Annotated in this window: 52 protein-coding genes and 1 riboswitch (2 of these 53 only partly in view); of the genes, 23 read left to right on the plus strand and 29 right to left on the minus strand. The window is 64.1% G+C overall.

Going from position 1 to position 56,807, the window contains the following annotated elements; all coding sequences use genetic code 11:
- Together ISG32_RS19645 and ISG32_RS19650 are read left to right on the plus strand one after the other, a co-directional pair.
- On the plus strand, positions 1-1,637 hold the 3' portion of the coding sequence (locus ISG32_RS19645) for an efflux RND transporter permease subunit (RefSeq protein ID WP_194772709.1). Its footprint begins 1,531 nt before the window's first position; only the last 1,637 of its 3,168 coding nucleotides appear in the window; its start codon lies beyond the left edge, outside the window; it ends in the stop codon at positions 1,635-1,637.
- Positions 1,637-3,223 (plus strand): efflux transporter outer membrane subunit, encoded by a 1,587-nt coding sequence (locus tag ISG32_RS19650; RefSeq protein WP_407645081.1) that lies wholly within the window; start codon positions 1,637-1,639, stop codon positions 3,221-3,223. Before ISG32_RS19645 ends, ISG32_RS19650 begins: the two co-directional genes overlap by 1 nt.
- Before the next feature lie 27 nt (positions 3,224-3,250).
- On the opposite strand, the gene ispF is transcribed toward ISG32_RS19650, so the two are convergent.
- Complete coding sequence (ispF, locus tag ISG32_RS19655; protein ID WP_166311858.1) at positions 3,251-3,739, minus strand: 2-C-methyl-D-erythritol 2,4-cyclodiphosphate synthase; 489 nt, start codon at positions 3,737-3,739, stop codon at positions 3,251-3,253.
- An 11-nt stretch (positions 3,740-3,750) separates the two neighbouring features.
- The gene (ispD, locus tag ISG32_RS19660) at positions 3,751-4,536 is read right to left on the minus strand and encodes a 2-C-methyl-D-erythritol 4-phosphate cytidylyltransferase (RefSeq protein ID WP_194772710.1); all 786 of its coding nucleotides are present in this window, start codon (positions 4,534-4,536) and stop codon (positions 3,751-3,753) included.
- Between the two features lie 329 nt (positions 4,537-4,865).
- On the opposite strand from ispD, the gene mfd reads away from it, so the two are divergent.
- From mfd to ISG32_RS19695, 7 genes are all read left to right on the plus strand, one after another.
- On the plus strand, positions 4,866-8,336 hold the full coding sequence (gene mfd / locus ISG32_RS19665; protein ID WP_194772711.1) for a transcription-repair coupling factor: 3,471 nt from the start codon (positions 4,866-4,868) through the stop codon (positions 8,334-8,336).
- Between the two features lie 29 nt (positions 8,337-8,365).
- Positions 8,366-9,046, plus strand: coding sequence for a hypothetical protein (locus ISG32_RS19670; protein ID WP_194772712.1), 681 nt, complete (start codon positions 8,366-8,368; stop codon positions 9,044-9,046).
- 114 nt (positions 9,047-9,160) lie between these two features.
- A complete protein-coding gene (locus tag ISG32_RS19675; RefSeq protein WP_194772713.1) occupies positions 9,161-9,295 on the plus strand; it encodes a DUF3149 domain-containing protein in 135 nt (44 codons plus the stop codon).
- Between the two features lie 158 nt (positions 9,296-9,453).
- A complete protein-coding gene (gene serB / locus ISG32_RS19680) occupies positions 9,454-10,167 on the plus strand; it encodes a phosphoserine phosphatase SerB (protein WP_194772714.1) in 714 nt (237 codons plus the stop codon).
- A gap of 199 nt (positions 10,168-10,366) precedes the next feature.
- Entirely contained in the window at positions 10,367-11,152 is a 786-nt protein-coding gene (locus ISG32_RS19685) for a MetQ/NlpA family ABC transporter substrate-binding protein (RefSeq protein WP_194772715.1), read from the plus strand.
- Between the two features lie 105 nt (positions 11,153-11,257).
- Complete coding sequence (locus tag ISG32_RS19690; protein WP_323745965.1) at positions 11,258-12,025, plus strand: AzlC family ABC transporter permease; 768 nt, start codon at positions 11,258-11,260, stop codon at positions 12,023-12,025.
- Positions 12,022-12,342 (plus strand): AzlD domain-containing protein, encoded by a 321-nt coding sequence (locus ISG32_RS19695; protein WP_194772717.1) that lies wholly within the window; start codon positions 12,022-12,024, stop codon positions 12,340-12,342. The genes ISG32_RS19690 and ISG32_RS19695 overlap by 4 nt, the downstream gene beginning before the upstream one ends.
- A 267-nt stretch (positions 12,343-12,609) precedes the next feature.
- On the opposite strand, the gene ISG32_RS19700 is transcribed toward ISG32_RS19695, so the two are convergent.
- Positions 12,610-13,251 carry a LysE/ArgO family amino acid transporter gene (locus ISG32_RS19700; protein ID WP_194772718.1) on the minus strand — a complete coding sequence of 214 codons (642 nt, stop codon included), beginning with the start codon at positions 13,249-13,251 and terminating at the stop codon, positions 12,610-12,612.
- Between the two features lie 70 nt (positions 13,252-13,321).
- On the opposite strand from ISG32_RS19700, the gene ISG32_RS19705 reads away from it, so the two are divergent.
- The gene (locus ISG32_RS19705) at positions 13,322-14,221 is read left to right on the plus strand and encodes an HTH-type transcriptional regulator ArgP (RefSeq protein ID WP_194772719.1); all 900 of its coding nucleotides are present in this window, start codon (positions 13,322-13,324) and stop codon (positions 14,219-14,221) included.
- Between the two features lie 62 nt (positions 14,222-14,283).
- Here the strand turns inward: ISG32_RS19705 and ISG32_RS19710 are convergent, their stop codons facing one another.
- Complete coding sequence (locus tag ISG32_RS19710; RefSeq protein WP_194772720.1) at positions 14,284-15,147, minus strand: LysR substrate-binding domain-containing protein; 864 nt, start codon at positions 15,145-15,147, stop codon at positions 14,284-14,286.
- 213 nt (positions 15,148-15,360) lie between these two features.
- On the opposite strand from ISG32_RS19710, the gene ISG32_RS19715 reads away from it, so the two are divergent.
- The 4 genes from ISG32_RS19715 to ISG32_RS19730 all read left to right on the plus strand — a co-directional run bounded on the left by ISG32_RS19715 (position 15,361) and on the right by ISG32_RS19730 (position 20,703).
- Entirely contained in the window at positions 15,361-16,410 is a 1,050-nt protein-coding gene (locus ISG32_RS19715) for a putative 2-aminoethylphosphonate ABC transporter substrate-binding protein (RefSeq protein WP_194772721.1), read from the plus strand.
- Positions 16,411-16,629: 219 nt separating this feature from the next.
- Positions 16,630-17,709, plus strand: a complete 1,080-nt coding sequence (locus ISG32_RS19720) for an ABC transporter ATP-binding protein (protein WP_194772722.1) — start codon at positions 16,630-16,632, stop codon at positions 17,707-17,709.
- A gap of 8 nt (positions 17,710-17,717) precedes the next feature.
- A complete protein-coding gene (locus ISG32_RS19725; protein WP_194772723.1) occupies positions 17,718-19,526 on the plus strand; it encodes a putative 2-aminoethylphosphonate ABC transporter permease subunit in 1,809 nt (602 codons plus the stop codon).
- A gap of 52 nt (positions 19,527-19,578) precedes the next feature.
- Complete coding sequence (locus tag ISG32_RS19730) at positions 19,579-20,703, plus strand: TIGR03364 family FAD-dependent oxidoreductase (RefSeq protein ID WP_194772724.1); 1,125 nt, start codon at positions 19,579-19,581, stop codon at positions 20,701-20,703.
- 252 nt (positions 20,704-20,955) lie between these two features.
- Here ISG32_RS19730 and ISG32_RS19735 read toward each other — a convergent pair whose 3' ends face one another.
- Positions 20,956-22,650, minus strand: coding sequence for a pyruvate formate lyase family protein (locus ISG32_RS19735; RefSeq protein ID WP_194772725.1), 1,695 nt, complete (start codon positions 22,648-22,650; stop codon positions 20,956-20,958).
- Between the two features lie 604 nt (positions 22,651-23,254).
- Between ISG32_RS19735 and ISG32_RS19740 the strand changes: the two genes are divergently transcribed.
- Complete coding sequence (locus ISG32_RS19740) at positions 23,255-23,641, plus strand: group III truncated hemoglobin (protein ID WP_194772726.1); 387 nt, start codon at positions 23,255-23,257, stop codon at positions 23,639-23,641.
- A 7-nt stretch (positions 23,642-23,648) separates the two neighbouring features.
- Here ISG32_RS19740 and ISG32_RS19745 read toward each other — a convergent pair whose 3' ends face one another.
- The 5 genes from ISG32_RS19745 to ISG32_RS19765 all read right to left on the minus strand — a co-directional run bounded on the left by ISG32_RS19745 (position 23,649) and on the right by ISG32_RS19765 (position 28,145).
- Positions 23,649-23,873, minus strand: a complete 225-nt coding sequence (locus ISG32_RS19745) for a DUF3820 family protein (protein WP_194772727.1) — start codon at positions 23,871-23,873, stop codon at positions 23,649-23,651.
- 96 nt (positions 23,874-23,969) lie between these two features.
- Entirely contained in the window at positions 23,970-25,448 is a 1,479-nt protein-coding gene (locus ISG32_RS19750; protein WP_194772728.1) for an amidase, read from the minus strand.
- A gap of 147 nt (positions 25,449-25,595) precedes the next feature.
- Complete coding sequence (locus ISG32_RS19755) at positions 25,596-26,600, minus strand: aldo/keto reductase (protein WP_194772729.1); 1,005 nt, start codon at positions 26,598-26,600, stop codon at positions 25,596-25,598.
- 30 nt (positions 26,601-26,630) lie between these two features.
- Positions 26,631-26,855, minus strand: coding sequence for a SlyX family protein (locus ISG32_RS19760; RefSeq protein WP_194772730.1), 225 nt, complete (start codon positions 26,853-26,855; stop codon positions 26,631-26,633).
- A gap of 93 nt (positions 26,856-26,948) precedes the next feature.
- Positions 26,949-28,145 (minus strand): aminotransferase-like domain-containing protein, encoded by a 1,197-nt coding sequence (locus ISG32_RS19765; RefSeq protein ID WP_194772731.1) that lies wholly within the window; start codon positions 28,143-28,145, stop codon positions 26,949-26,951.
- A gap of 445 nt (positions 28,146-28,590) precedes the next feature.
- Here ISG32_RS19765 and ISG32_RS19770 point away from each other — a divergent pair, with 445 nt between their 5' ends.
- The 5 genes from ISG32_RS19770 (at position 28,591) to ISG32_RS19790 (ending at position 36,485) form a co-directional block, all read left to right on the plus strand.
- Positions 28,591-31,176: a collagen-like triple helix repeat-containing protein gene (locus ISG32_RS19770; RefSeq protein WP_194772732.1), complete on the plus strand. Its 2,586-nt coding sequence runs from the start codon at positions 28,591-28,593 to the stop codon at positions 31,174-31,176.
- Positions 31,177-31,326: 150 nt separating this feature from the next.
- A complete protein-coding gene (locus tag ISG32_RS19775; protein WP_194772733.1) occupies positions 31,327-33,021 on the plus strand; it encodes a ShlB/FhaC/HecB family hemolysin secretion/activation protein in 1,695 nt (564 codons plus the stop codon).
- Positions 33,022-33,068: 47 nt separating this feature from the next.
- A complete protein-coding gene (gene nth / locus ISG32_RS19780; protein WP_194772734.1) occupies positions 33,069-33,707 on the plus strand; it encodes an endonuclease III in 639 nt (212 codons plus the stop codon).
- Between the two features lie 124 nt (positions 33,708-33,831).
- Positions 33,832-35,169 carry an MFS family transporter gene (locus ISG32_RS19785; protein WP_194772735.1) on the plus strand — a complete coding sequence of 446 codons (1,338 nt, stop codon included), beginning with the start codon at positions 33,832-33,834 and terminating at the stop codon, positions 35,167-35,169.
- Positions 35,170-35,327: 158 nt separating this feature from the next.
- The gene (locus ISG32_RS19790) at positions 35,328-36,485 is read left to right on the plus strand and encodes a DUF1631 family protein (protein ID WP_194772736.1); all 1,158 of its coding nucleotides are present in this window, start codon (positions 35,328-35,330) and stop codon (positions 36,483-36,485) included.
- 22 nt (positions 36,486-36,507) lie between these two features.
- On the opposite strand, the gene cobT is transcribed toward ISG32_RS19790, so the two are convergent.
- From cobT to ISG32_RS19840, 10 genes are read right to left on the minus strand one after another with little or no spacing between them, the layout of a single operon-like run.
- Complete coding sequence (gene cobT / locus ISG32_RS19795; protein ID WP_407645082.1) at positions 36,508-37,566, minus strand: nicotinate-nucleotide--dimethylbenzimidazole phosphoribosyltransferase; 1,059 nt, start codon at positions 37,564-37,566, stop codon at positions 36,508-36,510.
- A 24-nt stretch (positions 37,567-37,590) separates the two neighbouring features.
- Positions 37,591-39,048, minus strand: a complete 1,458-nt coding sequence (locus ISG32_RS19800; RefSeq protein WP_194772737.1) for a cobyric acid synthase — start codon at positions 39,046-39,048, stop codon at positions 37,591-37,593.
- A complete protein-coding gene (locus ISG32_RS19805) occupies positions 39,045-40,049 on the minus strand; it encodes an aminotransferase class I/II-fold pyridoxal phosphate-dependent enzyme (protein ID WP_194772868.1) in 1,005 nt (334 codons plus the stop codon). Before ISG32_RS19805 ends, ISG32_RS19800 begins: the two co-directional genes overlap by 4 nt.
- A complete protein-coding gene (cbiB, locus tag ISG32_RS19810; protein ID WP_228529953.1) occupies positions 40,049-41,002 on the minus strand; it encodes an adenosylcobinamide-phosphate synthase CbiB in 954 nt (317 codons plus the stop codon). Before cbiB ends, ISG32_RS19805 begins: the two co-directional genes overlap by 1 nt.
- 16 nt (positions 41,003-41,018) lie before the next feature.
- Complete coding sequence (gene cobO / locus ISG32_RS19815) at positions 41,019-41,588, minus strand: cob(I)yrinic acid a,c-diamide adenosyltransferase (RefSeq protein ID WP_194772738.1); 570 nt, start codon at positions 41,586-41,588, stop codon at positions 41,019-41,021.
- A gap of 55 nt (positions 41,589-41,643) precedes the next feature.
- Positions 41,644-42,450 (minus strand): ABC transporter ATP-binding protein, encoded by an 807-nt coding sequence (locus ISG32_RS19820; protein WP_194772739.1) that lies wholly within the window; start codon positions 42,448-42,450, stop codon positions 41,644-41,646.
- Positions 42,447-43,478 (minus strand): FecCD family ABC transporter permease, encoded by a 1,032-nt coding sequence (locus ISG32_RS19825; protein WP_194772740.1) that lies wholly within the window; start codon positions 43,476-43,478, stop codon positions 42,447-42,449. The genes ISG32_RS19820 and ISG32_RS19825 overlap by 4 nt, the downstream gene beginning before the upstream one ends.
- Positions 43,475-44,347 carry an ABC transporter substrate-binding protein gene (locus ISG32_RS19830; RefSeq protein ID WP_194772869.1) on the minus strand — a complete coding sequence of 291 codons (873 nt, stop codon included), beginning with the start codon at positions 44,345-44,347 and terminating at the stop codon, positions 43,475-43,477. The genes ISG32_RS19825 and ISG32_RS19830 overlap by 4 nt, the downstream gene beginning before the upstream one ends.
- A gap of 57 nt (positions 44,348-44,404) precedes the next feature.
- On the minus strand, positions 44,405-45,010 hold the full coding sequence (locus ISG32_RS19835; protein ID WP_228529954.1) for a bifunctional adenosylcobinamide kinase/adenosylcobinamide-phosphate guanylyltransferase: 606 nt from the start codon (positions 45,008-45,010) through the stop codon (positions 44,405-44,407).
- A 42-nt stretch (positions 45,011-45,052) separates the two neighbouring features.
- Positions 45,053-46,915, minus strand: coding sequence for a TonB-dependent receptor domain-containing protein (locus tag ISG32_RS19840; RefSeq protein WP_194772741.1), 1,863 nt, complete (start codon positions 46,913-46,915; stop codon positions 45,053-45,055).
- Positions 46,916-47,030: 115 nt separating this feature from the next.
- Positions 47,031-47,275: riboswitch (cobalamin riboswitch) on the minus strand.
- Positions 47,276-47,309: 34 nt separating this feature from the next.
- Between ISG32_RS19840 and ISG32_RS19845 the strand changes: the two genes are divergently transcribed.
- Positions 47,310-47,534 (plus strand): DUF904 domain-containing protein, encoded by a 225-nt coding sequence (locus tag ISG32_RS19845; protein WP_194772742.1) that lies wholly within the window; start codon positions 47,310-47,312, stop codon positions 47,532-47,534.
- Positions 47,531-47,905 (plus strand): cell division protein ZapA, encoded by a 375-nt coding sequence (locus ISG32_RS19850; RefSeq protein ID WP_194772743.1) that lies wholly within the window; start codon positions 47,531-47,533, stop codon positions 47,903-47,905. The genes ISG32_RS19845 and ISG32_RS19850 overlap by 4 nt, the downstream gene beginning before the upstream one ends.
- A 331-nt stretch (positions 47,906-48,236) precedes the next feature.
- On the opposite strand, the gene ISG32_RS19855 is transcribed toward ISG32_RS19850, so the two are convergent.
- Complete coding sequence (locus tag ISG32_RS19855) at positions 48,237-48,959, minus strand: sulfite exporter TauE/SafE family protein (protein WP_194772744.1); 723 nt, start codon at positions 48,957-48,959, stop codon at positions 48,237-48,239.
- Positions 48,960-48,965: 6 nt separating this feature from the next.
- A complete protein-coding gene (hemN, locus tag ISG32_RS19860) occupies positions 48,966-50,348 on the minus strand; it encodes an oxygen-independent coproporphyrinogen III oxidase (RefSeq protein WP_194772871.1) in 1,383 nt (460 codons plus the stop codon).
- A 184-nt stretch (positions 50,349-50,532) separates the two neighbouring features.
- On the opposite strand from hemN, the gene fnr reads away from it, so the two are divergent.
- Positions 50,533-51,255: a fumarate/nitrate reduction transcriptional regulator Fnr gene (gene fnr / locus ISG32_RS19865; protein ID WP_194772745.1), complete on the plus strand. Its 723-nt coding sequence runs from the start codon at positions 50,533-50,535 to the stop codon at positions 51,253-51,255.
- A 238-nt stretch (positions 51,256-51,493) separates the two neighbouring features.
- Here the strand turns inward: fnr and ISG32_RS19870 are convergent, their stop codons facing one another.
- The 7 genes from ISG32_RS19870 to ccoN all read right to left on the minus strand — a co-directional run.
- A complete protein-coding gene (locus tag ISG32_RS19870) occupies positions 51,494-51,781 on the minus strand; it encodes a hypothetical protein (RefSeq protein ID WP_194772872.1) in 288 nt (95 codons plus the stop codon).
- A gap of 155 nt (positions 51,782-51,936) precedes the next feature.
- Positions 51,937-52,251, minus strand: coding sequence for a FixH family protein (locus tag ISG32_RS19875; RefSeq protein ID WP_194772746.1), 315 nt, complete (start codon positions 52,249-52,251; stop codon positions 51,937-51,939).
- An 81-nt stretch (positions 52,252-52,332) separates the two neighbouring features.
- On the minus strand, positions 52,333-53,778 hold the full coding sequence (gene ccoG / locus ISG32_RS19880) for a cytochrome c oxidase accessory protein CcoG (RefSeq protein ID WP_194772747.1): 1,446 nt from the start codon (positions 53,776-53,778) through the stop codon (positions 52,333-52,335).
- Positions 53,779-53,894: 116 nt separating this feature from the next.
- Positions 53,895-54,806, minus strand: a complete 912-nt coding sequence (gene ccoP, locus ISG32_RS19885; protein ID WP_194772748.1) for a cytochrome-c oxidase, cbb3-type subunit III — start codon at positions 54,804-54,806, stop codon at positions 53,895-53,897.
- Between the two features lie 29 nt (positions 54,807-54,835).
- Positions 54,836-54,973 (minus strand): cbb3-type cytochrome oxidase subunit 3, encoded by a 138-nt coding sequence (locus ISG32_RS19890; protein WP_166300776.1) that lies wholly within the window; start codon positions 54,971-54,973, stop codon positions 54,836-54,838.
- A gap of 18 nt (positions 54,974-54,991) precedes the next feature.
- Complete coding sequence (gene ccoO, locus ISG32_RS19895; protein WP_194772749.1) at positions 54,992-55,624, minus strand: cytochrome-c oxidase, cbb3-type subunit II; 633 nt, start codon at positions 55,622-55,624, stop codon at positions 54,992-54,994.
- Between the two features lie 15 nt (positions 55,625-55,639).
- On the minus strand, positions 55,640-56,807 hold the 3' portion of the coding sequence (gene ccoN / locus ISG32_RS19900; RefSeq protein WP_194772750.1) for a cytochrome-c oxidase, cbb3-type subunit I. It continues 275 nt past the right edge of the window; 1,168 of the gene's 1,443 nt are visible here — the last part of the coding sequence; the start codon falls outside the window, past its right edge; it ends in the stop codon at positions 55,640-55,642.

The raw sequence follows: 56,807 nt of genomic DNA on the forward strand, positions 1-56,807 counted from the left end.
GTGGCCCGCTCGGCTGGCTCGACCGGTTCTTTCGCAGCTTCAACCACCATTTCGACACCAAGGCCAACTGGTACCAGAGCTCGGTGGGCAAGCTGCTGAGCCGCTCGGCGCGCATGATGGTGATCTTCATCGTGCTGATCGGCGTCGTGGCCTGGCTGTTCCATCGTCTGCCGACCTCGTTCCTGCCCGACGAGGACCAGGGCTTCGTCTCCGCCAGCATCACGCTGCCCTCGGGCGCGACCGATGCGCGACTGCAGGACGTGATGGACGAGATGACCGCGTACTTCCGCGCGATTCCAGAAGTCGACCGGGTGAACGCGATCTCGGGCCTGAACGGCAACCAGAACTCGGGCAACATGTTCGTTCGCCTGAAGCCGTGGGACCAGCGACCGCTCGCGAGCCAGTCGGCCGCCACCATCGCCAGCCAGGCCACCAAGGACCTGCGCAAGATCCGCGACGCCCGCATCTTCGTGATGCTGCCACCCGCCGTGCGCGGTCTGGGCTCGAGCTCGGGCATCAACTTCATGCTCAAGGACCTGAACGGTCTCGGCCACGACGCGCTGATCAAGGCCAAGGACACCATGGTCAACGAGGCGCGCAACATGCCCGCGCTCCTGAACATGCGCACCTCTAACTTCGACGACACGTCCGAACTCAAGGTCGACATCGACGACCGCAAAGCCGCAGCTCTCGGTCTCTCGATGAGCGACATCAACAGCGTGCTCTCGAGCGCGCTGGGCGGCAACTACGTCAACGACTTCATCCACTTCGGCCGCGTCAAGCGCGTCTACATCCAGGCCGATGCGCCCTATCGCATGCTGCCCCAGGACATCCTGCAATGGTCGGTGCGCAACAAGAACGGCGAGATGGTGCGCTTCTCGTCTTTCGCCACCACCTCGTGGACCAGTGGCTCGCCGCAGCTCATGCGCTACAACGGCAGCCCCTCGCTCGAAATGCTGGCCAACACGCCGCAGGGCGTGAGCTCGGGTGACGCCATGAAGGCCGTCGAGACCATCATGCAGAAGATGCCGCCTGGCATCGGCCTCGAATGGACCGGCGCGTCGCTGCAGGAGCGCCAGTCGGGCTCGCAGGCGCCGCTGCTCTATGCCGTGTCGATCCTGTTCGTGTTCCTCTGCCTCGCCGCGCTGTACGAAAGCTGGAGCGTGCCGTTCTCGGTGATGCTGGCCGTGCCGCTGGGCGTGATCGGCGCGCTGCTCGCCACCTATACGCGTGGCATGTCCAACGACGTGTACTTCCAGGTGGGTCTGCTCACCACCGTCGGCCTTGCGTCGAAGAACGCGATTCTGATCGTCGAGTTCGCGGTGCAGCTGCAGGAGCGCGGCATCAAGATCGTCGACGCCACGCTGCAGGCCGTGCGCATGCGCCTGCGCCCGATCCTGATGACCTCGCTGGCCTTCGGCTTCGGCGTGCTGCCGCTGGCCATCGGCACCGGCGCGGGCGCGGGCGGACGCCAGGCCATCGGCACCGCCGTGCTCGGCGGCATGATCTTCTCGACCCTGCTGGGCATCTTCTTCGTTCCGGTGTTCTTCCTCGTGGTGCGCAACCTCTTCGCACGCAGCAAGGCCAAGGCGACGCCTGCCGCCACCCCGAACGACACACCGCATACCGCACCATGATGATGGAACCGAATCTCCTGTCTTCCCTGCTCCCCCGCTGGCGGTGCGCGGTCGTTCTGAGCGCTCCGCTGATGCTCTCGGCCTGCATGTCGCTTGCGCCGGAATATCAGCAGCCGCCCCTGCCCGTGCAGGACAGTTTCGAGCACGCCAAGTCCACGGCCGCGCTCTCGCCCGACCAGCAGGCCGCCGTTCGCATCGACGAGCGCAACGGCCCGATGGCGTGGCAGGACTTCATCGCCGAGCCGCGCCTGCGCGAGCTGATCCGTCAGGCGCTGGACAACAACCGTGATCTGCGCGTGGCCATTCTCGCCATCGAGAAGGCGCGCGCGCAATACGGCATCGAGCGCGCGGCGCTGTTCCCCTCCGTCGCCGCGACCGGTGTGGGTAACCGCACCCGCACGGCCGATGACCTGACCACCGCCGGCCGCTCCAACGTCAGCGGGCAATACAGCGCGCAGCTCGGTTTCAGCAGCTACGAGATCGACTTCTTTGGCCGCGTGCGCAACCTCAACGAGGTCGCGCTGCAGGAGTTTCTGCGCACCGGCGACAGCCGCCGCAGCGTGCAGCTCAGCCTGATCGCGGAGCTCTCCAACGCGTGGCTCACGCTCGACGCAGACGCGCGCCGACTGGCCCTGGCCCGCGAGACGCTGCGCACCCGCCTCGAATCGCTGCAGCTCACCGAGCGCAGCCACGAACTCGGCGCGGCCAATGGCCTCACGCTCGCGCAGACCCGCAGCACGGTGGATTCGGCGCGCGTCGATGTCGCCACCTACACCTCCCAGCTCGCGCGTGACCGCAACGCGCTCGCCCTGCTCGTCGGCGATTCGGTGCATGAATCGCTGCTGCCCGCCAGCGTCAACATCGCCCAGGCCGTCAAGACGCAGCCCACGCCGCTGGGCACCGGCCCACGGACCTCGGAGCGGCTGTCCTCCGTGCAGGTGATGCTGCCCGAGCCAGTGGCGGCGCTGCTCTCCGTGCCGCAGGAACTGCCATCGTCCGTGCTGCTGCAGCGCCCCGACGTGCAGGCGTCCGAGCGCACGCTGCGCGGCACCTACGCCAACATCGGCGCGGCGCGCGCGGCGTTCTTCCCGTCGATCACGCTGACCTCGTCCATCGGCGTGGGCAGCAACGCGCTGTCGAACCTGTTCGATGCCGGCAACGGCACCTGGTCGTTCATCCCGCAGATCCGCTTGCCGATCTTTGATGCGGGAAAGAATCGCGCCAGCCTGCGCGTGGCCGAGGTCGCGCGCAACACCGCCGTGGCGCAATACGAGAAGACCGTGCAGACCGCCTTCCGAGAAGTGGCGGACGCGCTGGCCGACCGCTCCACGCTCGACGAACGCATCGCCGCGCAGGGCTCGATGGTGGACGCCACGAAAAAGGCGCTTGAACTCTCCGACGCGCGCTACCGCCTCGGCGCCGACAACTACCTCTCGGTGCTCGACGCCCAGCGTTCGCTCTACACCGCGCAGCAGACCCAGATCACGCTGCAGCTGGCCGAACAGATCAACCGCATCACGATCTACAAGACGCTGGGCGGGCAGTGGCGTGACGACGCCCTGTCGGACCTCGACGCCTCCGAGTGATTCAGCGGGCGCGTGCCCGCCGGGCGATCACACGCGGAACAGCATCGCCGCCGCGTTCGCCTCGATGGCCAGGCCCTGCCCCACGGGGCCGAGGCGCTCGGCCGTCTTGGCCTTCACGTTGACCTGGTCGACGCGCAGGTCCAGCGTCTTCGCGATCACCGCGCACATCGCGCCGATGTGCGGCGCGAGCTTGGGGGCCTGCGCGATCACGGTGCTGTCGATGTTGCCGATTTCGTAGCCTTCGGCACGCACACGGCGCGCGGCTTCAGCAAGCAGCACGTCGGACTTCGCGCCCTTGAACTGCGGATCGGTGTCGGGGAAATGCCGCCCGATGTCACCGAGCGCAGCGGCGCCGAGCAGCGCGTCGGTGATCGCGTGCAGCAGCACGTCGGCATCCGAATGGCCCAGCAGCCCGAGCGTGTGGGGAATCTCCACGCCACCGATGATCAGCTTGCGGCCCGGCACCAGCGCGTGCACATCCCAGCCTTCGCCGATGCGGAACGGGGGGAACTTCATGTCTTGGGAACTCATGTCTTGCTTTTCTCGTTACTCAGCGGACGACTTGCCGGACGATTCACCGGGCGGTTGGCGCGCTGCCAGAGGATGGCTTCGGCCAGCGCGAAATCCTGCGGGTAAGTGACCTTGAAATTCTGCGCGCTGCCGGGCACGAGCAGTGGCCTCAGACCCGCCGCCTCGATGGCGCTGGCCTCGTCGGTGATGCCCGCGAAATCCTGCGCCGCGCGGGCTTCCAGCGCGTCGTGCAACGCCCCCGCGCGGAACATCTGCGGCGTCTGCGCCAGCCACTTGTCGGCGCGGTCGATGGTCGCCGCGCTGCGGCCATCGACCGCGAGCTTGAGCGTGTCGGGCAGCGGCAGCGCGAGCAGGCCGCCCACGGCATCGGGCATGCATGCGTCGATCAGCGCATCGATCTCGGCGGGCGTGACCAGGCAACGCGCGGCGTCGTGCACCAGCACCCAGTCGTCGCGCGTGGCGGTCCGGCTCGCGAGCAGAAAACGCAGCCCGTTGAAGACGCTGGACGCACGCGTCGGCCCACCGCCGTCGATCAGGCTCCAGCGCGCACCGTCTTTGCGCAACGTGCCGTCGCCCGGCGTCACGACCACATGCACGCCCGCAATGCGCGGCACCGCCGCAAAGGCGGCCAGCGTGTGCTCGACCAGCATCTTTCCGGCCAGCGGCTCATATTGCTTGGGCTGCGCCGTTCCCGCGCGCGAGCCCACTCCGGCGCACGGCAGCAGTGCGAAACAGCGCGCCCCGGCGCTCCCACTTTCTTGTTGTGCTTCGTTCGAATTCATGTTGTCCCGATTGTAGACAGCGGACTAGGGATCCTCTGCACAAATCAATTGACAAGCAGCTTGTGTGGATCGGGATGGGCTACAAGGCGAAAACTGCAGCGATAGCCGTAGCTATCGCGAGGATTTTCAACGCCGTAGACCGCCCGAGTCCGCGCAAGCATGCGTCGATCTGATTTGTGCAGAGGGTCCCTGGAGGTTCTACCGAAGTCACTACCCAGCATACGAAATGCGGGTTCTCTAAAATGGAGCCCTGAACACCCCCGCTGCCTTCGCAACGGGGTTTTTGTCGTTTTCGTCTCCCCCGTTTCGTCACTGCTGACTGCTTTCCCATGGATCTGCCCAAACTCTCGCCCGGAAAACGTTTTGCCATGCCGCGCCCCGCCGGTTCGGCCGATGCGCTGCTGCTCGCGCGCCTGGCCGAGCGGGAGAAGTCGCACAAGCGGGTGGTGGCCATCGTCACCGCCGACGCGACGGACGCGCGCCGCCTGATCGACGAGATGGAGTTCTTCGCGCCCAAGCTGCGCTGCGCGATGTTTCCCGACTGGGAGACCCTGCCCTACGACACCTTCTCTCCGCACCAGGACCTGATCAGCGAGCGCCTCGCGACGCTCTGGCGCATCTCGCAGGGCGAGGTCGACGTCGTGCTGGTGCCCGCGACGACGGCGCTTTACCGCGTCGCACCGCCCTCGTTTCTCGCGGGCTACACCTTTCACTTCAAGGCCAAGCAGAAGCTCGACGAGGCCAAACTGCGCGCACAGCTCACGCTCGCGGGCTATTCGCACGTGTCGCAGGTGGTGAGCCACGGTGAATACGCGGTGCGCGGCGGGCTGATCGATCTGTTCCCCATGGGCTCGGCCGTGCCCTACCGCGTCGACCTGTTCGACAACGAGATCGACACCATCCGCACCTTCGATCCCGACACGCAGCGCAGCCTCTACCCCGTGCCCGAAGTGCGCCTGCTGCCCGGCCGCGAATTTCCGATGGACGACGACGCCCGCGCCAAGTTCCGCCACCGCTGGCGCGAACTGCTCGAGGGCGATCCCACCAAGAGCCGCATCTACAAGGACATGGGCAACGGCGTCGCGACGGCGGGCATCGAGTACTACCTGCCGCTGTTCTTTGACGACACGGCCACGATGTTCGACTACCTCGGCGCCGACACCACCGTCGTGCTGCATGGCGATCTCGAAGCCGCGTTCCTGCGCTTCTGGCAGGACACCAAGGAGCGCTTTCGCCTCGTTCAGGGTGATCCCGAGCGCCCGGTGCTGCCGCCCGAAACATTGTTTCTGAGTGCCGACCAGTTCTACGCCCGCGCCAAAGACCACGCACAGCTTGCCATCCGCCCGAACGTCGAGGACGTGCCGGACAACGCGCATTTCCAGAAGCTCGGCGATCTCTCGGTGATCCGCGGCGCGGAAGACCCGCTCGCCAGACTGCAGGCGCACATTCTGTCGGGCCAGCACCGCGTGCTGCTGCTCGCAGAGAGCGACGGCCGCCGCGAAAGCCTGCTCGATTTTCTGCGTGCCTCGCACCTGAATCCGCCCGCGTTCGATTCACTGGCCGAGTTCCAGCACACGCGAGACGAGAAAATCGGCATCGCCACATCGATGCTCGCCACCGGCTTCAGTTGGATCGAGGGCGGCATCGACTTCGTCACCGAGACCGAGCTGTTCTCCGCCACCGGCACCGCACGCCGCCGCCGCAAGCAGGAACAGGTCAGCGATGTCGACGCGCTGATCAAGGACCTGTCGGAGCTGAAGGTCGGCGACCCGGTGGTGCACAGCGCGCACGGCATCGGGCGCTACCTCGGCCTGATCAACATGGACATCGGCCAGAAGAACCCCGACGGCACGCCCGCGATGCAGGAGTTCCTGCACCTCGAATATGCCGACAAGGCCGCGCTCTACGTGCCGGTGAGCCAGCTGCAGCTCATCAGCCGCTACACCGGCGTGTCGGCCGACGAAGCGCCGCTGCACAAGCTCGGCAGCGGCCAGTGGGAAAAGGCCAAGCGCAAGGCCGCCGAGCAGGTGCGCGACTCCGCCGCCGAACTGCTCAACATCTACGCCCGCCGCGCCGCGCGCCAGGGCCATGCGTTCCGCTTCAACGTGCAGGACTACGAGCAGTTCGCCAACGACTTCGGCTTCGACGAAACCGCCGACCAGAAGGCTGCGATCCACGCGGTCATCCAGGACATGATCAGCCCCCAGCCGATGGACCGCCTCGTCTGCGGCGACGTGGGTTTCGGCAAGACCGAGGTCGCACTGCGCGCCGCGTTCGTCGCGGCCATGGGCGGCATGCAGGTGGCGTTTCTCGCGCCGACCACGCTGCTGGCCGAGCAGCATTTCCAGACGCTCATCGACCGCTTTTCGAAGTGGCCGATCAAGGTCGCCGAGGTCTCGCGATTCCGCTCGGGCAAGGAGATCACGGCCGCCGTCAAGGGCATCGCCGAAGGCACAGTGGACATCGTCGTCGGCACGCACAAGCTGCTCTCCGAATCGACCAAGTTCAAGAATCTGGGCCTGCTCATCATCGACGAGGAACACCGTTTCGGCGTGCGCCACAAGGAAGCCATGAAGGCCATGCGTGCCGAGGTCGACGTGCTCACGCTGACCGCCACGCCGATTCCGCGCACCATGGGCATGGCGCTCGAAGGCCTGCGCGATCTGTCGGTGATCGCCACCGCGCCTCAGCGGCGTCTGGCGATCAAGACCTTCGTTCGCAACGAGGGCACAGGCGTGATCCGCGAGGCCGTGCTGCGTGAGTTGAAGCGCGGCGGCCAGTGCTACTTTCTGCACAACGAGGTCGAGACCATCGAGAACCGCAAGCAGAAGCTCGAGGAGATCCTGCCCGAGGCGCGCATCGCCGTCGCCCACGGCCAGATGCCCGAGCGCGAGCTCGAGAAGGTAATGCGCGATTTCGTCGCGCAGCGCTACAACATCCTGCTGTGCTCGACCATCATCGAGACCGGCATCGACGTGCCCACCGCCAACACCATCATCATGAGCCGCGCCGACAAGTTCGGCCTCGCCCAGCTGCACCAGCTGCGCGGGCGCGTGGGCCGCTCGCACCATCAGGCCTATGCCTATCTGATGGTGCCCGACATCGACGGACTCACCAAGCAGGCCGCGCAGCGCCTGGAGGCGATCCAGCAAATGGAGGAGCTCGGCTCGGGCTTCTACCTCGCGATGCACGACCTCGAGATTCGCGGCGCGGGCGAGGTGCTGGGAGACAACCAGAGCGGCAACATGATGGAAATCGGCTTCCAGCTCTACAACGAGATGCTCTCCGAGGCCGTGGCCGCGCTCAAGGCGGGCAAGGAGCCCGACCTGCTCTCGCCGCTGTCCGTCACCACCGACATCAATCTGCACTCGCCCGCCCTGCTGCCCGACGACTACTGCGGCGACGTGCACCTGCGCCTGTCGTTCTACAAGAAGCTGGCCACCGCCAAGACACCGCAGCAGATCGACACGCTGCTCGAAGAGATCGTCGACCGCTTCGGCAAGCTGCCCGCGCAGACCCAGACGCTGATCGACGTGCACCGACTGCGCGTGATGAGCCAGCCGTATGGCGTGCAGAAGGTCGACGCCGCGCCGGGCGTCATCAACATCACCTTCAAGCCCCAGCCGCCAATCGATCCGATGAACATCATCCAGCTGGTGCAGAAGAACAAGCACATCAAGCTCGCCGGCAACGACAAGCTGCGCATCGAACGCGAACTGCCCGACCCCAAGGACCGCGCGCATCTGGTGCGGGACATCCTGCGCAGCCTCGGAAAACCCACGACCGAGATGGCCGCCTGAGCGCCCGTTTGGGATAGCATGGAAGCACCATGCTTATCGTGGAGACCGCCATCAGCCTCATCGCCCTCGCCATCGCGCTATGGCTGAGGCCGTGGCGCATGCTGGGCTCGACGACGCTGCGCACGCCCGAGGGTCCAAAACGTCGCGTCTCTCCGCTGGTGACGCCGCTGTTTGCCTCGCTCGTGCTGCTGCCTTGGCTGTGGGCCTTGCCTACGCTCGTTCGCATGCCGCTGCCGCTGCAACTCTCGGGCGCCTGCCTGCTGGTGCTGATGCTGGGCTGGCCGCTCGCGATTCCGGTGTTGTGGATCGTGGGCGCCATCGCTGCGGCGCTCACGCCCGCCTTGGCTTGGAGCGACGCGCTGTCGGCCATCGCCTGGCTGGGCGTCATTCCTGCGACCCTTGCCATGCTGCTGGGTGCGCTGATTCGCCATTTCACCGGCACGCGCATGTTTGTATTCGTGCTCGGACGAGCGTTTCTGGGCACCGTCGCATGTGTCTTCATCACGGGCGTGTTCACACAATGGAGCGGCCATGCGCTCACGACCGAGGTGGACGACGGGCTGGCCCTGGTCGCGCGCTGGCTCATGGCATGGAGCGACGGGCTGATCACCGGCATGCTGACAGCGATCTTCGTGGCCTTCAAACCCGAGTGGCTGGCGACCTGGTCGGACCACCTCTACCTGCCCAAGCCCCGCTCACACGAGCCGTGACCCGCACGGCAGTAACGGTCTGTATCACGCCTTTGATCAATCACAAGCCATGAATCCCTGTCTGCAGCGATAGTGAGAGCAAGATCTCAACCACTCCTGCGGAAGGAATTCTTCATGAAAGCACTGAGCGATCTGTTCTCCACCGACTACGGCCTCATGTCCGTCGTCGGTCTCGGATTCATTGTCTGTATGGCGGGCTTCTTCACCGGATTGTTCCTGCGCAAGCCCCCTGAAGCCAAACCCAAGTGAAGCCTTGGGCAGACCAACCCCGACATACACAGGGACAGCGCCCGCCGGGGAGCTGTCCCTGTTTTCATGGCGCACGCATTGCTTTCGCGCCAAGGCTCTTTCCAATCGCACTACCATTACGGCTTTCCTTCAATTTGCATTGCGCATTGGTTCCCAACATGCCCCAAGCCACAGAATTTGCCCCCGGCCTCGTCCTGCGCGGAGTCACTGCGCCACTCAATCTGGCTGACTACAAGCTCATCGCGTTCGACATGGACTCGACGCTCATCAGCATCGAATGCGTGGACGAGATCGCCGACGCGGTGGGCCGCAAGGCCGAAGTGGCCGCCATCACCGAGGCCGCCATGCAGGGCGTGATCTCCGACTACAAGGAAAGCCTGCGCCAGCGCGTGGCCCTGCTCAAGGGCGTGACCGCCGCCGATCTGGACCGCGTGTTCTCCGAGCGCCTGCAGTTCAACCCCGGCGCCAAGGAACTGATCGATGCGGCCAAGGCGGCAGGCCTCAAGACGCTGCTGGTCTCTGGCGGCTTCACCTATTTCTCGGACCGCGTGAAGGCGCACCTGGGCATCGATTTCGCCCGCTCCAACATGCTCGAGATCGAAAATGGCGTGCTCACCGGCCGCATGGTCGATCAGGCCTGGGGCGACATCTGCGACGGCGCAGAAAAGCGCCGCACGCTGCTCGAAATGGCCTCGCTCATGGGCATCGACCCAAGCCAGACCATCGCCGTGGGCGACGGCGCCAACGACCTGCCGATGATGGGCGAAGCCGGCCTGTCGGTCGCCTACCATGCCAAGCCCACCGTGCGCGCGCAGGCCAAGGTGGCGATCAACCAAGGCGGTCTGGACCGCCTTCTGGAAGTCGTGCGCTGAACAAGCCACGCTGACCACTTTCAGCCTTGAGGTTATTAAATATCCATTCTTTATATGGATATGAATTTAAAAACGAGGCAATGGTCAACCGAACGAATTACACTGGCGTTCTGTAACCAGTCATGAGCGCGGGTGGCAATCATCCAACCCGCCGCGCAGGACGCCTGCAAAGAAACATCTTTTTGAGGATCATCTGGACATGTTGAAGAAATCTCTGACCGCACTGGCTCTGGCAGCACTGGCCTTTGGCGCACAAGCCGCCGACGTTCTCAAGGTCGCCGCCACCTCGGTGCCGCACGCCGAAATCCTGAACTTCGTGAAGCCCCAGCTCAAGGCCGACGGCGTGGATCTGGAAATCAAGGAATTCAGCGACTACGTGCAGCCCAACGCGGCCGTGGAAGACAAGCAGCTCGACGCCAACTTCTTCCAGCACAAGCCCTACCTCGACAGCTACAACAAGGACCGCAAGTCCTCGCTGGTCGAAGTGCCCAACGGCAAGGTGCACGTGGAGCCCTTTGGTGCCTACTCCAGCAAGATCAAGAACATCAAGGATCTGAAGAACGGCGCGACCGTGGCGATCCCCAACGACCCATCGAACGGCGGCCGTGCGCTGATCCTGCTGGCCAAGCAAGGCCTCATCGAGCTGAAGGACGCCAAGAGCCTGACGCCCACGCCGCTGGACGTGGTGAAGAACCCCAAGAAGCTGAAGTTCAAGGAACTCGAAGCCCCCCTGCTGCCACGCGCGCTGGGTGACGTGGACATCGCCCTGATCAACACCAACTACGCCATCGAAGCCAAGCTGAATCCAACCAAGGATGCGCTGTTCATCGAAGGCGCGGATTCGCCTTACACCAACATCGTCGCCGCCCGCGCCGACCGCGCCAACGACCCCATCATCGCCAAGCTGATGAAGGCCCTGCACTCGGCCGAGGTAAAGAAGTTCATCCAGGAAAAGTACAAGGGTGCCGTCGTTCCTGCATTCTGAGTGACTCACACGGAGATCGCGATGGGCGGATAATCCCGCCTCTCGCAGCCAAGCCCCAGGCGCTGTTTCGACAGCGCTTTTTTCATGGGCGAATCGGATTTTCTCGTGAACCAGACCGTGACAGACAAGGAGCAGGACTCCAGCCCATCGACGAGCACCGCCCTCTTCAAGGCGGGCGTGATCGCCTGCCTGCCGACGATCCTCGGCTACTGGAGCATCGGCTTCGCGGCGGGCGCCATCGGCACCGTTTCGGGCTTTTCGCCGCTCGAGATCACGCTGCTCTCGGGCCTGCTCTATGCGGGATCGGCACAGTTCCTGTTCTATTCGCTCTACGCGGCCGGTGCGGGTGCGCTGTCCATCGTGGCCGGTGTGCTGCTGATCAATCTGCGCCACATCCTGATGAGCTCGTACATGGCGATGTATTTCACCCGCTCCACAGCGATGCAGAAGTTCATCGGTGGCGCGCTGCTGACCGACGAGACCTTCGCCGTCGCGGCGCAATACGGCAACAGGCACGGTGATCTGCCGTTCGCGTGGCTGCTCGGCCTCAACGTGACCGCGTGGCTCAACTGGATCATCGCCAACCTCATGGGCGCGCTGCTGGCGTCCACGCTGCCCGAATCGCTGGTGCACGGGCTCGGCTTCAGCCTTGTCGCCATGTTCATCGCCCTGCTGCTGATGACCTGGCTCGCAAGCCGCCAGCGCATGCTTGAGCTCGTGGCCGTGGCGGTCGCCGTGCTGGTGGTGGCCGTTTTCGTCAAGCGGCTCGATGCCAACGTGGTGATCCTGCTCGCCACGGTGAGCGCGGCCAGCGTCGCGACGGTGCTGCTCAACCGCAAGTCACGCGTCGAAGGCGGAGGCACCAACGCATGAGCACCGCTGGATATATCGCGCTGCTCGTCAGCGCCCTCGTCACGCTGCTGCTGCGCGTGCTGCCGATCCTGCTGATGTCGCGCATCCGCCTGGGAGTCACCGCGCGCAACTGGCTCGGCTTCATCCCCGCCGCCATCATGGCCGCCATGGTCGCGGCCGAGCTGATCCTCAAGCCCGAATGGAGCAGCTCGGGCCTCAGCATCTCGGCAATGGCCGCAGCAATAGCCACCGTCTGCGGACTGATCTCGCGCAGCCTGTTCGTGACCGTATTGGCCGGAGTAGCAGCCTTCATGGGGTTGCAGTACTGGCTCGGCTAAAAGGTGCAAAACAAGCCCCGCATGCAGCAGCGGGCAAACGAAGCGAGCGGAGCGCTCGAACAAGCACCCCAACGAGGATATGGGCCATAGCGCTAGGCGTCACCGATGCAGATCAGTACTTCGGTACGGCAAGGAGGTGCAACGACGCGATATGGCCCATATCCTCGCCCCAAAACGATGGACCAATGCCGCCAAAGGCGGCGTCACGATCAAAGCCAGAACGAAAAAAAGCCGCCATCCTTTTCAAAGATGGCGGCTCAGCGAGATTTAGGAAGTCTGGAGCCCCTGATAGACCCACCAGGCGAGCACAAACATCATCGCGCCGGTGAGCGTGTCGAGAACGCGCCAGGCCTTGGGATTGGCGAACACGCCCTGCAGCTTGCGGCCCGCAACGGCCAGCAGCACAAACCACGTGAGACTCGCACAGGCCGCACCGATCACGAAGTACCACTTGTACCAGCCATCCTGCTGCGCGCCGATCGAGCCGATCAGCACGACGGTGTCGAGATACACATGCGGATTGGCGAGCGTGATCACCGCAAGCGCGCTCAGCACGGTGAGCAGGCTGCGCTCGGCCTTGGTGCCGGACGCGTCGAGCTTCTGGTCGGCCGCAAAGAACGCGCGGTGCCATGCGAACAGGCCATAGGCCAGCAGGAACAGCGCCCCGCCCAGCGTGAGGTAATGCGCGAGCGTTGGCGATGCGCCAAGAATCTGTGCCATGCCGGCCACGCCCACGGCCACGAGCAGCGCGTCGCTCAACACGCACCATGCCACGCAGGCGCGCACATGCTCGCCCTGCACCGCCTGGCGGAGCACATAGAGATTCTGTGCACCGATGGAGACGATGAGCGAGAGGCAGACGGTGAAGCCTGCGAGCCACGAAGAGGATGCTGCGGTCTGGAAGAACATGGGGCCGATTTTGAGTCCGCAGCATATTTAAGTAAACTTAAAATCACTAACGTATATTAAGGATTGCTTAATGCTCGACTACGCCGGACTGGAAGCCCTCGCAGCCGTGGTGCGCGAGGGCAGCTTCGAGCGTGCGGCGCGCAGACTGCACGTCACCTCATCTGCAGTGTCCCAGCGCGTGAAGCAGCTCGAAGAACGCGTGGGACAGGTACTGATCCTGCGCGGTTCGCCCTGCACCGGCACCGAGGCGGGCAAGCGGCTGTGTCTGCACGCCGAACAGGTCGCCCTGCTCGAGAACGAACTGCGGCGCAGCAACCCCGACCTGCTGAGCGACACGCCGATACCCACGCTCAAGCTCGCGGTGAACGCCGATTCGCTCTCGACCTGGTTCATGGACGCCATGGCCGAATTCACGGCAGGCAGCAACGAACTGCTGGACTTGCGCATCGACGACCAGGACCACACCGCCCAACGTCTGAAGGAAGGAGAGGTGATCGCCGCCGTCACCGCCACCGCCACGACGATCGCGGGCTGCAACACCTGGCCGCTCGGCACCATGCGCTACGTGGCCGCGGCAAGCCCGCACTACGTGGAACAGTACTTCCCCGACGGCGTGACGCCCGCCGCACTGGCCCTTGCGCCCATCATGACCTACGACCGCAACGACAAGCTGCAGGACCGCTGGATGCACCAGTACGGCCTGCAGGCCGCGCGCTCCGCCCCGCCGCGCCACTTCATCCCATCCAACTACGGCTATGTGCGCGCCTGCGAGGTCGGCATGGGCTGGGGCATGCATCCCACGGTGCTGATCGAGCAGCAGCTCGCACAGGGCACGCTGGTGGAACTCGTTCCCCGCAAGCCGCTCGACGTGCCGATGTACTGGGCCCACCCGCGCTCAGCGCAGGCATCGCTGGAGCGGCTCACGCGGTGCGTGATGAGCGCGGCAAAAAGGTGGCTGGAGGCGGCCTGAACTTCAGTGGCCATCGCTCATCCAGCAAAGCGATGACCACCCTGTTCTTGGTCACGCGCCCTTCAACATTCCGCCTCACACTCCAGCAGAAACGCCGCGATCAGGCGCGCGTTGCGCCGCTCCTGCAGGCAGTACAGATACTCGTCGATCAGCGGCACCTCTTCCTCGAACGGCAGCACCAGCAGGTCTGGATGCGCCGAGGCCTCGTGCCGCGCGAACACGCTCACGCCCATGTTGCGGATCACCGCCTCGCGAATGGCCTCGCGGCTGGTGATCTCTAACGTGCGCTGCGGGGTGACGGCCGCAGCGGCCAGCATCCCCTCGGTCTTCTCGCGCGTCATCGAACCCGTCTCGCGCATGATGAGCTGGCAGCCGGCAAGCTGCGCCACGCGCACCGAGCGCTGCGTGGCCAGCGGATGCTGGCGGTGCACCACCAGCGCCAGCGGATCGGCGCCCAGATGCAGGCGCAGCAGGCGGGCGTCGGTTTCCTTGTGCGATGAGGTCGCGAGATCGACGCGGAACTCGCGCAGCGCCTCGCTGGTCTGGCGCGAATTGCCGGTGCCGATCACCACGTCGACGCGCGGATAGAGATCCTGAAAGCGCTTGACGATGTCGAGGATGTAGTACGGCGCGGTGGCGCCGAGCCGCAGTTGCCCCTGGTTCACATCGCCGGCGTTGCGCAGCGCGAATTCGACATTGCTCTCCTGCTGCATCAACGCCTCGACCATCGGCAGGAGCCGCACGCCGTCGTCGCTCACCGCCAGACGGCCACCCTGCCTGCGGAACAGCTCGACACCGTAGTGCTCCTCGAGCGCGCGGATCTGCGTAGTCACGGTGGGCTGGCTCAGACCCAGCTGCTTGGCCGCGAGCGTGATGCTCCCGAGCCTCGCGACCATGAAGAAAGATTTCAACTGTGTGACAAACATGTGAATCGGCGCAGAACTTCTTGAGCGAAACGGATGCCGCATTTCACCATAGGGGCACGACGCAAATCCACCAATAACCGGTTTGGAAAATTTCGATTGCGTGACACAGGCATTTCACATCCGTTGCCTACATTCGTGCTCATTCCGAATCCGGACACCCAACACCGGACGTCGGATATGTCATTTCACCCCATCACTGAAATCACCCAAGCCATGCGCACTACTCTTGTTTCCTGGTCCCGCCGCGCCACCCTGGCAACTGCCGCCGCTGCCGTCACGCTGATCGGCCTGACCGGCATGGCGCACGCCGCAAAGACCGAACTGCTGGTGTACTCCGCGCTCGAAGCCGACCAGATCAAGGCATACAAGGCCGGCTTTGAAAGCGCCCATCCCGAGATCGAACTCAAGTTCGTGCGCGACAGCACGGGCATCATCACCGCGCGCCTGCTCGCCGAAAAGGCCAACCCGCAGGCCGACGTGATCTGGGGCGTCGCGGCGACCTCGCTGATGCTGCTCGACAAGCAGGGCATGCTGCAGCCCTATGCGCCCAAGAACCTCGCCAAGGTGCGCAGCACCATGCGCGACCCGAACGCCACTCCCACCTGGGTGGGCATGGACCTGTGGTCGTCGGCAGTCTGCTTCAACACCGTCGAAGGCCAGAAGCGCAAGGTGGCGACACCCACCAGCTGGGCCGACCTGACCAAGCCCGAGTACAAGGGCATGGTCTCGATGCCGCACCCCGCGTCGAGCGGCACCGGCTACCTGATGGTGGCGGCGTGGCTGCAGATGATGGGCGAAGAAAAGGGCTGGGCCTACATGGACGCGCTGCACCAGAACATGGGCGTGTACACCCACAGCGGCTCCAAGCCCTGCCGCCAGGCGGGCGCAGCCGAATTCCCCATCGGCCTGAGCTTTGAATACCGCGCCAACAAGACCAAGAAGGACGGCGCGCCCATCGACATCATCTTCCCCAAGGAAGGTCTGGGCTGGGACGTGGAGGCCACCGCCATCATGAAGACCAGCAAGAAGCAGGAAGCCGCCAAGGCCCTCGCCGACTGGTCCGCCACGCCTGAAGCCAACAAGCTCTACGCCGCCAACTTCGCGATCCTCGCCCTGCCCGAAGCGCAGGAAAAGATGGAGTTCGTTCCCGCCAACCTCGAATCCATGCTGGCCAAAAACGACTTCAACTGGTCCGCCGCCAACCGCGACCGCATCCTCACCGAGTGGGCCCGCCGCTACGAAGCCAAGGCGGAAAAGAAGTAAGAACAACGCGCGCAAGGTTGCACACCTCAAGGATCCCCAGACAGCTGTCCACGAAGCGCGCGGGGTCTCTGAATCCACTACCCCAACGACAAGACAGCCCCTCAGGCGAGGCGTTAAGCCGCAGACAGTACTCCCGTACGGCAAGGCTTCGACAACGACGCATGAGGGGCTGTATTGCCGCCTCAAAACGACCCAAAACACCCACACCCAAAACAAAAAATGCTCCACATCGAAAACATCGTCAAAAGCTACAACGAAAGCACTGTGCTGCGCGGCATCGATCTGGACGTGGAGGCGGGTGAATTCGTAAGTCTGCTCGGCCCCTCGGGCTGCGGCAAGACCACGCTGCTGCGCATTCTCTGCGGCATCGAGCGCGCGGATCAAGGTCGCCTGCTCTTCAACGGCGACGACATCACCTGCTGGCCCGCTGCCCGACGCGGCTTCGGCGTGGTGTTCCAGAGCTATGCCCTCTTTCCCAATCTCACGGCCGCGCAGAACATCGCGTTCGGCCTCAAGGGACAGCCCGCCGCAGCCGTGCGCGAACGGGTGGCCGAAATGCTGGCGCTCGTCGGCCTGTCGAATCAGGCGCAGCGCTATCCGGCGCAGCTCTCCGGTGGGCAGCAGCAGCGCATCGCCCTCGCCCGCGCACTCGCGCCCAAGCCGCGTCTGCTGCTGCTCGACGAGCCGCTGTCGGCCCTCGACGCCCAAGTGCGCGCCGAACTGCGCAGCGAGATCCGCGAGCTGCAGCGCAAGCTCGGCATCACCTGCATCATGGTCACGCACGATCAGGAAGAGGCACTGACCATGGCCGACCGCATCGTGCTGATGCACCGCGGCCGCATCGAACAGGAGGGCTCGCCAGAGCAACTCTACGCGCAGCCGGTCAGCCACTTCGCCGCCGGTTTCGTGGGGCGCATGAACCTGCTGCCCGGCGTCGCACTCGACGAACGCCACGTGCAGATCGGCAGCTCGCAGGTGGTCTGCGTCAACCCGCTGTTCGGCGCGGGCGAGAACATCCTCGTCGGCGTGCGGCCGGAAAGCGTGGTGATCCATCCCGCGCATCCCACGGCGCTGAGCAATCTGTTTCGCGCCCGCGTGATGGAAACCTCCTTCCTCGGCCCGATGGTGCTGGTGCGGCTCCACAGCCCGTCGCTGGATTGCCATATCGAAGCGCAATGGCCGCTGCGCCACGGCAGCAGCTTGCCCGACTGGCTGCAGGGCGAGGTGCTGGTCGAGCTGCCCGCGACCGCACTGCAACCGCTGGCCGCGCCGGAGGCCCTGCAGCGCAAGGCCGCTTGAGGAATCCCATGAGCACGAGCACAAGCACCAGCCTCCCCATGTCCTCCGCCGCCCTGCCCCTGCCGATCCACGGCACGTCCGCTGCCCCAACCAGAAACCCCGCGCACGAACAGCGCCGCAGCCAACCTGCAGGCCCCGCTCAGGCGCCGCAGACATCATCCTTCAATTGGGAACGCGTCTGGCTCGGCGTGCTGGTGTTTGCGATGCTCGCCGTGCTGCTGCTCACCGTGGCGCTGCCCGTCGGCACACTGCTCGGCCACAGCTTCTGGAGCAGCGACGGAAAATTCAGCGGCCTCTCGCAATACATCGCCTATGCCCAAACGCCCGGCGTGGGGCGCTCGCTGCTCAACAGCCTCTGGCTCTCTGCCGCGAGCGCCAGCATCTGCGTGGCGGTGGCCTATGTCTATGCCTACGGCGTCATGCGCACCTGCATGCCACTTGCGCGCCTTTTCCGCGCCATCGCGCTGGTGCCGCTGCTCGCGCCGTCGCTCCTCATGGCCATCAGCCTGATCTATCTGTTCGGTACCCAGGGCATTCTCAAAAGCCTGCTGATGGGATCGACGGCGTACGGACCGTTCGGCATCATCCTCGGCTCGGTGCTCTGGACCTTTCCGCATGCGCTGATGATTCTGTGCACCACGCTCGCATCGGGCGACGCGCGTCTCTACGAGGCCGCCGCCACGCTGGGCGCAGGCCGCTGGCGCAGCTTCTGCCAGGTGACGCTGCCCAGCAGCCGCTATGGCCTGATGATCTCGTGGATCGTGGTCTTCGTGCTCGTGGTCACCGACTTCGGCGTGCCCAAAGTCATCGGCGGCAACACGCAGATGCTGGCGACCGACATCTACAAGCAGGTGATCGGTCAGCAGAACCTGTCGATGGGCGCGGTGGTGGCGATGCTGCTGCTGGTCCCCGCCGGGATCGCGTTCGCGGCGGAGCGCCACCTGCGCTCGCGCCAGTCGGCCACCATGGCGGTGCGCGCCGTGCCGCTCGTACCCCAACCCCATGCACCGCTGGATCGCGCACTGCTGGTCTATTGCGCCGTCGTCGCGTTCGCGCTGCTCGCGGTGCTGGGCACGGCCGTCTTCGCCTCGTTCGTGACCTACTGGCCCTACAACCTGACGCTGAGTCTCAAGAACTACCAGTTCGACATGATGGACGGCGGGGGCTGGGCAAGCTACGCCAACTCGCTGTCCATGGCCGTGGCGACGGCGGTGGCGGGGTCGCTGCTGAGCTTTCTCAGCGCCTATCTCGTCGCCAAGCCCACCGGCTTCGTGCGCGCCCGCCAATGGCTGCAGGCGATTGCGACCATCCCCATGGCGGTGCCGGGACTGGCGCTGGGCCTGGGCTACATCCTGTTCTTCAACTCGAGCAGCAATCCGCTGCACTTTCTGTACGGCTCGCTCGGCATTCTGGTGCTCTGCAGCGTGGCACATTTCTTCTCGGTCGCGCACATCACCCAGCTCGCCGCGCTGCAGCAGCTCGATCGCGAATACGAACTCGTCGCCGACTCCATGGGCGTGCCGTTCTGGACGGTGCTCTGGCGCGTGCATCTGCCGGTGTGCCTTCCAGCGATCATGCAGGTCGCGGGCTACTTCTTCGTGAACGCCATGACCACGGTCTCCGCCGTCGTGTTTCTCTACTCGCCCGAAACCACGCTGGCTTCGGTCGCCGTGCTCGCGATGGACGACGCGGGCGACGTGGCCCCCGCCGCCGCGATGGCCACGATGATCTTCGTGACCGCCGCAGCAGGCCGTCTGCTCATCGGAGCGGCTGACTCATGGCTGCAGCGGCGCACCCAGCACTGGCGCCATCGCTGAAATTCTTCGTTGTGAATCTCTCGTTTTTTCTCTCCCGGTTTGAATTGACTCCATGAACATGAAGCAGCACTACGACGTGATCGTGGTCGGGGCAGGCATTGTCGGCCTGGCCCACGCATACACCGCCGCCCTGCGCGGTCTGAAAACACTGGTGATCGAGCGCGACGCGGCCTGCCTCGGCGCCTCGATCCGCAATTTCGGTTTCGTCACCGTCACCGGCCAGCGCGCCGGAGCCCACTGGTCGCGCGCCATGCGCTCGCGCGACATCTGGGCCGGCATTGCGCCGCAAGCGGGTATCGACGTGGTCCATCAGGGTCTCTGGATGACCGCCCGCCGCCCCGCTGCGCACGCGGTGCTGCAGGCCTTCATGGAAACCGACATGAGCGCCGGATGCGAGCTGCTCACACCCGAGGCCGCCGCGCGGCGACATGCAGCCCTCAACATCGATGGGCTGCAGTCGGTGCTCTACAGCCCGCACGAGCTGCGCGTCGAATCACGCACCGCCATCCCGCGCCTTGCGGCCTGGCTGCACGAAGCCAAGGGAGTGGATTTCCGCTTCGGCGAGGCCGTCGTCGAGATCGACACGCCCCGCGTTCGCACCACGCGCGGCGAATATGCGGCCGAGCGCATTGCCGTCTGCACCAACGCCGCGCCGGGTGGGCTGTTTGCACCGGTCTGGGAAGAGCACGGCGTGCGCCAATGCCAGCTGCAGATGCTGCGCGTGCGGCCGCAGCCGGGCTTTCAATTGCAGGGCTCGGTGATGGGAGACCTGAGCCTGATCCGCTACGAGGGCTATGCGGCCCTCTCGCCCGCCACACATCTGCGCAATCAGCTGGAACAGGAAGAGTCCGCATCGCTCGCCCACGGCATCCACCTGATCGTGGTGCAGAGCGCTGACGGCACGCTGGTGGTCGGCGACTCGCATCACTACGGTGCGTCCGTTCAGCCGTTTGCGAGCGACGACGTGGATGCGCTGATTCTGCGGCACCTGCGTGAGGCACTGCATCTGAGCGAGGCGACCGTGGTCGAACGCTGGGTGGGCACCTATCCGTCGTCCTCGGCCGTGCCGTGCATCATCCATGCGCCAAGCGACGCGGTACGTGCCGTGACGGTGACCAGCGGCTCGGGCGCAAGCACCGCTCTGGGTCTGGCGGAAGAAGTCTTCGCCGCCTGGTAACACGCATACCAACAGAAAGCAAGAATCGAGGCGGAACCCCCAACACCAAAGGTCCCGCCCCGTTCTCTTATCGGGGCTGCTCGCGCAATCTTCTCTACCCTGCGAGTGCCCACTTTCTTGTGATTTGCCAATGCCCGCCCCGTCGTTCTGAATCTCGCCATGCGCGATCCAGGACTCCGAGGCACGACACCGGCGCCTCACCTCCCTCTACGAAGTCTTTCTTTCCGCTTTCTTTCGTTCATTCGTTCTTTTTCAGTGGCAGCCCGCTTCCGCATACGCATACGCATACGCAACGGGCGTTGCACAGGCTTCCGGTTCGCTGTTTTCGCCGCTTTCGCCGCTTTCGCTGCCCCGGTGATCCGGCGCTGGATGTGCCACGCTCCAGCCCCGCGCCTCGTCGGTGGACCACGGAGCAAACGCCTCACCCACGCGGCGACCACAGGGCATGCTGCCCGTCCAGCGACCAGCCGATGCGTTGGCCGCAGTGCTCGCGGGAACCACCACGGGGTGGGCGTTGCGGTAGATGAATGGCTGCGCGCGCAGCTTCCGTGCAAAGACATCGCAGAGCGCATGCGCAATCTCGTCGACCACGCCGCCGATGCGACCGCACGTCGGGAACGGCTCATCGACCTTGAAATCCACCACCAGACCATCCTCGTTGCGCAGCACCTGCTCACGCGCATAGCGGATGGCCGAGAGCGAATCGGCAAGCGCCGACAGGCCATCGACAGTGCATGCCATCACATGCTCCGCATCGCTGTCGTGCAGCGCCAAGGCGAGGCTGGCATGGGCCAGTCGGTCGTGGAGAAAATGCGTGTTGTTGAAGGCGTTCACGCAGTTGGCCGCCAGCCAGTCCAGCACGCGATCCAGTCGGCGAACGACGTCGTCATACTCCAACTCGTCACCCCAGAACGTACCCAAACCGCGCACCACAAGCACGCCGTTTTCCTCATCCACCCCGCCATTGATCGCATAGAGCAGCGCCTTGGCCAGATTCACATGGCCCGCATCGAGCAGCACCTGCTGTCCGATGCGCAGCGCCGGTGCGAACGAGCCAACCACGTAGTCGTCACCGCAATGGCGTCGCAGCCCCGTATCGTTCTCGAAGCGGACGGCGCCACACTCGCGCGCCACGTCGATGCAGAAATTGCGAAAGGCGCGCGGCAATCCCGAAGACCACAGCACCGCCACGGTCGTCATCCGCTCCGCAGGGCAACGATGCAGCGCATGCAGCCACCGGAAGCTGGTGCGCGTGACGAGCGGCTGCCCATCCTGCGACATGCCGGCGATGCATTCCAGCAGCGTGGCGGCATCACCATCAACTTCGCCCGGTTCCGCACCGCAGAGCAGCCGCAGATTGCCGAGCTTGAGAAGCCATCCATCGATCAGTGCCTGCGCCTGCGGCTCGTTCAACCGCCCCTCGTCCATGTCGCGCTGAATGTAGATGTCGAGAAACGCCGTGGCACGCGCCATGGGAAACGCCGCGCCACCGCACTCACCAGCCACTGCCATGGCGGCCAGCGTCATCCACTGCACCGCTTCATGCGCGTTTGCGGCGGGCCTGCCGATGTCCACCTCCTGCGAGAGCGCCACGTCGCGCAGTTCTTCGAGCGCAAGCATCTGCTCGGACAGGCTGCGGCGCTGCTGCATGAGTTCCTGGGTGAACGGCCCTTCATTCAACGCACGCAGATGCTGCCTGCACAGGCTGCGCAGAAACTCCACGCCATACAGCGCGACGCGCCTGCAGTCTGCAGCCACGGCGCAGCGGCTCAACGGCTCGGGCATGCCGTGCAGCAGCCCCGCCTCGCGCGCTGCGGTGATCTGCGGCGCATGGGCTTCGAGGAATTGCCTGCGGCCTCCCGTGCGCGACTGATCAATCCCCGCCATGCCGACCTGGACCGACGAGACACCTGCCGCGCGCAAGGCAACGCGCAATGCCAACGGCATGGATGTTTCCGTGTCAGTGTCAGTGTCATTTTCAGTTTCAGTTTCTGGTGCAGCCCCGACCGGCGATGTAAGGAATTCCGCCCCGCCTTCGTAGCGCTGAACGTTGGCTTGAATGAAGTCGCGGACATCCACGCCGCACTGCCACGCTCCGGTCTGGAAGCGCCGCCAAGGTCCGGAAGCGTCGAATTGGCTTGTGCCGCATGTGATGGAGTCCATCATTCAGGCCATCCCATTTTGCGAAGTAAAGGAAAGATCAAAAAATCAAACATCGGCAAGGTTAGCCAGCCAAACGCAATTCCCACGCGGAGTAAATCAAGGCAACCCCAGCATTCACAGTGATTGACAGACAGGAAACAGGAGCTTGCAAATGCCGCGTCGCACACACTTTTGGAGGACATTTTTCCTACGCCGATTTTGTGAACTGCGGTCAGCGAAGGCCGTCACGTGCATCGCTCACACCGAACGCATTCCTTGATCAGCAACAACGCATAAATTCGGACACGCTGGGAAGCTCCTCGCCATGTCTCTTTGCCCATCTCCCGCAGCAGCAGCATCACCAACAGCAACAGCGGCGTCCCTCACAACGGAAAGCATCACAAGACTGGTGCAGGACTTTTACGCGGACGCCATGCAGCACCCGCTGCTCGGCCCCGTATTCGCGGCGGAGCTGGACTCGCGCCGGGATGCGCATCTGGATCGGATGGTGGATTTCTGGAGCACGGTGATGCTCGGCACACGCAGCTTTCGCGGCAATCTGGTGCAGCGGCACATGCAGCTCAAAGGCGTGAGCCCCGCGCATTTCGATGCATGGATTCAGCTGTGGACACGGCACACCCACGAGCGCTTCGACAGTGCAGCGACCTACCGACTCAGGCGCGTGGCGCACGACATCGGCAGGCAGCTGTTCACCCAGTGCTTCGCTGAATCATCCACACCCCGCACCCCTGCGGCCGATCAGGCCAAAGCACCGCCGGACACCTCCGCGGACTGATCCGTCATCAGCGAGCCTGCCGAGACCTGCGCAAGGGCTCCAGCAGGCCATTCAAGCCGTTGTGATCGATCTCGAACATCAACTGCAGCAGTTGGCCGACATGCCCCTTGGGGAAGCCCTCGCGCGCGAACCAGTGCAGATAGTTCGCGGGCAGGTCGGCGATCATCGTGCCCTGGTGCTTTCCGAAGGGCATGGGGGTGGTCAGCAGTTGTTCGATGTCTTGAGGCGTCACAAATTCACCATCGTCGCGGTGTGAAGATCCGTGCCATTTTAAAAGGCTCTGCGCCGAAAGATCACCCGCCCGCCCCGGCTGGATTCAACCCTTCACTCATCCCAGCAACGGACTGCGCACCCTCGATGCTCCGCTCGCCAGGTCGTACGCATGCCCCAGTTGCAACACGCCAAAGTCATCCTGCGTGCGGCCAATGATCTGCAACCCGACGGCTCTTGCGCCGTTGCCGAGTCCTGCTGGCACCGAGAGCGCCGGCAGACCGGCCATGGTGGCTCCGATCACCGTCTGCATCCAGCGGTGATAGGTGTCCATCTGCTGTCCGCCGACCGCATGCGGCCAGTCGCGTGCCGCGTCGAACGGAAAAACCTGTGCGGACGGCAACAGCAATGCCTCATATTGCTGATGCATGCGACGCAGGCACTCATACCAGGCCGAGCGTACGCGCGCCGCATCAAACACCTGCATGGCGGTGAGCGCCAGCCCGCGTTCAAGCTCCCACACGGCTTCGGGCTTGAGCAAGCGGCGCTTCGCCGGGTCGTCATAGAGCGCACGATTGGTGCCTGCAAACTGGAAACTGCGCAGATCGAGCCAGGCGCGCCACAGGCTTTCCATGTCGAACGGCGGCACGACGCGCTCGACCGTGCAGCCCACCGCTTCGAAATGGGAGAGCGCCTTCTCGCAGACATCGAGCAGGCCGGGCTCTGTCGGTAGATGCCCGCCGAGATCGCCGAGCCAAGCGATGCGCGCGCCCTTGAAGTCGCGCTCCAGTGGCGCGCGGAAGTCGACGTTTGCAGCGCGGTGCGTGAGCGGCAGGCGCGCGTCGAAGCCCGCCATCACCGACAGCAGCATCGCGAGATCGGGCACGTTGCGCGCCATCGGTCCGCCGACGCTGAACTGCTGAAAGAAAGTTTCGTCGGTCGGTCCGTGCGGAATGCAGCCCACCGACGTGCGCATGCCGTACACATGGTTGAACGCGGCAGGCGTGCGCAGCGAGCCCATCATGTCCGAGCCATCCGCCACCGGCAGCATGCGCAGCGCCACGCAGACGCCCGCGCCACCGCTGCTGCCTCCGGCCGAGAGCGACGGATCGAAGGCATTGCGTGTGGTGCCGTAGACCTCGTTGTAGGTATGTCCTCCAAGGCCGAATTCCGGCGAGTTGGTGCGGCCCACGAAGATCGCGCCCGATGCCCGCATGCGCTCGAAAACCACGGCATCGGTCTGGGTCACCTGCCCCTTGAAGATCGGCGAACCCTTCGTCGTGACCATGCCCTTGGCCGGCATGATGTCCTTGGGCGCCTGCGGAAATCCATGCAGAGCGCCTCTGCTCTCGCCGCGCGCGAGGTCCGCGTCCAGCGCATTGGCCTGCCTCCGCAGTTCCTCGCGCGGCATGCCGGCGACGATGGCGTTGACCTGCGGGTTGAAACGGTCCATCTGGGCCTGGTAGGCGTCAAGCACCTCGGCGCAGGAGATCTCGCGTGCATGGATGGCGCGCGACAGCTCGGTCGCGGCAAGTTCCACGATGCCGCCAGTCGCCTGCAGCGGCCCTTGCCCTTGTTGAGTGGAATCGTTCGTCATCTTCGGTTCTGTCTCCTGTTCGGGTAAGGTGGTGTCCGATATGTGGAGGCCGCACCCGCGATGTCATCCTGTCTCACGACTCATCGCAGGAGCAGCTCGAATCACTCGCCGCCGAGAAACTGCATCGCGCCTGACGATGCGCCGGTTTCAGGTGCGGCGACGCGGATGCAGCGGATACGCTGGATCGGTGTAGCCCGGTGTGGACGGATGGCCCGGTGCGACCAGCTCGTCGACCAGTCCGTCATCCTCGGGCGTGACGACGTAGTCGAGCGCCGGGAAATAGTCCTGCCATTGCGCGAGCGTGCGCGGGCCCGCGATCACCGAGCTGATCGAGCGATGCGCGAGCACCCAGGCGGTGGCGAACTGCGCGAGCGAGATGCCGCATTCCGCCGCATGCTGCTTGAGGCGCTGCGCGATCTGCAGGGACTCCTCGCGGAATTCGGTCTCGCTCATGCGGCGGTCGCCACGGCCCGCGCGCGTGCCTTCCTGCGGCTCCTGCCCCGGCAGATACTTGCCGGTGAGCACGCCGCGCGCGACCGGGCTGTAGGAGGTCACGCCGATGCCGAAGTGTTCGCAGGCCGGAAGAATCTCGACTTCGGGCATGCGGTTGAGCAGGTTGTAGTACGGCTGACAGACCACAGGCCCCGGCATGCCGATCTGGCGCGCGCCATGCACCATCTCGCCGATGCGCCACGCGCGGAAGTTCGACAGCCCCCAGTAGCGGATCTTGCCGTCGCGCACCAGCGTGTCGAGCGCGCGCAGCGGCTCTTCCATGTCCATGCCGTTGAAATCACGGTGCAGATACAGGATGTCGATGTGGTCGGTCTGCAGACGCGCAAGACTCGCCTCGACCTCGCGCAGCATCCACTTGCGCGAATACTGGCCTTCATTCGGGCGATCGGACATGCGGTTGCCGAGCTTGGTGGCCAGCACCCAGTCATCGCGTTGGCCCTGGAGGATCTGGCCGAGCATGGATTCGGACGCGCCCTTGGTGTAGACGTCCGCCGTGTCCATGTAGTTCACGCCATGCTCGCGCGCATGGGCCACGATGGACGAGGCTTCGGCGAGCTCCGTCTGGTCGCCGAACATCATCGTGCCCAGACACAGCGCGGACACCTTGAGCTGGCTCTTGCCGAGATTGCGGTATTGCATTCCTGTTGTCTCCTTCGTTCTTGTATGGGGTCAGTAGTGAGGAGGCCGCTCGTTGAGAATGGCCTGGCCTGAACCGGGTGCTCCCGCTTCGGGCAACTGCTTGCGCAGATCGGCGACCACGCGGATCAGATCGTCGATCTGCTGCTGTTGCCGGTAGATGGTGAGGTTGAGCTGATCGAGCAGGTCTTCGGTGAAGCTGGCCTTGATCTCCAGATCGCTCAGACGCTGCTCGGTGTGTTCGTTGAAATCGGACATGTCTTGTCTATTCCCTGCGGCCCGAAAGGGCACACCGTATCACTTGCGCGTGACCGCGGCGTGCCCATTCAGCCCTGTGCGCGGGATCTCACCTCAGGCGGCCAGCGCCTTCTTCAGGCGTGCAATGCCTTCGCGGATCTTGTCGACGTCGGCCGTCGCAAACGACAGGCGCAGCGTGGACAAATCGGGGTTCTGGCTGAAGAACGGAGCGCCAGGCACGAAGGCCACGCCTTCGGCGATCGCACGCTTGGCCAGTTCGTTGGCATTGCTTTCCTGACCACGCGCGCCGGTGAGCTTCACCCACAGGAACAGGCCACCCTTAGGCTGCACGAACTCGACCGCATCGCCAAGTTCCGAGCGCAGCGCATCGCCCATGGCCTTGGCGCGCTCCGCATACACGGCACGCACGCGGGCGAGCGTCTGCGGCATCACGCCCGACTGGAGGTATTGCGCTGCGGTGGCCTGCGCATAGGTGCTGGTGTGCGCGTCGCTGAACTGCTTGCACATGGTGGCGCGCGCGAGCAGTTCCGGGTGGGCGATCAGCCAGCCGATGCGCAGACCCGGGCACAGCACCTTGCTCAGCGAGCCGCAGTGCGCCAGCCATTCGCGGCTGCCGGGCACACTGGGCGAGAGCGCGAGCAGGCTCGCAGGTGGCGCTTCGCCGAAGTACAGATCACCGTAGGGGTCATCTTCGACCAGCAGCACCTGGTGCTTGACCGCCAGTTCCAGCACCTGCTTGCGGCGCGCGAGCGAGAGCGTCGCACCGCTCGGGTTGCCGAACGTGGGAATCAGATAGACCAGCTTGGGCCGGTGCTCGACGATGAGCTTCTCGAGCGCATCGGGCTGCACGCCGTCACCGTCGACCGGAGCGCTGATGACCTCCGCGCCATAGAGGCGAAAGCATTGGATGGTCGCCAGAAAGGTCGGGCCTTCCACGATCACCTTGTCGCCGGGGTTGATCATGGTCTTGCCGATCAGGTCCAGCGCCTGCTGGCTGCCGGTGGTCACGATCAACTGCTCGGGAGCCACGTCCTTGGCGCCCTTGGTCGCCATGAACGCCGAGAGCTGCTCGCGCAGCGGCTGGTAGCCCTCGGTCGCGCCGTACTGCAGCGCGGCACCGGCCTGCGTCGCCAGCACTTCGTCCACGGCTGTCTTGATGCCGGGGACATCGAACATGGCGCTGTCGGGGAAGCCACCGGCAAAACTGATGATGCCGGGCTTGCCCAGCAACTTGAACAATTCACGGATCGCCGAGGTCTCGACGTTGTTTAAACGGTCAGCAAATTTCATCCCACAAATCCTTGGAAATACTTGGGTCAACTCAGGGCAGAACCGCCCCATTGTCTTGCATTGGACGACTCCATGAAGACGCTCGACTTTTCCGTCGACCGAGCAGCATTTTCATACACTAAAACTCACAATTTCACTCAAATACATACACAGTGTGCCGCACTTGTTTCAGATGCCCCAAAGACGCATTCCTTTTCGCCGACTCGGTAGTGTTGTTTGCATTTCATAGTTTAAAAAAAACATGTCTGCATGAAGATAGTCGATCATTTTTCAACCCCGAGTGCATTCGCTCATTTCTGATTCCACATTGCAAAACTTTGATATAGCGCAAAGAAAGCAAATCTATTTGATCGCAATTTGATAATTAAAAAAGCAATTGGTAACACTTGCGAAGGAATCTGACCATTGAGGCCGTTCTGTTCACTTATGTCCTCAGGAGTGTGATATGCGGTCCTTCAAATTCTTCACCCAAAAGCCTGTCTCGCTCGCCGTTGCCTCCGCTCTGGTGATCCTGCTGACCGGCTGCTCGTCCAGCGGTTCCCTGCGCAGCGACGCTGGAGGCACATCCGGCGGTGGTGCCGGTGCCGGCGTCACTGATGGCACAGGCAGCGGCAATCTGAATGCCGGCGACGGCGGTACGGGCTCCGGCAGTGGCACCGACGGTTCGGGCACCAACGTGGGAGGTGGAACCGGCACCGACTCCGGATCAACGGCGCCAGGCACCGGCAACAGCTGGGCCGGTGCAGGCTCCGGCTCCGGATCGACGGGGAACGGCAGTTCCGGAGGCTCCGGCAATTCCGGTGGCTCGGGCGGCGGCACCATCGTGGCCGGTGGCGGTGGAAGCACCGGCGGTGGCGGCAGCACTGGAGGGGGAAGCAATACCGGCGGTGGTAGCAACACAGGCGGCGGCGGAAGCACTGGTGGCAACGGCAACGGCAACGGCAACGGCAACGGCAACGGCAACGGCAACGGCAACGGCAACGGCAACGGCAACGGCAATGGCAATGGCAATGGCAATGGCAATGGCAATGGCAATGGCAATGGCAACGGCGATGGCAATGGCAATGGCAACGGCGGTGGTGGCACGGTATCTCCACCGGTAGCAACCGGACCCTTGCAAGTCATTCGGGATGCCAGCACCGGCGTTGCCGGCGTAGTGGATGGTGCTTCTGGCGCAGTGGGCGATGTTGGCTCCACCGTCTCCAACGTGCTGAACACTGCACTGGGCAACACCGTCCTCGGCGGAGTCTCCGCTCCTGCTGGCGGCGTGGTGCAGGAAGTCGGCGAAGCGGTCGGCTCGCTTGCGACCGGCGTGGCCAGCGGCCTCGGCCAGATCGGCACCAGCACCGATCCTATCGGCACCACTCTCGGGAGCCTCGACCCCACCGTTGGCCACGTCGGCCATGCAGTCTCGTCTCTGGGTGACACCGTGAGCGCTTTGGACAAGCCCGAACTCGGCGTGGTCGGCGACGTGGCAGGTCTTGCCGGAGGTGTGGTCAATCAGGTGGGCACTACCGTCACAGGCGTCGGCTCGGCGGTTGGTGACCTCGTTGACAGCACTGGCGTGCGCAACCTGACCACCGGGGTGGCAGGCGCGGTCACACCACTGCTCTCGAACACCGTCGGCACCGTCCAGAACCTGGGCAACGCCACAGGTCTGGGCGAGCCGGTGACCAACATCCTGACACTGGTCGGTGGTCTCGTGACCACCACCGGCAACGGTCTGGTAGCCACCCAGACTCCGATCATCTCGCCTACTGGCAGCTTGGTGGCGGCCACCGGTGAAACCGTCTCCGCGCTGGGCGGAGCCACATCGACCAGCAACCCCACCGGCGGTGGCCTGCTGGGCGGCTTGCTGGGCAACACGGTCGGCACGGTCACCAACGTCGTCGGCGGCGCGACCGGTGGCACCACCGGCGGCACGGCAACCGGCGCCTTGGGTGGCGTGGTCGGCTCGGTCACCAACGTGGTCGGCGGTCTGACCGGCGGCCTCACCAACGGTTCAGGCAGCACGGGCGGCACAGCCACCGGCGCCCTGGGTGGTGTGGTCGGTACGGTCACCAATGTCGTCGGCGGCTTGACCGGCGGCACCACCACCGGCACCGGCGCTGCCACTGGCGCGGTCGGCGGCGTGGTCAACGGTGTCGTCGGCACGGTTGCGACCGTCGTGGGCGGCGTGACCGGCGGCCTGACCGGTGGTACCACCACAGGCACCGGCACTGCCACTGGCGCAGTCGGCGGCGTGGTCAACGGCGTCGTCGGCACGGTTGCAACCGTGGTGGGCGGCGTGACGGGCGGCCTCACCGGCGGCACCACCACCGGCACCGGCGCTGCCACTGGCGCAGTCGGCGGCGTGGTCAACGGCGTCGTCGGCACGGTTGCAACCGTGGTGGGCGGCGTGACGGGCGGTCTGACCGGCGGCACCACCACCGGCACGGGTGCCGCCACTGGCGCAGTGACCGGCGCGGTCAACGGCGTCGTCGGCACGGTTGCGACTGTGGTCGGCGGCGTGACGGGCGGCCTCACCGGCGGCACCACCACCGGCACGGGCACGACCACTGGAGCGGTCGGCGGCGTGGTCAACGGCGTCGTCGGCACGGTTGCAACTGTGGTCGGCGGTGTGACGGGTGGCCTGACCGGCGGAACAACGACCGGTACTACCGGCACCACCACAGGAACCACCACGGGCGCCGTCGGTGGTCTGGTGGGTGGCGTGGTCAACACGGTCACCGGCGTGGTCGGCGGCGTGACGGGTGCCGTGACCGGCACGGTGGCAGGCGTGACCGGCGGCACGACGACCGGCGCCACCACTGGCACGACAACGGGCTCGACCACTACCGGAACCACCACCGGCACGACCACCACTGCAGGCACCACAACGGCCGTGGGCGGCGTGGTGACCGGCGTGCTCGGCGCGGTGACCGGCCTGCTCGGCGGCACCTCGACCACCACAGCCAACAACACCACGACCACCACCACGACGGGTACCGGTGGCGGCCTGCTCGGTGGTCTGCTTGGAGGCAAGAAGTAAGCATCAGGGTTTGCTCTCTCTCAAAACCTGAGCAATCAGCACAACAGTAACAGTGTGTTTCACTTGAAACCGCTGTTGCTGTTGTGTTTTTCGATAGGCGCCTAGCGACATGCGGGGACCGCGCCACCAGTTACGACAAGAAGGTCGATCATGAATTACCCCGCCACTTTCTCTCTCAGGCTGCCAGCATTGGCGGTCTTTTTGTGTTTTTCTCCTCTGCTCTCCCATGCCCAATCCGCAACGGCGGGAGGCAATCCCCTGAGCACACTGCCCTCCGTTCCCGCGCCTCAGCCGCAGGCACAGGTGCCGCTGCAGGTGGCACCACCGCAGACCCAGGTGGAGCAGATGCTCGCCCTCAAGGTGCAGATCACCCGCGTGGACGTGCAGGGCGTGTCCGCCATTCCATTCGAGGAAGTCAGCGCCCTGCTCTCGCCGCTGAGCGGCGGAACGCACACCATCGCCGACCTGATGGCCGCCGCGCATAAGGTGACCGCGCTGTATCAGGAACGCGGCTACGCGCTGTCGTTCGCCTTTGTTCCGGCGCAGGATTTCGCGGGCGGCGTGGTGCGCTTCAGCGTGGTCGAAGGCTATTTGCAGCGCGTGGAGCTTGAAGGCGATTTCGGCAACTCCGAAGCGCTGGTGCGCGAGATCGCCGAGCCGCTGCTCAAGGAGCGCCCTCTCACCTCGGCCACCTTCCAGAAGCAGACGCAGCTGATGACGCGCCTGCCCGGCATCGAGATCGCCGCAATCGCCAATCTGCCCACCACAACGGACGGCGCGACGCCGCTGGTTCTCAAGGCCAAGCACAAGCCGATCATCGTCTCGGTCGGTGGCGAACTGCGCAAGCCGACATCGCGTTTCATGGCCAATCTGCTGGTCAACGACCCTTTCTGGCAAGGCAGCCAGTTCCAGTTCTCGACCCTGCTGCGCAATCCAAGCGACGAGCGCTTTCTCTCGGCCGGATTCACCCAGCTGCTCAACGCCTCGGGCACCGTGGCGCGCGCGAGCTACTCGGACTACCGCAGCCACAACGACCCGCTGTCCAAACTGCCGGGCATCGACGACGACACCTCCCAGCGCAAGCTGGACCTGAGCGTGACGCATCCGTGGATCGTCGCGGGCAACGAACAGCTCAGCACCACGGCCGGCTTCTACGGCCTGAACTACCGCAAGGAGTACTGGGTCCCCGCCAACTCGATCGGCATCCATGACGAGGAACGCGTGCGTGCGCTCTACGCGCAGGTGGCCTGGTCCAAGGCGGCAGCCACCGTCGGCCGCTCGGCCAACGTGACGCTGACGCAGGGCATCGACGGACTCGGCGCGGGCTTCGACCGAGGCAACAACGTCGGCCAGCCCATGCTCGCCAATCCGGCCAAGCTCGACTTCACCCGCGTGAGCGGCGACTACTCCGAGCGCCACCGCTTCGCCAACAAGCTGGGCGCGGCCTTCGGCTTTGGCGGACAGTACTCGGGCGACATCCTGCCCACACCCGAGCGCGTGTCCTTCGGCAGCTTACGCTATGGACGCGGCTATGCGCCGGGCGAATTCTCCGGCGACAAGGGCGTCGGCGCGAACGCCGAGCTGAACTACCAGTTCACCATGGACAGCAAGTGGCTCAAGAGCGTCGAGCCCTACGTGCTCTACGAATGGGCCAAGCTCTGGCAGAACACCTCGGGCACCGTCGCCACGACGATGAAGTCCGCGAGCGTCGGCGTGCGCCTGGCCGACAACAAGCACTACTCGCTGGATCTCGCGGTCTCCAAACCGCTCGGCGCGCGCACCGCCAACAATCCCGAGCGCTCGCTGCGCTACGGGCTGATCCTGAGCTACAACCTCGACTTGTAGTCACGCGAATGCGCATCGGTTTCATGGTGCTGCGACAATGCGGCTCCATGAAACAGAGCGACATCGAGCCCTTCTTCGCCACGCTGAAAGCGGCCAACCCACAACCCAACACCGAGCTCGAATACACCTCCGTGTTCGAGCTGCTCACCGCCGTCCTGCTGTCCGCACAGGCCACCGACGTGGGCGTGAACAAGGCCACGCGCAAGCTGTTCCCCGTCGCCAACACGCCCCAGGCCATCCTCGACCTCGGGCTCGAAGGCCTCGAGAGCTACATCAGGACGATTGGTCTGTACCACAGCAAGGCCAAGCATCTGCTCGAGACCTGCCGCATGCTCATCGACCGCCACGGCGGCAAGGTGCCGCAGACGCGCGAAGAGCTGCAGGCCCTTCCCGGCGTGGGCCGCAAGACCGCCAACGTGGTGCTCAACGTCGCTTTCGGTCAGCCCACCATGGCGGTCGACACCCACATCTTCCGCGTGAGCAACCGCACCGGCCTCGCGCCCGGCAAGGACCCGCTGGCCGTCGAACTGCAGCTCATGAAACGCGTGCCGGACGAATACGCGGTCGATTCGCACCACTGGCTGATTCTGCTCGGCCGCTACGTCTGCCAGGCCCGCAAGCCGCGCTGCTGGGAATGCGTGGTCTCGAAATATTGCGACTTCACGCCCAAGACCCTGCCCTCGTAAAGCGGCTTCATGGCCAACGGCAAAGTCGCCAGACGGCGCTTTGACTGACATGAGCGGTGCATGTGGAAGGAGAACAATCCCACAAAAGACTCCAACAAGCACGGTTCATGAAAGGCCTCAAGCCATGGGAACAACGACTACACCAACTCCCAACCCACAAGGCGGCACGCCGCACCAGCCCGGCGTCTACTCGGCGCAGGAAAAGCGCCACCGCATCTTCGCGATCATGGCGGCCTCCTCGGGCAATCTGGTGGAATGGTTCGACTTCTATGTCTACGCGTTTTCCGCGCTCTATTTCGCCGGCGCGTTCTTTCCCCAATCCGATCCCACGGTGCAGTTGCTCAATACCGCCGGTGTGTTCGCCGCCGGTTTTCTGATGCGCCCCATCGGCGGCTGGCTGTTTGGCCGCATCGCCGACAAGTACGGCCGCAAGCTCTCGCTGCTGATCTCGGTGGCGATGATGTGCACCGGCTCGCTCGTCATCGCCTGTCTGCCCACCTATGCGCAGATCGGCGCGTGGGCTCCGTTCCTGCTCCTGGTCTGCCGCCTGTTCCAAGGTCTTTCGGTCGGCGGCGAATACGGCACCACCGCCACCTACATGAGCGAAGTGGCGCTCAAAGGACAGCGCGGATTCTTCTCTTCCTTCCAATACGTCACGCTGATCGGCGGCCAGTTGCTCGCCGTGCTCGTCATCGTGATTCTCGAAGCCATCCTCACGGACCAGGAACTGCGCGCATGGGGCTGGCGCATTCCCTTCGTCTGCGGTGCCGTGGCCGCGGTCGTCGCGCTGATGCTGCGTCGCACCCTGCATGAAACGCAGACCGACGCCGCCAAGAACAATGAAGAAGCCGGCACCATCCGCGGCCTGTTCCGCCACCACGCCGCAGCCTTCGTCACCGTGCTTGGCTACACCGCCGGTGGCTCGCTGATCTTCTACACCTTCACCACCTACATGCAGAAGTATCTGGTGAACACCGTTCACCTGCCGATCAAGACCGCCAGCTACGTGATGACCGTGGCGCTGTTCGTCTACATGTGCATGCAGCCGCTGTTCGGCATGCTGTCCGACCGCATCGGCAGACGCAACAACATGCTGCTGTTCGGGGCGCTCGGCGCACTGCTCACCGTGCCGATTCTCACCGCGCTGCAGCACACGACCAGCCCCTACGTGGCACTCGCTCTCATCATCGCGGCACTGGCCATCGTGAGCTTCTACACCTCGATCAGCGGCATCGTGAAGGCCGAGATGTTCCCGCCCGAAGTGCGCGCCCTCGGCGTCGGTCTGGCCTACGCGGTCGCCAATGCGATCTTCGGTGGAACGGCCGAGTATGTCGCGCTCTACCTCAAGGACCAGGGCCACGAATCATCGTTTTTCTGGTACGTGACGGTCATGATGGTGATCGCCTTTCTGTTCAGCTTCCGCCTCCCCAAGCAGGCGGCTTATCTGCACCACGATCACTGAAACGCCCGGGATGTCGGTTGGCAGGTCGCGGCATCGACATCCCAGTAAGCGCCAACTTTCACCATGCACGTGACATGTGGGAGAACTTCGCGACCATGGATTGATTTGCGGACTCAAGCCATTATGATGAGGCCAGTTTCAAACCCATGCGACTGGCCATGCCGCCAAACTCCGATCCGTTTCCCCAAGCCTTCGAGAGCAGCGTCCTGAATGACGGACCGCGCAGCGGATCGGTCCCTGCCGCTGCCTCCGGAAACGCCTCCAACCCGCAGCAGTGGCTCATTGAAGTCAGCTCGCGCCAGCCACTTCCCTCCGCATTGAGTCGAGTGGTGCAAAGCTTTGAACTTCCTCTCATCCGCCTCGTTCAGCGCGACGCTGGCGTTCTATCCGACGAGGGTCACGCGGCCCGCAGACTCATCGATGCAGTGATAGAGCGTGGTCTGCGCTATCCCGACGAACACTCCGAAAAATTCGAGCGTTTCATCGCGCTCGCCAACCAAACGGTGCGCCATCTCACCGCCCTTCCGGTGCATGACGCGAGCGCGTTCGAGCACATGCTCCGCATGTGGAATCGCGCCTGGGAAAAGCCTTCGTCAACCAGCCTCGCGGCGATGGCGGCTGCGGGCCATCCAGAAGCCTTTCAGGATTTGATTCGGGAGAACACCACGGCCTTCGATTCACTTCCGGCAGCGCGTTCAGCCCCCGCGTTATGGCTTGAATTTCTCACAGGCCCCTGGGCCCGGGTCGCGGCGCATTCGCAATGCTCTGCCAACAAGCAACGCGCCGGAAAATACCTGACGATGGTGCCCGTGCTGCTCTGGTGCGTGCAGCCCTTCATGGAACGCGACGACGCGCGCAGACTGCTGTCATGGACCGGTGATCTGGCCGATCTGGTGGGAGAAGGACTCGCCAGCGTGGGATACCCACAAGACGACATTCTCCCCATGCAGCAGCGGATCATGCGACTGCGCGCCCACCTCACGAAAATCGCCGAGTCTGAACCGCACGCATCCACGCTGGCCGCAGCCGAACCCCAACCGCCGTCCGACGCGGATGTGGACATCCAGGTCGAGCCCTATCAAACCGGTCAATGGTTCGACATGTGGATCCAGCAGCGCTGCATCCGTACGCAACTGACATGGGCCAACAGCGCACAGTCAACCTTCATGTTCACCGCGCAGGACGGCAGCACGCAATCGCTCACGCGCCGCATGCTCGACAGCCTCGCCGACAAGCAAAGCCTGCAGCGCGTGCAAGATCCGGCCTCCGCACCCGACAGCGTTTTCTACGGTCAGGTGCGGCACAGCACCTACTGAGCCCAACCTTCGTCCATGAAGGTCAGGCAGCGTTGCTGCTATCGACCCCCGCCGATTCAAAGCTCGCCATCTCGCGCAGGAACACGCAGGCCGATTCCAACAAAGGCCACGCCAGCGCCGCTCCGGAGCCCTCGCCCAGTCGCAACCCCATGTCCAGCAGCGCCTCGCCCTTGAGCAGGCGCAGCATGTGCGCGTGTCCCGGCTCGCCCGAGCGGTGCGCGAACACGCAGCGCTCCAGCACCGCAGGCTGCAGGCGGCTCGCCACCAGCACGGCGGCCGTCGTGATGAAGCCGTCCACCACGATCACGCGGCGCTGCGCTGCAGCCTCGAGCACCGCGCCGCAGAGCGTCGCGACTTCAAAGCCGCCAAGCGCAGCGAGCGCCTCGAGCGGCCCTGCCGCATCGGCGTTGGCCTGCAGTGCGGCCTCCAGAACCTGCAGCTTGCGGGCCACGCCCGCCGCGTTCAAACCCGTGCCCGCACCCGTGCATTCGGCGAGAGAAACGCCCCCGAGCCGCGCGAGCAGCAGCGAAGCCACCGAGGTATTGCCGATGCCCATCTCGCCGAGCAGCAAGGCATTGCCCGGCATGTCACGCACCAGCATCCGGCCATTCGCAAGGGCCTGCTCGCACTGCTCCATCGTCATCGCGGGACCGACGCTCGCATCCTGCGTGCCCGCCGCCACGCGGCAAGAGACGAGTCTCGGCGCGCCAGGCCGGTGCTCGCGCTGCGGGATCTCGCGCGCCACGCCGCAATCCGCAACCGTCAGCGCCAGTCCGTTCTGGCGTGCCAGCACGCTGACCGCCGCACCGCCCGCGAGAAAGTTCTCCACCATCTGCCACGTCACATCGCTCGGATAGGCCGACACGCCCTTGGCCGCGAGTCCATGGTCCGCCGCGCAGACCAGCACCTGGGGCTCGCGCAGCACGGGTTCTTCGGTGCCGAGAATCATGCCGATGCGATGCGCCAGCGCCTCAAGCCGACCAAGTGCGCCGAGCGGCTTGGTCTTGCTGTCGATGCGTCGCTGCAGGCGGGCGCTCAGCGCTTCATCGGCAATCGGTGCAATTTCGGGAATCGTCCACATCATCATCTGTCTTTCAAAATCTTTTCAACCCAGCGCCAGCGCAGCGGGATCGAACCACTCGCCAACGCCCTGCGCCATGCGCTCGAACACCGCGTCGAGCGTGGTCGCACGCTCGCCGAACAAGGCCTGCAGCACATTGGCGTCTTCGAACATGCCGTGCAGATACAGCCCCAGCACATTGCCTGCGGCGTTCTGCCACGCCACACCCGGAATCACCATCCTGGCGACGTCGCCCGCAGCCGCCATCGCGGGATGCTGTGCGGTCTGTCCATGGTGGATCTCATAGCCGCGCAAGGCCACGCCCGACAAGGCCGCCCAGCCCCCCTGCAGATCGCCGAAGCGCGTCTCGGTCAGCTGCACGGTCTTGCGTTCTTCAAAGCTGGTGACCAGCGGCAGCAGGCCCAGGCCCGGCGCATTGCCATCCACCCCGACGGTATCGATCAACGCCTCACCCAGCATCTGCAGACCGCCGCATACGCCCAGCACCATGCCGCCCTTCGCCGCATGCGCCGCGATGGCCGCATCCAGCCCCTGCGCACGCAGCCATGCGAGATCGGCGGCCGTCGACTTGGAGCCCGGAAGAATGATCCAGTCCGCCCCCTCCACATCGGCCGGACTGCGAGCCCAGTTCAAACGCACGCCGCTCACATTCTTGAGCGGTTGGAATTCATCCAGATTGCTGATGCGCGGATAAGCGATCACCGCCACGCGCGTGTGCACCGCACCGGACGTGCCCTGCGCACGATCATCGAACACGCCGTCTTCTTCAGGCAATCCGTGATTCCATTGCATCGGTATCGTGGCCACCACCGGCACGCCGGTGCGCTCCAAGAGCATCTGCGGCGCAGGCGCGAGCAGTGTCGCGTCGCCGCGAAACTTGTTGAGAACAAAGCCTTTGATGAGCGCCTGTTCGTCCTCGGGCAACAGCGCCCAGGTGCCGAACAGATGCGCGAACGCTCCGCCGCGATCGATGTCCGAGACCAGCAGGCAGCGCGCATCCACATGCCGCGCGACGCGCATGTTGACCACGTCGCTCGCATGCAGATTGATCTCTGCCGGCGAGCCCGCGCCTTCGATCACCACCACATCGTTCTCGGCACGCAGTTCATCGAGCGCCGCCGCGATCTGCGGCCATACCCTCTGGCTGCGGCCACGCCACGGCAGAGCCGTGAGTTCGCGGCTCACCTGGCCGAGCAGCACAACCTGGCTGTGCGTATCGGCCTCGGGCTTGAGCAGCAGCGGGTTCATGCGCACCTCCGGCACCGCCCGGGCGGCCAGCGCCTGAAAATACTGCGCGCTGCCGATCTCGCCGAACCCGCCGTCCGGCGCGGAGACCACGCGCGCGTTGTTGCTCATGTTCTGCGCCTTGAACGGCGCCACCCGCAACCCCTGATTCGCATACCAGCGGCACAGCGCCGTGGTGAGCCAGCTCTTGCCCGCCCCGCTCGTCGTGCCCAGAACCATGATGCAACGTGCGCTCATGCAAAGCCTCCGTGTGTCCATCCATCTTTCAACGCGGCCTGCGACTGCGGCGACAACACGCCCACACGCACATGCCGCGGCAAACCGAACGATGCGCAATCGCGCAACTTGATGCCCCGCTTGCGCAGTGCCACCAGCACCTCGTCCATGCGGCATTCCTGAGGCAGTTGCGCGGTGAAATAGTTCGCGAGACTGCCCGGCCGCACCGACCACCCCAATGACGCGCACAGCGCAATCTGCGCGCGTTTCCAATCGCTCAAGGTCACCAGCGATGCGTGCAGCCAGTGCTGCACTTCGGGAGTGACCCAGCTCTCGAGCATGGCCACGCCATGCGATCCAATGGGCCACGATGCGGACATGGCGCGCAACACGGCAAGATGCTCCGCCGATGCACAAGTTGGTGCAATCGCATAGGCCGCGCGCACGCCCGTCAATGCAAGCGCCTTGTTGGGGGTCCAGAGCTGCCATGCGGTGCTCGGCAAGCGCGGCTGCGCTCCATCCAGCATCAGCGGCACATAGGCGCAATCGAGCACGCGGATGTCATGCGTCGGGGTGGACTCATCCAGCCAATCATCGACGGCCTCATCGCGCGATCCCAGCGGGCTCGCGGGCTCGCATGCCCAATGCAATGCGGGCGCATCGCTGGCCGCAAGCTCCAGCCCCCAAATCCGCGCACCCCGCGTGTAGTCGCCGTAGCCGTGCTGCGGAACGCGCGCATGGCGGATGCCGATACGCGCGGCAAAGGCACTGATGCGCTGCATGAATTCGCTCGCGCTCGCGGCCAACACGATGCGGTCCGCCTCGACTCCATGAAACGCGCCCAGCCGCGCACGCAGCCGCGTGTAGTGCGGGTCGGGATAGTGCGCGGCATCCGCGTTGCGCAACGCGGCCTGCGTAGTCTTGCAAGGCCCGCAGGCGTTCGCGTTGGTCGAGAAATCGTGCAGCGGAACGCCCTCCGCATCCGGCCCGCCGTGTATGGATTCGGGAATCACCTGCAGCATCATGCGCGCACCACCACCATCGACACAAGGCAGCAAACGGCCAGCATCACCACACAGCCCACGGCACGCGAAGCGATCGCCGCGCTGCGCGCGATGTCGCCCGGCTCGGCGCTGCGCCCTTCGGGGTTGAGCGCATAGACCCCGGGCTTGGACAGACGCACTCCGAGCGCCAGCGCCATTGCCGTCATCGGCCAACCGCTGTTGGGCGACGGCGTCCTGCGCGCATTGGCGACCAGCGCGCTCCAGCGATCGCAGCCCGTGACGCACCACAGCGCCACGCCGGTGATGCGCGCCGGTATCCAAGACAGCACATCGTCGGCCCGCGCGGCCCACTTGCCGGCCCATTGCCAGTAGCGTCCACCACGCATGCCGGGGTAGCCCCACATGGCGTCGGCCGTGTTGGCAAAACGGTAGAGGACCGCGCCCGGCAGCCCCGCGACGACCAGCCAGAAGATCGGCGCGACCACCGAGTCATTCAGATTCTCCGCCAGCGATTCGATGGCGCTTTCGCGCACCTGCACCTCGCCAAGCACATGCACGTCGCGGCTCACCAGTCGACCGAGCTGCGCCTGCCCTTGCGGCAGCGAGCGCGCCAGTGCATCTTCCACCGCCGTGACTTCCGAGCGCAGCATCCGCCAGGCCAGCATCGGCTTGATCAGCAGCCCCAGCAGCACAGAGGCCAGCCACCATGGCGCGTAGTACAGAATCGCCGCCTGCAGCAGCACCGCCGCCGCCACGCCGATCAGCGCGAGCACGCACCAGCACAGCGCCGCGCGCCAGAAGCTCGTCATGTCGGGCCCCGTGGGCTCGGTCGGTGCCGTGGCGTCGCCCACGCGCTGCAGCGCACGTCCCATCCACACCACGGGATGCCAGCGTGCCGTGGGCTCGCCCCACCGGTGATCGACCGCAAGAGCGATCAGCAAGGCCAACGCGAAAATTCCGCCTGTCTGCAAGGTGCCTCCGCCGCCATCAATCCTCGATGCCGCGCTGCGCGGGAATGCCCGCCTTGAACGCGTGCTTGATGAGCTTCATCTCGGTGACGGTGTCGGCCACGTCGATGATCTCCTGCGGGCAGCGGCGGCCCGTCATGCACACGTGCACGTGGCGCGGGCGCTCGGCCAGCGTGGCCAGCACCTGGTCCAGCGGCAACCAACCGTAGATCAGCGGATAGGTGATCTCGTCGAGCACCACCAGAAAATGCTCGCCCGACAGAATCACCGCGCGCGCGCGTTCCCAGCCTTCGCGTGCAAGTTCGGCAGAGTGCTCGAGATCGCGGCTCTTCCAGCTGAAACCATCGCCCAGCCCTTCGATGGGAATGCCCAGACTCTCGAACATGCGGTGTTCACCAAAACGCGCCGTCGGCACCTTCATGAACTGGAAGATCTTGACCTTCTTGCCGCGACCATGGGCGCGCAGCGCGAGGCCGAACGCCGCCGTGCTCTTGCCCTTGCCATCGCCCGTGTTCACGAGCAGCAGGCCGCGTCGCTCTCCATCAGGCTTCTCGTAGCTTTTGTCGACTGGCGGGTTTTCGATTTCCATCTTGCTTGTTCCGTTGAGTTCCGCGCAGTCTTGCGCGAATGGTTGAATGGTCGATTCAGAGCGGCGTCCTGTGCCGCGGGCGCCAGTGCGGCAGCGCGACCCAGACACCATCGACCTGCTGCACGCGGATGCGGTTCTCGAACACCTCTTCGAGCGCCGCGAGCGTGGCGGGATCGCCGCATGCGCCGTGGTGCTGCACGCGTCCGTTCGCCATGATCACCAGATCGTCGGCCTGCAGCGCGATGGACACCTCATGCAGCACGCTGACCACGGTGCTGCCCGCGTCAACGAGATCGCGCACCGTGTGCATCCAGTCGGCCTGATGCGGCGGGTCGAGGTTCGCGAGCGGTTCGTCCATCAGCAGCACCTCGGCCTGCACCGCCAGCGCGCGCGCAAGCAGCACCCGCTGGCGCTCGCCTCCCGAGAGTTGAGACAGCGGCCGGGCGCGCCACTCCCATGCCTGCGTGGCCTGCAGCGCCTGCTCGACCGCATCGAAATCGGCCTTGCCCGGCGGGGCCAGCCAGGCCTGATGCGGCAAGCGGCCAAGCATCACCACATCGTGGACCTGAAGCTCTTCCATCGCGACTTCGTTCTGCCCGAGCCATGCCATGCGGCGCGCGCGCTCGCGCACCGGAATCTGATGAAACGGCTTGCCGAGCAACTCGACATCGGCCTGCACCTTGGCATGCTTGAGCAGCCCAGAAACCGCCTTGAGCAGCGTCGATTTGCCCGCACCGTTCGGCCCGACGATGCTGGTCCAGCGACCGGCGGGAATGTCGAGATCGATGCCATGAAGAATCTCTGCATCGCCCGCGCGCACGGTGACGTTTCTTGCGCGGATCGCCCATTGCGTGGATGTCACAGGCCACCTCCCGCGCTCGAAGAACGGCGGTGCATGAGCCACAGCAGATAGGTGCCACCCAGCGCCGCTGTCAGCACGCCGACCGGAAGCTCCTGCGGCGCAATCAGCCAGCGCGCGAGCACATCCGCCGCCAGCAGCAGCACCGCGCCCATGATGCTCGAGAGCACCACATGCCAGGGATGCGTCACCCGCACCATCGAGCGCACCAGATGCGGCGCGGCCAGCCCCACAAAGGCGATCAGGCCGGTGTGCGCGACGGCCGTTCCCGTCGCCAGAGCCATGGCCGCGATCAGCCCGGCACGCATGGGGCCGAGCGGAAGGCCCAGACTGGAGGCCGTGGCCTCGCCCAGCGTCAACCCATCCAGCGCTCGCGCCAGCGCCCAAGCCGTCACGGCGCAAAGCAGCCAGCTGGCGAGCATCATGCCCACCGCCGCCCATCCGACAAACGCCGTCGTGCCGAGCGTGAAGGCCTGCATGGCCTGCAGGATTTCCGGCGAGCTGAGTTCCACCAGATCGCGCGCCGCGCCAAGCACCACGCCAACGATCACGCCAGCAAGCAACAGGCGCAGCGTGTGCTGTGCACCGCGCGCGAGAATCAATGTCAGCATGACCGCCCCAGCCGCGCCCACGAAGGCCACGCCGGTGATACCCATGCGCGCGAGCAGGCTCGCCGATGCGGGCGCGACGCCGAGCCACGTCATCGCAAGCGCTCCGCCGAGCGTGGCGCCCGATGCGCTGCCCAGCAGATACGGATCGGCCAGCGGATTGCGGAACAGCCCCTGCGCAATCGCTCCTGCAAGGCCCAGCAGACCACCGGCCAGCCAGGCGCCGACGGTGCGCGGCAGGCGGATTTCGGTGACGATCTGCCGCGCCACGGGATCGTCTGCCAGATGCATCAGGCTTTCAAAACCCGTGCTGCCCACCGCCGCACCGACGGCGATCAGCAGCAGGCTGATGAGCACCAGAGCCAGCATCAGCCAGGCGGCGCGATGGCGATTGGCACCGAGTGCAGGCATGCTTGAACTCATGGGGCCTTGTCCGCCAGACAGCGGGCCATCAACCGCGCGGCCTCCGCCATGCGCGGACCGGGGCGCACCAGCACGTCGGACTCAGCCGCGTCAAACGAGCACACACGCTTTTCGCGCACCGCCTTCATCGCGCCCCAGCCCGGATAGGTCGCTGCCTCCTGCATGCTGCGGTTGCCGATCATGATGACGTCGGGATTCGCGCGCACGATGAATTCGGGGTTGAGTCGAGGGAACGGTCCGAGCGATGCGGGCACCACGTTGCGCGCGCCGAGCCGCGTGAGGATTTCGCCCATGAAGGACTTCTCGCCTGCGGCATAGGGACCGCGGCTCACTTCAAAATAGACCCGCACGCCCTTGACGCGCTCGGGCAACGACTGCCGTGCGGCTTCCACCGCCGCGTCGATCTCGCGCCAGGTGCGCTCTGCACCCTGCTCCGGCGGCACATGCAGGATCGCACCGACGGTCTTGAGCACCCGCTCGGCATCCGCCAGACGGCGCGGCTCCATCGCGACGACGGTGAAGCCCAGCGCCTCCAATCGGTCACGCCCACGACCGCTGGTGGACATCAGCACCAGATCGGGCTTGAGGGCCACCACGGCCTCGATGTTGGGATCGACGCCGCCGCCCACCTTGGGCAGCTGGTTCACCGATGCGGGCCAGTTGGAATAGCGATCGGTGCCGACGATGCGGTGGCACTGCTGCAGAGCACAGACGCTCTCGGTGAGCGACGGCAACAGCGACACGATGCGCTGCGGCGCGGCCTTGAATTCAAAGGTCTTGCCACGGTCGTCGGTGATCTGCACCGCGTGCGCACTAGCCGCAAGTCCGCCCAGCCCAAGCGCCAACATGGCTGCAACTCTGACCTTCATCGCCACGCGTGAAAAGCGGGAAGATGCACTGCGGCGACCACTCGATTCACTCATCACTCACTCGTCCTTCAAACGCAGAGGCAGGCCCGCCACCATCAAGGTCACGCGGGCGCATGCACCGGCAACCTGCTGGTTCAGCGAACCCAACGCATCCACAAACGCGCGCACTTCGCGCCCCATCGGAATCACCCCCAGACCGATCTCGTTTCCCACCAGGATGACGGGTCCGGGCGCCTCCCTCACGGAGTGCAGGAATGCTGCCGACTGCATGCCCCAATCGCGCCGGCTCGCGCCTTCCGCTTCAACAGGCATGAGCCAGTTGGTGAGCCAGAGCGTGAGGCAGTCCACGATGAGCAGCGTGTTCGCATCGGATCTGGCTGCGATCAGCTCGCCCACCGCGCGCGGCTCCTCCAGCGTATCGAGCCCCGGCACGCGCTCCGCACGGTCGCGCTGATGGCGGGCGATGCGCTCGCGCATCTCGTCGTCCCACGGCTGCCCCGTCGCGATCAGGGCCGCGCGGTGCGCGGGGTGTTCGGCAAGCCATTGCCGCGCCAGCAGTTCGGCGCGGCGTGACTTGCCGCTTTTCTGGCCGCCCAGAATCAGCTCGCTGCGCGCCATCGTGTCATGGTCACTGCGGCTGTCGATGGCGTGTCTCATCGTCATGCGGGTTCCGTGCGGTCGTCCATTGCGCTCAAGCGACCGCGCTTACTGCGGCGCCCACTTCAGGCCCACATAGAGCGTGCGGCCCGGCGTGGCGTAGTTGCGCGCAAGCTGGTAGTCCTTGTCGGCAAGGTTGTTCACACGCGCAAGCAGCGTGAAATCGCGGCCGATGTGAGTGCTGGTGTAGAGGTTGAACACTGTGTAGCCGCCGAGCATGTTGTTGCCAGACGAGCTGTCATAGCGACGCGATGCCGCGTTCATTTCCGCACCCACGGTCCAGCCTGCGACGTCGGTGTCCGCGCTCAGATTGGCGTAGCGCTTGGAGCGGCGAGCAAGCTGACGGCCGGTGTCCAGATCATGCGGATTCTGGAAATCGACCGAGCCGTTCAGCGACACGGGGCCAAGCTTGTGCGCTGCGCTCAGCGTCACGCCCTCGTATTCCGCACGGCCGACGGCCTGATAGCAGCCCCAGGCGGATGGGCACGTGCCCGCCGCGCCGTAGACGATCAGGTTCTTCACGCGGTTGCGATAAGCCACCACGCCCGCGCTGCTCGAGCCGCGCGTCCAGCGCGTGCCGATCTCGATATTGCGGCCGGTCTCTGGCTGCAGCGATGCGTCGCCGTATTCGCTGAAGCGCTGGTAGAGCGTGGGCGCACGGAACGATGTGCCGCCCGCGGCCGTCACACGCCATTCGTTGTTGATCGCGTAGCCATAGGAGAGGCTGCCGGTGCTCTTGCCGCCGAACTCGCTGTCGTCGTCGCGGCGCAGATTGGCCTGCAGCGTGTGCGCTCCGGCGATCAGGCCGTAGCCGAGCGCGAGCGCATTCTGCGAACGGTCGCGCTTGAGGTCGGGCGCAAACGCCGTCGCCGGGTTGTGCAGTTCGTCCTCGCGACGCTCAAGCGCCGCAGTGAAGCGGTGCACGCCCACGCGGTACTCGTTCTGGAACAGGTAGCTGCGTACCGTCGTCTCGGTCATGTAGAAGTTCGGCTCGGAGCTGTACTTGGCATCCGACTGGTTGACCTGCACGAGCGTGCTGTAGCGATCATTCCACTTGGCGTCCCACGACAGCGCAGCGGTGCGCAGCTGGGTGTGATTGCGGTCGTCGTTCGTGCGGCTGGTGGTGTCGTCGTACTGCGAATTCAGATTGCTGGCGAGGAACGAGGCCTGCAGACGCTGGCCGGGCGCGAAGCTCCAGCCCACGCGCGCGTTGCCGGAGGTGCGCTTGTAGCCGTCATCATCGGGGTTGACGGTGGCGATGGGGCGGGCATTGAAGCCGTCGCTGCGCTCATGCGAGACGCCCAGCGAATAGTCGAATGCCCCCGAGCTGCCGCTCACGCCCGCCTCAGCCGTGCGCGTGCCCTGATTGCCGAAGCCGACACCCACATACGGTGCGGGCTTGCCCTCGCCCTTTTTGGTGAAGAGCTGGATCACGCCGGAGACGGCATCCGAGCCGTAGACCGCCGCGGCCGGGCCGCGCAGCACTTCGATGCGGTCAATCTGCGACAGCGGAATCTGCTCCCACTGCATGCCGCCCACAGACTGCGAATCCACACGCACGCCGTCGATGTAGACAGCGGTGAAGCGGTTCTCCCCGCCACGCACGAATACGCTGGCATTGGACCCGGGGCCACCGTTGCTCGAGATCTGCACGCCCGGCACCCGCGACAGCACCTCGGCCACACTGACGGCGCCGCTCTTGCGCAAGGTGGTGGAATCGATGATGGACACATCAGCCACCAGATCGGAGAGCGGCTGCTCCACGCGCGTGGCGGTCACCACCGTCTCACGCAGCTCGGTCGCCGTGGCGGCCTGGGCCACGAGGGTCTGGGCAAAAGTGGGGAAACAGGCGGCAAGCGCCAAAGGCAAGGCCGCTGTACGGGCCAACACAACAGAACGAGTTGTCATCATGGACAAATATTTGAGGAATCACCGCGTCCGACCTCCCCGTCGGCACAATGGCATCACAGACTCGGGCGCGCGCAGAAAAACCCTGCTGGCTTCATGCCATCAGGAGATGCGAGCACTCAAGACCACCGTGTTGGCCGGTATCCGGGCTGGCGGCACGCTCCTCAACCGCCTTCCCGCGCGCTTGTTCAAGGCATGCAGTGGCTGTGCTGGCGAAGAGGGAATCCCCGTGGGGATTCGTCCGCTGACCGTTGCGGGGGCAGCGCAGGCTCGGGGTATTTCCATGGCGGAGACCCTTCCCTGCTTCCCGTTGAACTGCGGCGTGTGAACCACGCCGCGAGCACCAACGACGTAATTTTACGATTGTTTATGCCGCGATCCGTACAATAGTCTTTGTATGGCTCCCCCATCCTCCCTAGATCAGATCTCCGAGCGCGTCGAGCGTCTGCTGGTTCGTCATGCTGAATTGCAGCGCACCAACGCGTTGCTGTCCCAGCAGGTTCTGACCCTGACGCAAGAGCGTGACTCCCTCAAATCCCGCCTTCAGACGGTTCGCCACCGCATGGATTCACTGCTGGAGCGGCTGCCCGATATTCCGGATTCGAAAGACGACGCGTCATGAAGCAGATCGAGGTCAAGATCATGCAGCAGAGCTATCTGCTGAGCTGCCCCGAAGACCAGGAAACGCGCATGCTCAACGCGGTCGAGCGCGTCGACGCGGCGATGACCCGCATCCGCGATGCAGGCAAGGTCCGCGCGCGCGAGCGCATCGCCGTGCTGGCAGCGCTCAACATGGCCTTCGAGATAGCCGATCACGAGACTGCGGCATTGGCGGCCAAGGAGCAGACGGAATCCCTGCTCGCGGCAACGGCCGCTGCGCCACCCGCCACCGTGCATTCCACATCCGAACTCAGCGAGGATGACGAGGCACGCGTTCGCAGCCTGCTTCAGCGACTCGACGAAACGCTGGGCGACGACGGCCGCCTGCTCTGACGGCTGGGCTCAGAGCATATACACACTCTGAGCGAAAAAGACGCTCAACAACATCCGGGAATTGTCCTCGGCTATTCAAAGGATGGTCTCGGGACAATTACAATGAAGGCGTCTGCAATGCTGTCGGGCTTTATATTTCCTTGAACCAATGCTCCCTGAGCACGGGCTTGATACATCACCTGATGAGCGTGATCGTCTCGCGTCAGATGAACCCAACGTCAGGTTGCTCTTGCCCACCTGAACCCCCGGTTCAGGATGACGGCTCGGTGGCGTTTGCAGACACCTTCTTCCCCAAAATGGCTCCTTGACCTTGTCTGGAGCCATTTTTCATTCAGGGCAGGCACCAGGGCGAGGGTTGCTGGTGCACGACACCCCACCAGAGGGCTGTTGCGCCCAAGGCCATCAAAATCAGCCCTGCAATACGTGAGCCCCAAGCCTCCCAGCGCGGATCACGAATGCGTTCGCGCAGACTGATCCAGAGCCAGCGCCCGGCCACCAGCCAGACACCGCTCGCCACGGCAAACAGCGCCATAGAAAGCGCCCCCGCTGCAGGCCCGCCGCTCAACGCGGCGAGGAGCAATGCCGAATACAGCAACCCGCAAGGCATGAAAGCCCAGCCACAGCCCACCGCAAAAATACCACCGGGGCGAGCGACCACCGGCTGGACACGCTGCCAAAGCGTACGTCCGGCGGACTCCATCCACGCAGGTGCATTCAGGCGCATCAGCATCATCAAGCCCCAGCCGATGATGGCCACATGCACGATGCTCCAGACGGGCCGAAGCGCGCTCGTGCCTTGACTGAACCACGCGAGCCGATCCATCGCATAGGCGGCCATGGCGCCGACCAGCGAATAGCCCAGAATGCGCCCGAGATGAAACAGCAGCGGACGCCCCCATGAACGCCGGTTGCGCACGAACTTCACGACCTGAAGCTGATCACCACCTTGACTGGAGGATTGCAACAACGCATTGCACGGCGCGGCGCACATCACGAGGCAATGCGCGCCGCCCAGCAGTCCCATCAGAAAAGCGGCCGATGCAATCGCCCACATGGCGGGTCAGATGATGCGCGAGAAGCGTTCGCGATTGCGGTTGCCCTGCAGATAGCGGTCAAACAGCATGGCGACGCCGCGCACGAAGTGCCACCCCATGACGGTGACCTCGATGCTGTCCTCGTGCAGCTTGACCAGCCCCTGCTCCTGCATGGCCGCCAGTTGCTCGAGCTCTGCAGCGAAGTAGCTGGAGAAGTCGATCAACCAAGCCTGCTCGATGGACTCGAACAGAAGCTCGCCCTGACACATCAGCGCCATGATCACCGAGCGACGCAGCAGATCATCACGCGAGAGCGCGAGCCCGCGCACGACCGGCAGGCGACCGTGGTTGATGCAGTCGTAATAGTCGTCGAGCGTTTTCGCGTTCTGGCTGTAGGTGGCCCCGACCTTGCCGATGGCGGATACGCCGAGCCCGATCAGATCGCAGTCTGGCTGCGTGCTGTAGCCTTGGAAATTGCGATGCAGACGCCCTTGTCGCTTGGCAACGGCCAGCGAATCCTCGGGCAGCGCGAAGTGATCCATGCCGATGTAGACATATCCCGCCTCCTGGAAAACCTCGAGCGAGCGGGCCAGCATCGCCACCTTGGCGGAGGGCATGGGCAGATCGTCCGAAAGAATGCGGCGCTGCGGCTTGAATCGCTCAGGCAGGTGGGCATAGGCGTACAGCGCGATCCGGTCCGGACGCAGTTCGCACACCTGCGCCAGGGTGCGTTCAAACGATTCAGGTGTCTGACGTGGCAGGCCATAGATCAGATCCACATTGACTGAATCGAAGCCGATCTTGCGTGCCTCTTCCATCAGCTGGAAAACCTGCTCAGCCGGCTGCTCGCGGTGCACCGCCTTCTGCACTTCCGGATCGAAGTCCTGCACGCCGAAGCTCAAGCGATTGAACCCCAGTTGGTGCAAAAACGTCAGCCTATCATTGTTGACAGTCCGTGGATCGATCTCGATGGAGTACTCTCCACCGGGCTCAAGGATGAAACTGCGACGGATCATCGACATCAGATCCTGCAAACCCTCATTCGACAAAAATGTCGGAGTCCCCCCGCCGATGTGCAATTGGCTCACATGCTGATTGACACCGCAATGTTCAGTATGTAAATCGATCTCGCGACTCAGATAGCGAAGATACGCTTCCGCACGCTCCGGATGTTTGGTGATAATCTTGTTGCACGCACAGTAATAGCAAAGAGACTCACAAAACGGAACGTGCACATAGAGGGACAATGGCAGCGCTTTGGCATTAGAACCAATGCGACGCTGTTGCAGAGCGAGGATATAGTCATCTTGACCGAACGCTTCAACGAAGCGGTCTGCCGTAGGGTAGGACGTATAGCGGGGCCCGGAAACGTCGAATTGACGGATGAGTTCGGGAGTAACAGCAGGCATAGCGGATTCCATAGGTTCGCCTGTTACTGTGCCGCACCTGTTCAGGAATGTCCTTGATGCAAGTCAATCCACTTTTCTTGTGGGCTGGGACAATCCTTCCTGCTCTTTTCATAAATGCCAACGGTAGAGGGGCAAGTGGACTATCCACTTCCATAACCGATAACTTATATAAGGCGCCATTGCAATGACACCGCAAACCATCAAAGTCGCATGCTCCAACTGCAACCTGCGAGAACTTTGTATGCCACTCGGTCTGTCCGAAGACCAGCTGAAGCGACTCGATGAAGTCGTCGCAGTCCGTCGCAAAGTCAAGCGCGGCGCAACCCTGTTTCGCAATGGCGAGCCATTCACATCACTGTTCGCCATCCGCACGGGCTTCTTCAAGACCTGCGTGGCGACAGAAGATGGCCGTGACCAGGTCACGGGTTTCCAGATGGCCGGTGAAATCATCGGTCTCGACGGCATCGTGAGCGACCGCCACACCTGTGATGCCGTCGCGCTCGAAGACGCCGAAGTCTGCGTCATGCCCTTCGACAACATCGAGGAACTCTCGCGCGAAGTCAAGGCCCTTCAGCACCACGTGCACAAGATCATGAGCCGCGAAATCGTGCGTGAGCATGGCGTGATGCTGCTCCTTGGCAGCATGCGGGCCGAAGAACGCCTGGCGGCCTTCCTGCTGAATCTGGTGCAGCGCCTGCATGCACGCGGCTTCTCGCAATCGGAACTGGTGCTGCGCATGACCCGCGAAGAAATCGGCAGCTACCTCGGCCTCAAGCTCGAGACGGTGAGCCGCACTTTCTCCAAGTTCGTGGAAGAAGGCATCGTGGAAGTCAAGCAGCGCCACGTGCGCATCGTCGACGCGACCGCGCTGCGCAACATCGTCAACAGCCAACAGACCTGCCACTGAGCAGCGCCTCCTGACGCGCCTCCCGCCTTCCATCCTGCCCTCGAAACGCCTTGCGTGTCAGGCGGAAGGCGAGGAACGCGGCGACGAGGCGCTCCGTGCGCGACTCCGATACCTGAGTCGCGCCACTTTCAAGCGTTGCGAGCAACTCCTGCATTCACGGGCAACCGCCCTGCTGACAGTCGCCTCTCAAGACTGAGGCTGCGATTGTTCCAAACTTCGAATACTTGGACCCAAAGGTTCAGGTCGAAAACTTCGCACAATCTGCCGGGCGCTCATCGCAGGGCACCGGGCAACGATTGACCTCAAAGGGCGACATCGACAGCAAGGTCGTCAACCCACTCGCGGCCATGATGATGGCCCAGAATGCGAAGAACGCAATGGTGTAGACGCCCTGCCGCGACATGTTCAGCGGCTCGTTGAACCACTCCAGCGTCTGTGGATCCACAAAGGCAAAAACGAACATCTCCATCACGCCTGCCATCAAGAAGGCTGGCCACACGATCCACATGAGTCGTTGGGCTTTCATCAGGTAACTCCCTGTACTTCGAATTGCTGAAGTCTGGTGTCCGAAGATGCCGCCGCCTGTTCCCACGACATCTTCAAACTCGCATGCTTGGGACGTTAGCATCGCCCTTCGCAGGTGTACATAGCGCTAGCCCTGACTCGGAAAAGTCAGGTGGATCAGCGATCCGTCTTGCGCATGGATTCGTCTTCGGTCGCGGCGTGATTGCGCCCCTTCACGGCTGGCATCATGCTGCGGTCGTTCTGCTGCTGACGCAGTGTCTCGTTGATCTTGAGACCTCGCTGGTAGTAGTCTTCCTCCACCACAGGGTCGGGCGTGCGGATGGCCAGCCACAGGGTGACGAAGCCAGCGACGACGACGATGGCGGGGCCCGATATGATCAGCCAGACATGCGCATGACGCCACCAGGGCAATGCGGGTGGTTGGCTCTGAGCGGTGTTTGATATTTCAGCGGTCGTGCTTTGCGTGTTCATTGATGTTCCTTCGATGGGTGAACGGCGCTTTGGGTCTTGCACCATTCACTCCGTTTCATTCGCCAATTTCTTGCAGCCGCATCAACGCGGGACAAGGAAGACCGATTTTTCATGCACCTTGGCGCCGTCTTCCCGCGCGGCGACTTCGAACATGACCTTGTGGGAGCCTGCCTCGGCACTGCCGTAGGGAATCTGCAGTCGCACCAGAACCCATTTGGATTCGGCCGGGCCCACAGTGAGATCCGGATCCGTGTGAACCGTGATTCCGTTCATGCCCGTCGCACCGATGACATAGCTGCGCTGGCTCTCGGTGGCGTTCATGATCTGCAGACGGTAGACGTTCTCGAGCTTGCCACCCGCAACGATGCGCGAGAGCGCCGCGCGATCACGCACCACGTCGACCTTGAGCGGCGTTCTGCCGATGAGGCTCACCATCATCGCGATACACAGGCCCACGAGCACCGCGGTGTACAGCAACACGCGCGGACGCAATACACGCTTGAACATCTGCGACTGCGTCAGCTTGTTCGCCATGCCGTTCTGCGTGCTCAATCGTATCAAGCCACGCGGATACTCCATCTTGTCCATCACCGTGTTGCAAGCGTCAATGCACAGACCACAGCCGATGCACTGATATTGCAGCCCGTCGCGAATGTCGATGCCGGTCGGGCAGACCTGAACGCACATGCTGCAGTCGATGCAATCGCCCAGTCCCTTGCTCTTGTGGTCCACCTTGCGGGTACGGGGCGCACGCGGTTCGCCGCGCTCTGCGTCGTAACCGACGATCAGCGTGTCCTTGTCGAACATCGCGCTCTGAAAACGTGCGTAGGGACACATGTACATGCAGACCTGCTCACGCATGTAACCCGCGTTGCCGTAGGTGGCGAACGCGTAGAACAGCACCCAAAACAGCTGCCAGGTGCCGTGCAGGGCGAGCAACTCCGCGCCCAGCTCGCGGATCGGCACGAAATAGCCCACGAAGGTAAAGCCGGTCCATAGCGCGAGCGCAATCCAGATGACCTGCTTGGTGATCTTCTTCCAGATCTTCTCGAAGGTCCAGCCACCGCGGTCCAGCCGCATGCGCGCGCTGCGGTCGCCTTCCACCTTGTGCTCGATCCACATGAAGATCTCGGTGTAGACCGTCTGCGGACAGGCGAATCCGCACCACAGACGTCCCGCCACGGCCGTGAACAGGAACAGCGACAGCGCCGAGATGATCAGCAGGCCGGTGAGATAGATGAAGTCCTGTGGATAGAGCACCAACCCGAACAGGTAGAAGCGCCGTGCGCCCAGATCGAAGAGCACCATCTGGCGCTCGCCCCACTGGAACCAGGGCACCAGATAGAAGAACGCCTGCGTCAGGAACACCAGCAGCCAGCGCCAGCGCGCGAACACGCCGCTGATCGAGCGCGCGTAGATCTTCTTGTGCGCCTCATAAAGAGAAACGCTTTCGAGCTGCTCGGCATCGGGTACCGGTGTGATTGGAATGACCCGTTTTGGAGCGTTGTCACCATCTTCTGACGCCATGATCTCTATCTTCGTGGAAGTTGTAGTTCTATCTATCCGACTCTCGAAGCGACAACGCCGGCCGTCCCTTTGTGAAGGACTGGCCGGCGTTGTTCTTCATCTTCTTTGATGCGCGATCACTGCGCGGCCGACTTGTTCGACAGGCCCCACACATAGGCAGCCAACACCTTGACCTGGTCTTCGGTGAGCTTGTCCTTCTGTGCGGGCATTTCGTTCATCTTGCCCTTGGTGATCATCGCGACGATGGCATCTTCGCCATAGCCGTGGAGCCAGACGTCGTCGGTCAGGTTGGGCGCGCCCAGTGCCTGATTGCCTTTGCCGTCCATGCCGTGGCAGGCTGCACAAGCCGCGAACTTGGGCTTTCCGAGAGCGGCCTTGATCGAATCGTTCGGGCTGCCCGACAGGCTCAGCACATAGTGCGCGAGATTGCGGACATCGTCCGAGCCACCGACCGCAGCGGCCATGGGAGCCATCACGCCCATGCGGCCATCGTGAATGGTCTTGTAGATCTGATCGGGCGCGCCGCCATGCAGCCAGTCGCCATCGGCCAGATTCGGGAAGCCCTTGCTGCCGCGCGCATCCGAGCCGTGGCACTGGGCGCAGTTGTTCATGAACAGGCGGTCGCCAATGGCCATGGCCGACTTGTCGCCCGCCATCTGCTCGATGGACATCGAGCCGAAGCGCGCGTACTGCGGAGCCCACTGTTCATTGGTCTTCTGCACCTCGGCTTCGTATTCGCCCTTCTGCGACCAGCCCAGCTTGCCGCTGAACGCGCCAAGGCCGGGGTACGCAGCCAGATAGCCAAGACCGAAGACGATGGTGATGACGAACAACCACATCCACCAGCGCGGCAGCGGGTTGTTCATCTCGGTCAGGTCCTCGTCCCAGACGTGGCCTGTGGTGTTGTCGCTGGCCGATACAACCTTCTTCTTTGCAGTGAAGATGAGCAGCAGCAGACAGGCAAGAATGCCGACGACGGTGATGCCTGCCACGTAGATCGACCAGAAATTACTGGTGAAGTCACTCATGGGATTACTCTTTGTTCTTTGAGAGGACCTCAGTCCTCGATGAAGGGAAGTTGGGCTGCTTCGTCAAACCGGTTCTTGTTGGCACGACGCCAAGCCCAGACCCAGATGCCCACAAAGCAGATCAGCGAAGCCACGGTGGCGACGCTGCGCATGGTCGAAATGTCCATGGTTTGCTCCTTCTTTCCTTACTTCAATGCCCGGCCCATGACCTGCAGGTATGCGACCAGCGCATCCATTTCGGTCTTGTCCTTGAGCTGTTCTGCCGCACCCTGGACTTCCTCGTCCGTGTAGGGCACGCCCACCTTGCGCAGCGCGTTCATGCGCGGTGCCGCGACGCTGGGGTCCACCACGGTCTTCTCCAGCCAGGGATAGGCCGGCATGTTGGACTCGGGCACCACGTCACGCGGATTGTTCAAGTGAATGCGATGCCATTCGTCGCTGTACTTGCCGCCCACACGGTGCAGGTCGGGACCCGTGCGCTTGGAGCCCCACTGGAACGGATGGTCGTACACGAACTCACCCGCCACCGAGTAGTGGCCATAGCGCAGCGTCTCGGCGCGGAAGGGACGGATCATCTGCGAGTGGCAGTTGTAGCAACCCTCGCGGATGTAGACGTCGCGGCCGATCAGCTGCACTGCGGTGTAGGGCTTCACGCCCTCCACCGCCACCGTGGTGGACTTCTGGAAGAACAACGGAACGATTTCCGTCAGTCCGCCTATGGCGATCACCAGCAGGATCAGGACGATCATCAAGAAGTTGTTGGTTTCGATCTTCTCGTGCGTGAAACCCGACGCTGCCTTGGTTTGACTATCAGACATTCAATATCTCCACTTTCAGGCGTGCGCCGCGTTGACTGCGGGAATGCTCACATTGACCGAGCGACCTGAGATGGCCGTCATCCAGACGTTCCAGGCCATCACCACCATGCCACCGAGATACAGCAGACCGCCGAGCAGACGGATGGCGTAGAACGGATAGGTCGCCTTCACGCTTTCCACGAAGGTGTAGGTCAGCGTGCCGTCCGGATTCATGGCGCGCCACATCAGGCCCTGCATCACGCCGGCGATCCACATCGCGGCGATGTACAGCACGATGCCGATGGTCGCCATCCAGAAGTGCAGTTCGATGGCCTTGGTCGAGTACATCTTGGCGCCGCGACCGAACAGGCGAGGCACGAGGTAGTAGAGCGAACCCATGGTGATCAAGCCCACCCAGCCCAGAGCGCCGGAGTGCACGTGGCCAATGGTCCAGTCGGTGTAGTGGCTCAGTGCGTTGACGGTCTTGATGGACATCATCGGACCTTCAAAGGTCGACATGCCGTAGAACGACAGCGAAACGATCAGGAAGCGCAGCACGGGGTCGTCGCGCAGCTTGTGCCATGCGCCCGACAGCGTCATCATGCCGTTGATCATGCCGCCCCAGCTGGGAGCCAGAAGGATCAGCGAGAACACCATGCCCACGGACTGGGTCCAGTCAGGCAGAGCGGTGTAGTGCAGATGGTGCGGACCCGCCCACATGTAGGTGAAGATCAGCGCCCAGAAGTGAACGATGGACAGGCGATAGCTGTACACCGGACGACCGGCCTGCTTGGGCACGAAGTAGTACATCATGCCGAGGAAGCCCGTGGTCAGGAAGAAGCCCACGGCATTGTGACCGTACCACCATTGCACCATGGCATCCTGCACGCCAGCGTAAGCAGAGTAGCTCTTCATCCAGCCTGCCGGAATGGCCGCGCTGTTGACGATGTGCAGCAATGCCACCGCCAAGATGAAGGCACCGAAGAACCAGTTGGCCACGTAGATGTGCTTGACCTTGCGCATGCCCACGGTTCCGAAGAACACGATGGCATAGGCCACCCAGACCAGTGCGATCAGGATGTCGATGGGCCACTCCAGCTCGGCGTATTCCTTGCCGGAGGTGTAGCCCAGCGGCAGCGAGATGGCCGCTGCGACGATCACCAGCTGCCAGCCCCAGAACGTGAACGCCGCCAGTGGCGCGCAG

The sequence above is a fragment of the Diaphorobacter caeni genome (genome assembly GCF_015354245.1).
GTDB lineage: Bacteria > Pseudomonadota > Gammaproteobacteria > Burkholderiales > Burkholderiaceae_C > Diaphorobacter_A > Diaphorobacter_A caeni.

Excerpts from the sequence above, each read along its gene's own strand:
- ISG32_RS19650 (WP_407645081.1), top strand. The coding sequence starts at position 1,637 with ATGATGGAACCGAATCTCCTGTCTTCCCTGCTCCCCCGCTGGCGGTGC.
- ispF (WP_166311858.1), bottom strand. The coding sequence starts at position 3,739 with ATGAAGTTCCCCCCGTTCCGCATCGGCGAAGGCTGGGATGTGCACGCG.
- ispD (WP_194772710.1), bottom strand. The coding sequence starts at position 4,536 with ATGAATTCGAACGAAGCACAACAAGAAAGTGGGAGCGCCGGGGCGCGC.
- mfd (WP_194772711.1), top strand. The coding sequence starts at position 4,866 with ATGGATCTGCCCAAACTCTCGCCCGGAAAACGTTTTGCCATGCCGCGC.
- ISG32_RS19670 (WP_194772712.1), top strand. The coding sequence starts at position 8,366 with ATGCTTATCGTGGAGACCGCCATCAGCCTCATCGCCCTCGCCATCGCG.
- ISG32_RS19675 (WP_194772713.1), top strand. The coding sequence starts at position 9,161 with ATGAAAGCACTGAGCGATCTGTTCTCCACCGACTACGGCCTCATGTCC.
- serB (WP_194772714.1), top strand. The coding sequence starts at position 9,454 with ATGCCCCAAGCCACAGAATTTGCCCCCGGCCTCGTCCTGCGCGGAGTC.
- ISG32_RS19685 (WP_194772715.1), top strand. The coding sequence starts at position 10,367 with ATGTTGAAGAAATCTCTGACCGCACTGGCTCTGGCAGCACTGGCCTTT.
- ISG32_RS19695 (WP_194772717.1), top strand. The coding sequence starts at position 12,022 with ATGAGCACCGCTGGATATATCGCGCTGCTCGTCAGCGCCCTCGTCACG.
- ISG32_RS19700 (WP_194772718.1), bottom strand. The coding sequence starts at position 13,251 with ATGTTCTTCCAGACCGCAGCATCCTCTTCGTGGCTCGCAGGCTTCACC.
- ISG32_RS19705 (WP_194772719.1), top strand. The coding sequence starts at position 13,322 with ATGCTCGACTACGCCGGACTGGAAGCCCTCGCAGCCGTGGTGCGCGAG.
- ISG32_RS19710 (WP_194772720.1), bottom strand. The coding sequence starts at position 15,147 with ATGTTTGTCACACAGTTGAAATCTTTCTTCATGGTCGCGAGGCTCGGG.
- ISG32_RS19715 (WP_194772721.1), top strand. The coding sequence starts at position 15,361 with ATGCGCACTACTCTTGTTTCCTGGTCCCGCCGCGCCACCCTGGCAACT.
- ISG32_RS19720 (WP_194772722.1), top strand. The coding sequence starts at position 16,630 with ATGCTCCACATCGAAAACATCGTCAAAAGCTACAACGAAAGCACTGTG.
- ISG32_RS19725 (WP_194772723.1), top strand. The coding sequence starts at position 17,718 with ATGAGCACGAGCACAAGCACCAGCCTCCCCATGTCCTCCGCCGCCCTG.
- ISG32_RS19730 (WP_194772724.1), top strand. The coding sequence starts at position 19,579 with ATGAACATGAAGCAGCACTACGACGTGATCGTGGTCGGGGCAGGCATT.
- ISG32_RS19735 (WP_194772725.1), bottom strand. The coding sequence starts at position 22,650 with ATGCCGTTGGCATTGCGCGTTGCCTTGCGCGCGGCAGGTGTCTCGTCG.
- ISG32_RS19750 (WP_194772728.1), bottom strand. The coding sequence starts at position 25,448 with ATGACGAACGATTCCACTCAACAAGGGCAAGGGCCGCTGCAGGCGACT.
- ISG32_RS19755 (WP_194772729.1), bottom strand. The coding sequence starts at position 26,600 with ATGCAATACCGCAATCTCGGCAAGAGCCAGCTCAAGGTGTCCGCGCTG.
- ISG32_RS19760 (WP_194772730.1), bottom strand. The coding sequence starts at position 26,855 with ATGTCCGATTTCAACGAACACACCGAGCAGCGTCTGAGCGATCTGGAG.
- ISG32_RS19765 (WP_194772731.1), bottom strand. The coding sequence starts at position 28,145 with ATGAAATTTGCTGACCGTTTAAACAACGTCGAGACCTCGGCGATCCGT.
- ISG32_RS19770 (WP_194772732.1), top strand. The coding sequence starts at position 28,591 with ATGCGGTCCTTCAAATTCTTCACCCAAAAGCCTGTCTCGCTCGCCGTT.
- ISG32_RS19775 (WP_194772733.1), top strand. The coding sequence starts at position 31,327 with ATGAATTACCCCGCCACTTTCTCTCTCAGGCTGCCAGCATTGGCGGTC.
- nth (WP_194772734.1), top strand. The coding sequence starts at position 33,069 with ATGAAACAGAGCGACATCGAGCCCTTCTTCGCCACGCTGAAAGCGGCC.
- ISG32_RS19785 (WP_194772735.1), top strand. The coding sequence starts at position 33,832 with ATGGGAACAACGACTACACCAACTCCCAACCCACAAGGCGGCACGCCG.
- ISG32_RS19790 (WP_194772736.1), top strand. The coding sequence starts at position 35,328 with ATGCCGCCAAACTCCGATCCGTTTCCCCAAGCCTTCGAGAGCAGCGTC.
- cobT (WP_407645082.1), bottom strand. The coding sequence starts at position 37,566 with ATGTGGACGATTCCCGAAATTGCACCGATTGCCGATGAAGCGCTGAGC.
- ISG32_RS19800 (WP_194772737.1), bottom strand. The coding sequence starts at position 39,048 with ATGAGCGCACGTTGCATCATGGTTCTGGGCACGACGAGCGGGGCGGGC.
- ISG32_RS19805 (WP_194772868.1), bottom strand. The coding sequence starts at position 40,049 with ATGCTGCAGGTGATTCCCGAATCCATACACGGCGGGCCGGATGCGGAG.
- cobO (WP_194772738.1), bottom strand. The coding sequence starts at position 41,588 with ATGGAAATCGAAAACCCGCCAGTCGACAAAAGCTACGAGAAGCCTGAT.
- ISG32_RS19825 (WP_194772740.1), bottom strand. The coding sequence starts at position 43,478 with ATGAGTTCAAGCATGCCTGCACTCGGTGCCAATCGCCATCGCGCCGCC.
- ISG32_RS19830 (WP_194772869.1), bottom strand. The coding sequence starts at position 44,347 with ATGAAGGTCAGAGTTGCAGCCATGTTGGCGCTTGGGCTGGGCGGACTT.
- ISG32_RS19835 (WP_228529954.1), bottom strand. The coding sequence starts at position 45,010 with ATGACGATGAGACACGCCATCGACAGCCGCAGTGACCATGACACGATG.
- ISG32_RS19840 (WP_194772741.1), bottom strand. The coding sequence starts at position 46,915 with ATGATGACAACTCGTTCTGTTGTGTTGGCCCGTACAGCGGCCTTGCCT.
- ISG32_RS19845 (WP_194772742.1), top strand. The coding sequence starts at position 47,310 with ATGGCTCCCCCATCCTCCCTAGATCAGATCTCCGAGCGCGTCGAGCGT.
- ISG32_RS19850 (WP_194772743.1), top strand. The coding sequence starts at position 47,531 with ATGAAGCAGATCGAGGTCAAGATCATGCAGCAGAGCTATCTGCTGAGC.
- ISG32_RS19855 (WP_194772744.1), bottom strand. The coding sequence starts at position 48,959 with ATGTGGGCGATTGCATCGGCCGCTTTTCTGATGGGACTGCTGGGCGGC.
- hemN (WP_194772871.1), bottom strand. The coding sequence starts at position 50,348 with ATGCCTGCTGTTACTCCCGAACTCATCCGTCAATTCGACGTTTCCGGG.
- fnr (WP_194772745.1), top strand. The coding sequence starts at position 50,533 with ATGACACCGCAAACCATCAAAGTCGCATGCTCCAACTGCAACCTGCGA.
- ISG32_RS19870 (WP_194772872.1), bottom strand. The coding sequence starts at position 51,781 with ATGAAAGCCCAACGACTCATGTGGATCGTGTGGCCAGCCTTCTTGATG.
- ISG32_RS19875 (WP_194772746.1), bottom strand. The coding sequence starts at position 52,251 with ATGAACACGCAAAGCACGACCGCTGAAATATCAAACACCGCTCAGAGC.
- ccoG (WP_194772747.1), bottom strand. The coding sequence starts at position 53,778 with ATGGCGTCAGAAGATGGTGACAACGCTCCAAAACGGGTCATTCCAATC.
- ccoP (WP_194772748.1), bottom strand. The coding sequence starts at position 54,806 with ATGAGTGACTTCACCAGTAATTTCTGGTCGATCTACGTGGCAGGCATC.
- ISG32_RS19890 (WP_166300776.1), bottom strand. The coding sequence starts at position 54,973 with ATGGACATTTCGACCATGCGCAGCGTCGCCACCGTGGCTTCGCTGATC.
- ccoO (WP_194772749.1), bottom strand. The coding sequence starts at position 55,624 with ATGTCTGATAGTCAAACCAAGGCAGCGTCGGGTTTCACGCACGAGAAG.